This is a genomic window from Psychrosphaera sp. 1_MG-2023, assembly GCF_030548245.1.
Taxonomy (GTDB): Bacteria; Pseudomonadota; Gammaproteobacteria; order Enterobacterales; family Alteromonadaceae; genus Psychrosphaera; species Psychrosphaera algicola.
Genome location: NZ_JAUORW010000017.1, coordinates 57672 through 106894 on the forward strand (window position 1 = coordinate 57672; position 49223 = coordinate 106894).

A 49223-nucleotide genomic window follows, 5' to 3' on the forward strand; every position below is an offset into this window, starting at 1 on the left:
CCATGCAGTTACTGAACCTTCTCCTCTGGCTAAAGAAGAGAAGAAAGAAGCTGCTTAATTGAGGATAGCTTAGGTGTTTAATCAGGTGGTCTTAACGGGCCAAATTTGCAAATCACCCAAGTTTTCTGAAAGTCCTGCAGGCGTAGTTCATGGTCAATTTTCAATTGAACATCGTTCTATTCAACAGGAAGACGAGTTTAGCCGAAACGCTTATATTCGAATTCATGTTGTAACCTGTGGTGAACAACAAAGGCAGTTAATACAAAATTTTGTTGTAGGTGATGAAGTTAATGTGAGTGGTTTTTTAAACCGTCACGAAAGTAAAAATGGTCAACCCATTCTTGCACTTCACGCTCAACACATTGAAAAACTCAATTAGGAGACTCTAATGGCACGTTATTTTAGACGTCGTAAAGTTTGCCGTTTCAAAGCAGATGGCATCAAAGAGATAGATTATAAAGATCTAGCAACTCTACGTAACTATGTTACAGAAAGTGGAAAAATCGTACCTAGCCGTATCACAGGTACAAGTGCAAAGTATCAACGCCAACTAGCTCGTGCAATCAAACGCTCACGCTTTTTAGCATTGTTGCCTTATACAGATTTACATCAATAAGACTGGTAATTAAGAGGTTTAATACATATGAACGTAATCCTTTTAGATAAAGTTGCCAACTTAGGTTCACTTGGTGACAACGTAGTCGTTAAATCTGGCTACGCGCGTAACTACTTATTCCCACAGGGAAAAGCAGTTCCAGCGACTAAAGGCAATTTAGAGCAATTCGAAGCTCGTCGTGCAGAATTAGAAGCAAAAGTTGCTGAAGAATTAGCTGCCGCTGAAGCTCGTGCTGCTCAAGTTACTGAGCTTGCAGAAGTGACTATCGCTTCTAAAGCTGGTGACGAAGGTAAACTATTTGGTTCTATCGGAACTCGTGACATCGCTGACGTTATTTCAGAAGCTGGTGTTGCAGTCGTTAAAGCTGAAGTTAAAATGCCTGAAGGCGCAATCCGTGAAACTGGAGAGTTTGATATCGCTATCCAACTTCACCCAGAAGTAACTGCGTCTATCAAAATTAACGTTATTGCTGAAGCATAATTAGTTAGTTTTAAAAGTATGAATGCCAGTGACTTGTCACTGGCATTTTTGTATCTGCTGTTTAATGTTTTAGCCTGACACTTATCTAACGGTTCGAAAATTCAACGTAACTACCCAACCTGGTTTCTTCCTAGTATCTTGGATAACAAGGAACGACACTAAAAAATAGCATCAGCCAGTAATAACAGTCATTAAGAATAGTCAGTTGCAATCCGTTCATTAATTCAAAGTGTCAAAAAATCTGAATATTAAATTAAGCGAATTATACTTAGAAGTATTGCGTGGGCGTGATACTAGGCGGAAATTGCCCCGTCACTTTGCAGTTCAGGGGCATATAAATATTACACTTGTTGCATGATATGTTGATGAACACGAATGATAATATCGTCGTTATCTTTTTTCCAATTCACATCGTCAGCAAACTTAGTTACGGTTTGCATCACTTGATTAACAAACTTCCCGTAGTTGTTATTATTTTCATCTGACTCGTCAGCGAAAAAGACAAAACGTATTGTGTCTGCTAATTTATCACCGCTCCAATGTACACAGAAACGGCTTTTGTTATTGCTTGGATCCACACCAATAGATATTAACTCACCTTGTACTTCTGCTGTTTCTGACTTGTCATAACGAACAAACGGCGACAGGCCATTGGCAATTAGTGCCGCTTGGTCAATATTGTTTTCACTACATGCGTCTTTAAATATGCTCTCTACTTTTTCATACAATTTAGTGAAAGGCGTATCACAGTTGTAATCAATGTCAGTGCCTTTTAATAAACGTCGAGCCATTGGTACACTGGCAATCGCGTAAGTAATTGAGGTGTGTTCACCAATCTTTTGACCTTGGCTTTGATAGCGATCAGCAATTTCACGGAAACTATGAGTGATAGTTTCTTTATGACCTTTCTCTTTCGTGAATAAATCAAAAGTAAGATGTTGATGGTCGCGTAATTTTATTGCGTTAGGTGCTAAGCCTATTTTAGCTGAAATGTCTTTAACCGCTTTAAACACGGCATTATGGAATTTGCCAGAATTAAGGCGTAACTCGTCACCAGTTGCTAAAAATAATATTTTTACTTTTCGCGCTCTAATTGCGTTGTCGTAATAGCTTTTAAATGTGCTGTTATGTTCTGGGCAGTAAAAGAAAAAAGACTGCTGATTACTATGTAGCACTTGTTGCTCGCCACTGTAACGTACACGAACTAGTTTGTTATTCGCAACAAAATTAACGTGTGTCAGACCGTGTTGTTCAACTACTTCAAAAATTTGATGAGACAATTTTTGGTAAAACTTTTGATATGGCTGGTCTGCATTGGTGTCGATTGTGCCGACAACGGATTCAATTAACTCGTCTGTTAATTGGATTTCAGCCAAAATATACTGGTTATCGCGTGAGTCACTAGGAATGTAAACTCGGTCACCTGCGCGGTGTTTTCTTAAAATTGATGATGCTCTTCTCATAATTCCCTCTCTGCTTCTAGGACCAATTGGTTTGAGAAACTAATTTATTTTTATTGTTATAACATGGCGTTAATACGTAAACATCAATTCATTTGACAATTTGCCTGTTGTTTTTAGACTGAGTTGGAATTGATTAGTTGAACTAGTTTCTACTCTATTATTGTGACATATATGTGTTATTCAAGTTTTATTAACGGTGGAAATCCCAATATTAGTGCATCTTGGCTTAAGAGTCAGGTACTGTTTGGTTTAGCCGCCTTTTGCACTATTTAAGCGTAAATATCTCTTGCCGATTTTGGGCAATATTTGAATGGATAAATAGAGCTATTACTCAGTAATGATAGAGTTAATAGGTTAAAATAGCGCCGTCGAATTTACGCAGAGTTGTCATGAAAAAAATAGCATTTGAATGGTACGCAATAGTTGAAGGCTGCTTCTTAGTCGCCCTTGGATTATTCTTTTTACAATCGAGTCATATGATCGTTGGTGGCACTGCAGGTCTTGCCGCACTCGCAACTAAAAGTTGGGGGTTGTCGATGGGGTTATGGTTCTTCATTGTAAATGCGCCGTTTTTTGTTATCGCTTACCGTCAAATGGGAAAAACGTTTACGTTAAAAAGTGTGTTTGGCATTGTGTTGGTTTCTATTCTTGCAGATACGATGCAATTGCTCATCTCTTTAAATTCAATCCCTATGTGGCTAGCCTCGTTTATCGGTGGCGGTTTAATAGGTGTTGGATTATTGCTGATATTCAAAAATAATGCGTCACTTGGTGGGGTCAATATTCTTGCACTTTTTATTGAGAAAAAATACGGCATCCATAGTGGCAAAGTTATTTTATCAATTGATTTGTTAGTCGTGTTATTAGCTCTGACAAGTTATACCGTAGAACAATTGCTGTATTCGACACTTGGTTTTTTTGTTTTGACTTCGGTTTTAGGCCGTTATCATAAAAAAGCGCCACTGACTCAGAATCACAAAGTGAAGACATCCTCCGTTGCTAATACCGCGGGTACTGACGTTGATTCCCACGTAAGTCCTGCATAGAATTGTATCGCTCGTTCATACTAGGTTAAAAAAGCGATTTTTGTTGATCTGCATTAGGTTTAGGTGCGAATAGACAAAAGTCTAATTAACTATTTGTTAATTTCAGACTAGACTAACGCTGGGATAATTTAACAAAAGCGATATAACCATATGCAGCCAGACAAAATTATTGTTGCTGATGATCATCCATTATTTCGGCAGGCTCTATTAGAAACCTTAAGGTCAAAGTTAACGCATACACAATGGCTTGAAGCCGAAAATGTTAATGAGTTAAATACACTTCTGGCCGAAAATACTGATGCAGATTTGTTGTTATTGGATCTCAATATTCCTGGAGCTCATGGCTTTAATACGTTAATCCATGTGAGGCGACATTTTCCTCAAATACCAGTTGTTGTTGTTTCTGCATATGATGATGTGGATACTATCTCCTCTGCGATGGAGCATGGTTCGTCGGGTTTTGTTCCTAAATCAACTCCAGTAGAAACCATCTTTTTGGCTATTAATGAAGTGTTTTCAGGCAATATTTGGACCCCACCTAATTTTTCTGCTCAAACCGCACAATCAGGAAAATCCGATATTGCAGAACGAATCGCAAGCTTGACGCCACAGCAGTATAAAATTTTGATGATGTTTGCCGAAGGGCTGTTAAACAAACAAATTGCCTACGATTTACATGTGTCAGAGGCCACGATTAAAGCCCATGCAACTGCTATCTTTAAAAAGTTAAACGTACGAAATCGTACACAGGCTGTTATTACGCTTAATGAACTTGATCTATCAGGCACGGCATTTGAAACGGAATTATCCGCGTCAAAATAGTAAGCCTTTGGTCTCTTGAATTTTATTACAATTTGTTGGCAATGGATTAGTCGACAAATTGTTTACGAAGCCTTTCAGCTAATTTGGCATTGATTAGCGCACGAAGTGCTGCTGGCTTAACTAACTTTCTCATAAACCCTAAATCTGCATTAGCGGCTTTATGCTCTATACCAACCTCGGTTGTCGCAGTTATCAATATTGCCGGTAGATAACGTTCTGAGGTGCTTCTTAGTTCTTCAATTAACTTGATACCTGTTCGGTCGTTTTCAAGCTGATAATCCACCAAAGCAATGGCTATATCGTCTTTTTGTTGCTGATACTTTTCTTTAGCTTCCGTCGTTGAGGCGGCGCTAATTACGTTGCATTGCCAACTTTTAAGTAATTCCACCATCCCATTGAGAACCGCAGGGTCATTATCGATACACAACACAGTTACACCTTGCAAGCTTACACTCTGCGCAGTAGCGGAGCGTTTTGGCGTTGGTGTAGCAACAGGATAAGTGAATTGAGGCACCGCTTGCGGGATAGTAATACTAAAATTACAGCCATGACCACTTCTAGAGGTTAGTGTTAGAGGGTGGTTGAGGAGTTCGGCTAAACTTTTTGTAATACTCAGCCCCAACCCTAAGCCTTTAGCACCGGATTGCTTGTTGGTATTCAATTGGGTGAATTGTTCAAAAACTAGCTGTTGCTTATCCAGTGGAATACCATCGCCATTATCAAGCACTTGAACGACTACATTGTTGCCAGAGCGTCGAACACCAAGCAGTACTTTGCCAGGCGCAGCATAGCGAATCGCATTACCAAGTAAATTTTGCAAGATGCGGCGCAATAAGTGGCGGTCGGATTTAACCCAAACTTCGGTTTTTACAAATCGTACCTCGACCTGCTGTTTGTCAATGACCGCAGAGAAATCTCGTTTAAGTTCTTCAAATAACGCTGTTAATGAAAAGCTGTCGAATTGAGGGTGAATATTACCGCTTTCTATACGGGCTATTTCACCAAGGTTGGCCAACAGGTCGTTAGCCACCTTTAACGAGTCGTTGATATTGTTAACCTGCACCAGTTGTTTGTCGGTTAACTCTGGTTGACTCGCCAAAGCAGATGTAAACAAACGGGCAGCTTCAAGGGGCTGCATTAGGTCATGACTTACGGCATTTAGATATTGACTCTTTTTGATATGAGCGGTTTCTGATCTTTCCCGCGCGACTTCAAGCTCCCGATTGGTTTCTTCTAGCTTTTGCGTGCGCTCGATAACTCGGCTTTCGAGATCTAGATTAGCTTCTTTAAGGTATCGTTCGGCTTGACGGTACGTAGTGATGTCAGTGAACAACATCACAAAACCGCCGTCAGGCAGAGGGTTACCTTGGATACTAATGACCTTACCATTGTTATGTTGGCGTTCTGAATTATGGGGACTACCCTGCTTTAAGAAATTGACTCGGCGAGCGACTTGTTTGTCAACGTCGCCCGGGCCTGTAAGGCCTTTTTCAACGTTAAAGCGGATAAGGGGTTCGATAGGGCAGCCGACATAAAGTAGCTCTTTTGGGTATTCAAACAATTCGACATATCGTTTATTCCAAGCCACAAGGTTTAAGTCACCGTCGACAATGGAGATACCCTCACTGGCGTTTTCAATCGCACTTTGCAGTAAATTTTTACTAAATTCCAAGCGTTGTGCAGATGCGTCTTCAACTAACAAAGCGAGTTCATTGAGTGCAATATCCCGACCTTCGAGTGCTGAATGCAACACAAGGCGGGCAGAGGATGACCCCATTACACTGGCAAGCGTTTGTTCAGTGTGTTCAATGAGTTTTTGAATATAAACCTGTTTACTAAGATGTTTTTTATTATTGTATTGGTTAAATTTTTCAAATTTACTGCGTGCTGACGATTCACCTACAAACCGCGCCATTAAGGCGACTAGCTCGGCTTCGTTTAACTGACGGTATTTGGGGGAGCTAACCACGAGCTTAGTGGATTGTTCGAAAAACAAGGCGCTTTGCACGCGCTCTTGCACGCTAGGGCGGGTGAATTGCGACACCAGCCACATGACAAAAATATTAGAGGTTAGACTGAGTAAGGTAATTATAGTGTAACTCGGAACTGGTGCCTCTTGGAAAGGATGAGGATAAAGCCCAAGTTCTGGTAGAAAGTTTAGTGCGAGCCACATACTAAAGCCCACCACAATACCGCTATAAACCCCTTTTAGGGTGACACTTCGAGAGTAAAATGCGGTGATTAGTGCTGGGGTGAGTTGACCAATTGCGCCAAAGGCAATTTCACCTAGTGCCGAAAGAGTATCTGGTGAAGCAAAATAGAATGCGCCATAGCCCAGCATGATCACGACAAAGACGAGCACCTTACGAACGTTAAGAAGTCGCACTCTAAATGTATCAAAATCGGTATCCGACTTACCTGTAGATTTAAATAAAATTGGGAATACAATCTCATTGCTGATCATAGTACTCAGTGCGATTGCTGTAATAATGACCATCGAACTTGCTGCGGATATCGCACCAATAAAGGTCAGTAGTGTTAACCACGAGTTGTTGGTTAACTGTGGTAAAAATAATACGTAGGCGTCGCTGGGGACGGTGTCCCCAAGTAACATATATCCTGCGAGCCCAAGAGGGATCGCAAATAAGGCAAATACCATTAAATAAAGAGGGAACAAACGGCGGCTTAACCAGGTGTCTTTTTCAAATTTAAGCTCGACGACCATAACTTGGAATTGGCGCGGTAAGGCTAAAAACGCAGCCATGACAACAATAAGCAAACCAAACATAGATGTTAAGTTAGGTAGAGAAAATTGTTGCGTTAGGTTTATTTTTTGCTGGGCCTGCTGCCAGATATCTACAGGGGAATCGAACAGGAAAAAGCTGGCAAATATACCAACCGCGGCAAACGCAATGAGCTTCATTAACGATTCAAACGCGATGGCTAACATAACCCCAGGGTGGCGCTCTGTAACCTCTATTGAGCGAATACCAAAGATGACAGTGAACCACACCAATACCAAACTTACGCCTAGACCAAGTTGCCAATGTTCAAACCCTGGCGCAAATTGAAGCTGTTGGAATGTATAGACAATTGCTTTTAATTGCAGTGCAAGATAAGGCAATGTGCCGACGAGGGCGACGGTTGTAACGAGTCGGGCGAGGTGTTTTGATTTTCCGTAACGTGATGCAATAAGGTCGGCAATAGACGTAATGTTTAGCTTTAAGCTGACATTAATCATGCGTTGAATAAATGGCCATGCAAATACAAAGAGTAAAATCGGGCCAAGAAATATGGGAATATGTGACAACACATTGCTAGCGGCCTGGCCACTCGTGCCAAGAAAACTCCAGGACGTGCAATACACCCCTAAAGTCAGAGCATAAATAATAGGCTGATAAGTTTGTTTAATTCGGTGGCGGTAACGGTCACCTAAATAAGCAATGAGAAACAGCAGCATTATGTAACTAATGCTGATGCTTATCAGTTGCCAGTTTGCGAACATTTAGTCTTCTTTAGCAGGCAATTGAGTGCTCTGCGTTGTACTAGTAAATTCACCTGCGTATTGATTGCCTTTGATTGTGGCAATAACGCGGAAAACTTGTTTGCTTCCCTTGGCGGCATTAAGTTTGGCAAAAGGCGTATGTTCGTACCAATAGTATGGCGTTTGAAGTAGAGCCATTCGAAAAGGTGTAGCCGTACCTTGGTTGTCGACTAAAAAGAGCGTGGCGTCGTCTAACGGATAAGTTGAATTGATGACTGTTCTATCTTTGTCTTCACCATCCGTTGCAGTGTATAGACTAAGTTTGATATCACCGGAACGAAGAATGCACTGTTTTGCAATAACATCACAATAGTCATTTTCAGTGGTTAGCTTAAAAAATTGGTTTTCAGGTTTTTCGAGTTCCAGCCAAAGATCGGATCCAATCCAGCCGAGGACAGCCAGAAACGGGGCGATGATAAATGCGAGTCGAGTATGTTTATTCATATTTCTTTTTTATAGTTTCCAATGAGTTAATGCAACTAATTTTTACCTGTAACAGTAAAAAGAAAAGACTCCCGAGGGAGTCTTATTTTATCGAGTTTTATTAATTCTAGTGGTCGTGCGCAGCGGCAACTTTACCATGTGGTGTACGGAAGTTTTCAACCATATCTTGTATGTGTTGAGGAGCTTCAGAAGTCGCTTTAAGAATTATAAAGGCAACAGTAAAGTTAACTAACGCACCAACAGCGCCAAACGCATTTGGTGAAATTCCAAAGAACCAGTTAGGCTCTAAACCACCAAGGAACTCAGTACCACTGATGAACATGATGCCCTTGTGTTGGAATACATACAACATAGTCACACCGATACCTGAACACATTCCCCATACTGCAGCTGGGCCTGACATCTTCTTAGAGAATATACCCATCATTAGTGCTGGGAATATCGAAGATGCAGCGAGTCCAAATGCTAGGGCAACTGTTCCTGCGGCAAAGCCAGGCGGATTGAGCCCCAGATAGCCGGCGACAATGATTGAAATTGTCATTACCACCCTGCCTGCAAATAACTCGTTTTTCTCTGAAATATCAGGGGTAAGTACGCCTTTCATTAAGTCATGGGATACCGATGACGAAATGGCGAGCAACAAACCGGCGGCTGTGGATAACGCGGCGGCAATACCACCTGCGGCTACCAGTGCAATGACCCAATTTGGCAAGTTAGCAATAGCTGGATTTGCTAGAACCATAATGTCACGGTCTACTTTCACCATTTCATTAGTTTCAGCATTTGCAGTGTATTGTATTTTACCGTCGTTGTTTTTGTCTTGATATTGCAACAACCCGGTTTTTTCCCAATCTTTAAACCACTGAGGACGTTCTGCGTACTCTAGGTTTTGACCAGCAACAGGTTCAATCGTATTCATTAGGTTAAGTCGAGCCATCGCGCCTACTGCAGGAGCTACTGTGTATAACAAAGCGATGAATACTAATGCGTAACCAGCAGACATACGAGCCGCTTTAACCGATGGTACAGTGAAGAAGCGCATGATGACGTGTGGTAAACCAGCAGTACCAATCATCAGTGACAATGTATAAGCAAACATATTTAACGTGCCGCCCATGTTGTCAGTTGTGTATTCTTTAAAGCCTAAATCCGTTACAACCATGTCGAGTTTATCTAATAGATAAACACCGCTGCCGTCTGCTAATGTACTGCCTAAGCCAAGTTGTGGGATTGGGTTACCGGTAAGTTGCAATGAGATAAATACAGCAGGGATAGTATAAGCAAAGATAAGGACACAGTACTGAGCAATCTGAGTGTAAGTAATCCCTTTCATACCACCAAGAACCGCGTAAACCCAAACAACGGCCATACCAATATATAGACCAAGATCATAATCAACTTCTAGGAATCGAGAAAACGCGACGCCAACGCCTTTCATTTGACCGATAATGTAAGTAAGAGACGCTATGATTAAACAGATAACCGCAACAACACGTGCTGTTTTAGAATAGTATCTATCTGCGATAAACTCAGGAACCGTAAACTTACCGTGTTTTCGCATGTAAGGGGCGAGTAGCATTGCCAAGAGGACATAACCACCGGTCCAACCCATTAAAAATACTGAGCCACCGTAGCCTAAGAAAGCAATCAGACCTGCCATCGAGATAAATGACGCGGCACTCATCCAATCGGCACCAATCGCCATACCATTTTGCAGTGGTGTTATACCACCGCCAGCAACATAAAAGTCACTTGTAGATCCCGCACGTGCCCACCAAGCTATACCAAAATAGACAGCAAATGAACCGAAGACGGCAATGTAAGTATAAAGTTTTAACTCTTCCATTATTCTTCCTCGACATTATATTTTTTGTCTAAGTCGTTCATCTTTTTGGTATACAAAAAAATGAGACCTAAAAAGGTATAAATTGAGCCTTGTTGCGCAAACCAGAAGCCTAATTTGTAGCCGCCTAAGCGGAATTCATTGAGTTGTTCGACAAGTAAAATGCCAAACCCAAATGAAACAACAAACCAAATGGCTAGGCAGATAAATATTAGACGAAGGTTTTCCCGCCAATATGAGCTTTGATTCTCCACGATCCTCTCCTAGATTTTTAAAATTGTTTAAACACTGTTGAAGTGATGGCCTGTTATCTTATTTTTGGTATAAATTTGTTCTTTAGCCCATCGCCATAGTTAAGCTAACAACAATTTTCAACTAGCGGTATTAAACTTTAGTCTAGAATGTAGTCTAAGTGGTTGACCCATTTTCTTAACTGCTCTAAAACTCTAACAGTCTGTTTTAATGTGCAATCCTGATATAAAGCGGTTAATAGGTGGAGAAATATGTCTAACGATTTATCTGAAGTACACGATTTTATTCGGGTTATTCCGCCATTTGATACTTTGTCAGAGGAGCAAATTTCTCGATTAACCCGAAATATATATATTCAATATGTGGCGTCTAATTCCAGCCTGCCTCCCGAGGGGGATCAAAAAGCTGTTTTGTATTTTATTCGCAAAGGGGCACTGGCCTATTTTGGCAATGACAACGAATTATTAAGTAAGTACGGTGAAGGTGATCTTTGTTCGGTTTTTTTACTGCCGGATGAAAATGTTCAAATTTCTGTTGTGACCGAGGAAGACACCTTACTTTATTGCATTGATCGGGAAGCGTTACTTGAGGTCATTACTGAAAGTGAAGAAGCCGAAGCGTTTTTTGCTCAAACCGCAGCGCAGCGTCTTAAAAAACGAATGGAAAAATTTAGTGATGATGCCGTTGTATCATCCACTTTAATGAACACCCAAGTTGAACATGTGTACCATACGCCTGCTGCGACGATAGATATGAAACTCAATATTCAACAAACCGCTCAGCAAATGACAGAGCAAGGCTATTCTTGTTTAGTCGTGACCAGACAAGGTGAGATGGTTGGCATTGTGACGGACAAAGATATCCGTACGCGTTGCGTTGGAGAAGGGTTAGACCCTTTAATGCCGGTATCCGATATCATGAGTCGTGATGTATTGACGTTAGACACCAATGACAGTGCATACGACGCCTTGATAGTCATGACGAGTCGGAATATTCATCATTTACCAGTAACCTCCAATGGCCGATTAGCTGGTATGGTTACAGTAACAGATTTGATGAACCATGAAGGTAACAACGCCGTCAATATTTCTAGTTTAGTTGCCAAAGCGAATAAAATTAGTGAGCTAACTGAAATAAGTAAGATGTTACCAAAGTTGCAAATTAGAATGTCAAAACTTGGGACAACCTCTGATCATGTAGGCAAAAGCATTAGTGCGATTACCATGGCGTTTACGGTTCGACTGATCACAATGGCGGAAAACTTATTAGGGCCAGCCCCGGTACCGTATGCCTGGCTTGCTGCGGGCTCTCAGGCCAGACTTGAGCAGTTTGCGCACTCTGATCAAGACAATGCGATGATTATTTCTGACAAGCTACAGCCCCAGGATGCCTATTGGTATCAAGACCTTGCCACTTTTGTTTGCGATGGTTTAGCGGCGTGTGGGTTTATTTATTGCCCCGGTGACATAATGGCAACTAACTCCAAATGGCGACAAACGCAATCGGTTTGGCACAAATATTTTCATAAATGGGTGGTGAACCCAAGTCCCCAAGCACTGCTAAATTCCAGTGTCTTTTTTGATCTTACTACCGTACACGGTGATGCGTCTCTATTAAACGAAGTAAGAGACAAAATGTTAGAAAAAACTAAAAACAATTCTTTGTTTATCGCCCATTTGTCACGAAATGCGCTTGCTCATCGACCACCTCTGGGCTTTTTCCGAGGTTTTGTGTTGGTGGAAAATGGCGATAACGAAAAGGTCTTGGATTTAAAACACAATGGCATTGCGCCAATTGTCGATCTTGCCCGAATTTATGCCTTACAAGAAGGTGTTGCAGCTGTGAATACGTTAGCAAGACTGCAGGCTGTGGCCGGAACGCCATCGCTAACTAAGTCGATGGCCAGAAGCCTAATTGATGCTTTTGAATTTTTAGGCTATTTACGTCTAAGTCATCAGGCGCGATTATTATCAGCAGGAAAAAAACCAGACAATTACTTACCGCCCAAAACTATTTCTAGATTGGAACAAGAACATCTAAAAGATGTTTTTAAGGTGATTAAAACGTTGCAAAATAACCGCCAGGTTGCTTACTAATGTGGCCTTTTTTTGAGTCTTTTCTATCGGCTGAACAACAGCGAAAGCGGGCGTTTAGGCGTGTGCCTGAGGGGGCTTTAAAAGAATATTTGTCGGTACCTTTTCCAGACAAAAATGCAACTATTAGTGAACTGACTTTACTGTCGGTAGATTTTGAGACAACGGGTTTAAATGCAATGACGCACCAATTGCTTAGTATCGGTTCAATTGAAATTGATGGTGGCAAAATAAAATTGGCGAGTAGCTGTCACAATATAATAAAAACCAAAGGCAAATTAGAAGCGAATAATGTTGTTGTCCATCAGATCACGGATTCAGAAAAAGAGCAGGGCATTGAATTAAAAACCGCTGTTGATCAGCTACTACTGGCGTTAGCTGGGAAAGTCATGTTGGTCCATTATGCCAAGATAGAACGTCAATTTTTACGGCAAGTTTGTTTTGAACTTTACGGAGTGCGCCCTCCATTGATGATGATAGATACCTTATTGTTGGCAAAAAAACGACTCGATATTGGCGGTCAACATTACGACCCTTCAATATTTCGGCTGGAAAGCTTGCGCCAGAGCTTTCAACTTCCAAGCTACCATGCTCACAATGCCTTAAATGATGCAATTGCTACCTCAGAACTGTTTTTGGCTGAAATTAATAAATATAAACAAGGGGTTAAGACAAAAATACGACAGTTACTCTGTTCCGTATAAGACTAAAGTATTAGCCAAATTAGGCTTATTTTAGACTTAGGTCTAATGTTCGATTCGCCAAACACTCCTTACTCTAAGTGCAATCAATTTGAATTTGGTTAAACAGGTTTGCTGTTGACCATTTAAATGCATAAAAGAGCAGAAGGACGCACAATGAGTGACTCAAACCAATCTGAATTTATTTACCCTTCACAAGCTGTAATAGATCAAGCCAATGTCAGCGATTATGAAGCGCTTTATAATTATTCTGTAACCGACAGAGAAGGTTTCTGGGCAGAACAAGCAGATACACTCTCGTGGTATAAAAAATGGGATAGCGTTTTAGACGAATCCAATGCGCCATTTTACAAGTGGTTTGACGGTGGTTCGATTAACATCGTTGATAATGCCATTGACCGTCATTTAAAAAATGCCAATCGAAATAAAATGGCGATTATCTGGGAAGGCGAAAACGGTCAGGTTCGTAATTTCTCTTACAACGGATTAAATCGTGAAGTCTGCCAGTTTGCTAACGTTCTAAAAAGCATGGGCGTAGTAAAAGGCGATATCGTTACGATTTATATGCCACAAATACCAGAATTGGTGTTTGCTATGTTAGCGTGCGCTAAAATTGGTGCAATTCACTCTGTCGTTTATGGTGGCTTTAGTACCGAAGCGTTAGCTTCACGAATTGACGATGCGCATTCTAGAGTATTGATCACGGCCGATGGTGGCTGGCGCCGTGGTAAACAAATCGATCTTAAATCAATAGCTAATGATGCAATGAGTCGCTCGCCGAGTGTTGAAGTGTGTATCTGCGTTAAAAACAATGAACTTGACGTTGAGATGGAACCGTCACGTGATTTTTGGTTGCATGATTTAAAAGCCTTGCCAATTGCTAGTCCAAAATGTGAAACCGAACAAACCAGTTCAGAAGACCCACTTTTTATTTTATATACCTCTGGCACCACCGGCTCGCCAAAAGGTATGGTCCATACACATGGCGGTTATGCTGTGTACACCTCTACGACTCACCGGATGGCATTTGATATTAAGCCTGAAGATCGCTGGTGGTGCGCCGCGGATCCTGGTTGGATTACTGGTCACAGTTACATTGTTTACGGACCATTGATTAACGGCGCGACGATTATGTTATACGAAGGTGCGCCAAACTATCCTTACCCAAATCGCTGGTGGCAGATAGTCGAAAAATACGGCATCAATATTCTTTACACTTCTCCAACTGCAATTCGTGGCTTGATGCGCTTTGGTGAGCGTTGGCCACAAAAGCACGATCTCACAAGCTTACGCTTATTGGGAAGTGTCGGTGAACCAATCAATCCAGAAGCCTGGAAGTGGTACCACAAAGTTATTGGTCAAGAACGTTGCCCGATTATCGATACTTGGTGGCAAACCGAAACCGGTGGTTTCATGATTTGTCCATTACCGATTACACCGTTGAAACCTGGTTCAGCGACCAAGCCATTTTTTGGCAATGAAATCACAATTGTCGATGACGACGGTGAAGAAGTTGGCGCAGGCGAAGAAGGTAAGTTGATTATCAATAACCCTTGGCCGGGGATGGCACGTACTGTGTTTAAAGATGACCAACGTTATCAAGACTTATATTGGTCGAAAGTTGGCGACAAATGGCGTTATTTAGCGGGCGACAGTGCCAAAAAAGACAGCGATGGCTACATTTGGGTTATTGGGCGAATGGATGAAGTATTAAAAGTAAGTGGTTACCGACTTGGTACTGCTGAAATTGAAAGTGCTTTAATCAGCCACCCAGCAGTGAATGAAGCTGCAGCTATTGGTCTGCCACACGAACTTAAAGGCAACGCTATCCATACTTATGTGATTTTAAAGCAGGGAATGGTTGGAGATCAAAAGCTAGCTGCTGAGTTACGAGCACATGTTGGTCATGAAATGGGCAAAATCGCGACACCAGAGTCGGTCGAATTTGTTGAGTCATTACCAAAAACTCGTTCAGGGAAAATCATGCGCCGAGTGCTTAAAGCGAGAGCTTTAGGACAAGATGAAGGCGACTTGTCAACATTGGAAGAATAACCACCCTTTAATTTTAACTTATAAAAACAATCAACAGATAGGCGTCACACTAACGTGTGGCGCCGCCCAAAAATAAAAAATAGAAACACAAAATAAAAACACAAGAACACAAAAAACAGAAAACACACACAAATAATAAAGCACACAGTTGGCTTGTCGTATTTTGGCCTTTCGCTGTGTTAACGAGGAACAGGTCATGAAACTTAAGAGCACACGCAATACATTATTGGTTTTGGGGTTATCAGCTGCTTCATCGGCGAACGCCGGGTATACTTTTGAACTTTCTGAAGAAGACAAACTGACATTTGGCGGCTTTATAGCTGCAGATGCCCGTTATATAGATGGTAACGCCAGTTCCAGTTTAGTGAACGACGACTTTTGGATTGGTCATGCGATAAAAGACGATATTTCGAGTTTGCGTATGCATGTCAATTCATCTCGGATCAATACAAAATACGAACATGGTGACATTACAGGCTTTATTGAATTTGACTTGTTTGGCGGCGGTGGTAATGAAAAACTAACAAATTCTCGTCATCCACGACTTCGCCACGCGTTTATTCGCAAGGGAAATTGGACAGTAGGCCAAACGTGGTCAACATTTGTTAATACTGGTGCGCTGGCTGAAGCGGTTGATTTTGCTGGACCGTTAGTGGCCTCTGGTTTTATTCGACAAACTCAGATCCGTTATACCAATGGCAATTTTCAGTTTGCGTTAGAAAACCCAGAATCTTACGGTGGTTATGAAGGTGCAACGGGTTATGGCGCTAAAGATGTTTTACCGGATGTGATTGCTAAATACACAGTGTCTGGTGATTGGGGTTCTGTTGCCTTTGCGGGGGTTGTTAAACAGCTTACAACCACAATGGATGAGTCTAAATCAGCTATTGGTTATGGCATCTCAGGTAAGATTAAAGTGGGTGCTAAAGATGATTTCCGATTCCAATTACATGGTGGTAATACTGGCCGTTATGTAGGTGCCGCTGCAGCGACAGATTTAGTGGGTGAAGAAGTTGAGGAGTCCACTGCAATTATGGTGGCGTATCGTCATTTTTGGAATGATACGTACCGTTCAAATGTCTTTTATGGCAATCATACAACGGCCGAAAGTGATCGAGACCGTTCTCATTGGGGCGTTAACCTCTTTAAATCCATTAACAAAAATTTAACATATGGTTTTGAATTCGGGAATTTCGAAATGGCGGAAGCCGATGCAGATTCCAATTACATTCAGGTGAATGCCAAATATTCACTGTAGTCATTTAAATTGAGGTAGTGTGAATGACGCTACCTCAATATCAGTTTTTACACCTCTTGGGCTGGCGACAGCCCTTTTTTATGCTTCCTAACTGCCTAATTACAGTTGCGGTTAAACGTCGCTTTGAAGTTAAGGTGAGGCCCTAAAATACGACTATCTAATGCGCCACACTCGGAAGTTACGACCTTTCAACTTACCGTTTTCAAGCTTTTTCAGTGCAAAACCTGCAGAGACTTTTTTCACTGCAACATAGGCGCAGTAATCAGTAACATTGATCTTGCCGACATCGCTACCAGGAATGCCATCTTTCCCCGTTAAGGCACCTAAAATATCACCAGGACGAACTTTTTGTTTTTTACCGCCGTCTATTCTTAGAGTCGCCATTTGTGGCCCATACACTTCCGCGTTTAAGACGTCAGCGTCGGGTAGATCGGATTCGCTAATTGTAATTTTTTGGTAATCTTCAATGTCTACTAACTTACTTGAATCACGATTGACATAAAGGCTGCAAGCAAGTCCTTGCTCACCAGCACGACCAGTACGGCCGATTCGGTGTACGTGTGTGTCGGCGTCATGGGCGAGTTCGTAGTTGATCACGGCGTCAAGCTTGTCGATGTCTAATCCACGAGCCGCAACGTCGGTGGCAACTAAAATAGAGATGCTTTTATTAGCAAAACGAATAAGCGTTTGGTCACGTTCTTTTTGTTCCAAATCACCATTTAAAACAGCTACACTAAAACCTCGAGCGGCTAAGTAGTCGGTAACATCAAACGTCGCTTGTTTGGTATTACAAAATACAACGCATGACTCAGGCTTATGCTGCATTAACAATAAATGCAATGCCTCTTTGCGCTGCTCTTTGTCTTGAACAAGGAAAAATTGCTGTTCAATGGTGCTGTCGCTTTGCTCTGATTCGACTTTTACATTGACTGGGTTACGCAGTAATTTACCGGCGATCCAGTTAATTTGCTCAGGGAATGTTGCGCTAAATAGTAAGCTTTGACGCTCGACAGGTGCCGCTTCAATAATGGCATCAATAGAGTCTTGAAAACCCATTTCCAACATCTTGTCAGCTTCGTCTAAAACAAAGGTATTCATTTCATCTAGATTGATGCGACCTTTATCTAAGTGATCCAAAATTCGACCAGGCGTGCCAACAATAATGTGCGCGCCGTGCTCAAGAGAACCTATTTGCGGCCCCATTGGTGTACCACCACATAAAGTTAATACTTTTATGTTGTGAATACCGCGAGCCAGCTTACGAATTTCAATCGCAACTTGGTCGGCCAATTCACGGGTGGGACATAACACCATGGCTTGAATGCGAAAACGTTTTACGTCTAGATTTTGCAGTAAACCCAAACCAAATGCCGCGGTTTTACCTGAGCCAGTTTTGGCTTGCGCGATAATATCTTTACCTTCCAAAATAACCGGTAAGCTTTGAGCTTGTATCGGTGTCATTTGGTCATAACCTAATGTTGTTAGGTTGTCGGTAAGTTCAGGTTTTAGTGAAAGTGTAGAAAAACAGTGTGCAGACAAAACAGGTGACCTTGATGGGTAATTGTAAGGTCGTAAGTATAGCAGTCTATTGGATGAATAAGTATTTGTGTTGCTGAATTTGTTTTATCGCGTAACGAGTTGGCTATAGGTAACAGCCAACTCGTTATAAAGCATTAGAAAAATTGCGGTTAGAACATTAAACCAATTTTAAGAAATTCGATGTCGAACATCACGGCTTTGTCTTCTAACGTATCAAAACTGTTTAACGAAGACGTGTCGTATTTGTCGTTGTCGCCAAAGTAGCGGCCAAGCAAAATGCTGCTGCCCCAATATAAACCTGAGTTAAACATCTTACGGTAACCAAAACCAAAACCAAGTCCCAGCTTAGTTGTATCAGAGTTGATTGTGGTTAAGCGTGTGGCACCAGAAAAATAATACCCTTCGATGCCCTTATTTAAAAACTTACGGTAGTGGGCACTGATGTTTAATGCCGTAAATTGGTCTTCGCCGTTTTGAATGTTTTTGTAGTCGATTGGAAACGCAATTTCAGTGCTGTTATTACGATTAAAAATAGACACACCAGCATTAAAATATACCCGGGAGTCAGTGCTGGCAATAAAGGTCAGAGGGTTGATTTCAGCCCCGATGGTAAGTTGTTTACTCTTTAAACCTTCAGTGAAAGTGTTGGCAGAAATAACGGTAGAAAACAGGGTCAGTACTAAGCCTAAACTTAACAGCGCACTTACACGAATGATGCGTAACATTTTGATTCCTTTTAGAACACGGACTAAGCACGACAAGATCTCCCTCGGCGTGCATTTTTAAAGGCGCGCAGTAAACTACGTTACAGCCTAAAAATCAACATATATACATTATAAGCAAGATCCATATTAAAAGAGCATTATTACCAATATTACGTTCTAGTTAACTATTTTCTTATATAAATCATTTAATAAAGTACAGAAATCGGGTTTGTAACATTTCTTTATTGGCATAATTATTAACTGTATATATACTGTTTTTATATACAGTATTGTACGCGGTGCGAGTAACATTATGTTAGAAATTGATAAATATCAGAACCGAGGCCTTATTTGGTTCGGCAATAAAAATGATCAACTTGTTGGTCGGGTAAAAACCGGATTTGTGACTTTAGATAATGCGCTTTCAGGAGGATTACCGCCACAGGGGGTGATGGAAATTAAAACCCCAATGGGCATTGGTGAGCTTCGCCTTATGTTGCCTTATTTGAAGCAAAAACAGACGTTGGGTTTACTCGTATTTATTGGACCGCCGGCGATGCTCGACGCTGAGTTTTTAGCGGCTAATGATATTGACCTTAGCAAGGTTTTAGTGATCTCAGAATATGAATCAGAACGCATGTTATGGGTTGCTGAACAATGCTTAAAAAGCGGCAGTTGTGGTGCCGTGTTATTGTGGCAAAAAACATTGTCGATAAAGCAGTCTCGTAGATTGTTATTGGCCAGTGAACAAGGTGAAAGCAGTTTGTTGCTTTATCGAATTATGACGCACCAGCAGGAACAAACTGGGGTATTTTCTATTCCGTCTAATGTCAGCATGACCCTCGCCCCCGCACCAGAGGGCATAACCGTGAATATCGACAAGCAACGAGGCGGTCGCAGCTTCAAAGGCTTGTCGGTAGACATGCGGGACATATGGCCAGACTTAACAACGTCGCCTATCTCAACCACAAATGTTGTGGCATTTCCGAAAGTTGCAGTTCACTAGGTTCGCTTATGTTGTGGTTATATCTCGACTTTCATTCTTTGCAACTTGACGCTCTCGACAGCTCAAGAGAAACCTTGCGAACAGAGCTGACTCCAGCACCAGAGGTTGTGATTATTGTCGACGCTAAAAAGAATGAAGTTGTGCAGCTTAACGCGATGGCAAAAAGCCAAGGCATAACACAAGGCATGGGATTGGCAACCGCCTTGTCTTTGCACCAGCATATACAGGTAATGGAGTACAAACCGGATATTGAATTTAGGACATTGCAGCAACTGGCACAGTTGTTATATGAATTTACAGCGGATATTGCCTTAGCCTTTCCCCACGGCATGTATTTACGTATCGACAATATGTTGTGCTTATATAAGGGGCTGCTGTCTTATTGGCAGCAAATTGAATATGTGCTTAAACCAATAGGATACCAATACGATTATGCAACAGGTACGACGCCCGCAATGGCTAAGGTATTGGCGCAAGCTAAGCTAAACACTTTGCTGGATGATCCTAAAAAGCTAAAACAGGCTTTGTATGGTTTGGCGATTGAACAGCTTGAACTCGAGCCTAAAGCCCTTAATGCATTGCATCGGGTTGGTGTGAAACAAACTAAACAGTTGTTGGCGCTGTCTTTAAAAGAAATGGCAAAACGCTTTGATATTCATCTACTCAATTATATTGGCAAGTTGATGGGGGAGTTTAAACATGGTCTTATTTTTTATCGCCCACCTGCGGAATTTAATGTTGATATTGAGTTGTTATTTGAGATTGAAAACAGCCAAATATTACAACACCCAATTAAACGATTATTAATCCAACTCGAACAATTTTTAAGTATACGTGGTTTAGTCACTCAACAATTAACCCTACATCTACGCTATCGTTACTTGGAATTTATCGAACTGAGCATTAACCGGGCTCAGGGAGAATACAAAATGGAAAAGTGGTTGTCCCTCGTACGGTTAAAATTAGAGAGTGTAAAGCTCGCTGAGCCAGTGGTGGCCATCCGATTGTTAGCTCGGCAGTTACGGCCGTTAACTGCTGACAGTGGTGACTTATTTAGTCAAAAGTCGCCCCAAGTTTCGGTGGATGAACTGGTGGCGGTAATACAAGCTAAGCTCGGGGATAATAAAGTCAAAGGGGTATGTTTAATTGATCAACATCACCCACAGTTAGCCACTCAGTATAGCGAAGGACTTGCTATCGAGAATACTATAGAAAATACCAAAGGGCGGGCAGCTGATCAAAAAACATTTGAGGGGCGGTACAAGTTGCGGCCAAGCTTAATGACGGCTGTGGCGGTGCCATTAAAGGAACATGTCTCTATATTGCATGGGCCAGAGCGAATACAAACCAATTGGTGGCACGAACATTCAATTCAGCGAGATTACTATATTGCCCGTAGCGACAAGGGGCGACTGTGCTGGGTATATCGTACGCCACAAAAAAATTGGTATTTACAGGGGTACTTTGCGTAACGGCAAGTAAATAACAATCATGAGTTATGCTGAATTATCCTGTTTTAGTAATTTCACCTTTTTGCAAGGCGCATCCCATCCAGAGGAATTAGTGGTGCAAGCGACTTTGCTAGGTTACAACGCAATAGCCATTACCGATGAATGTTCTGTTGCTGGTGTTGTCCGAGCATATAGTCAGATACGGCAGGATAACTTGCCTATTAAGCTGATCGTTGGCGCGTATTTTCAATTTCAACAAGACTTAAAAATAACCTTACTGTGCCCTAACCGGCAAGGTTACGCTGAGCTATGTCGAGTGATAACAAACAGTCGACGGCGCTGCGAAAAAGGGCAATACGAGTTAACCGAGTGGGATCTTAAATCTCTAAAGCATTGTTTAGTTTTGTGGCACGCCGATGGTGATGCAGAGCTTGATTTACACTGGGGGCGGTTCTTACTTGGGCTCAACAAAAGTATTCAACATAGATTATGGTTAGCCATAACCAGAACATTAAACGATGAAGAGCAACATTATACTCAGCACTGCGAACAAGTAGCTGTTAGCTTGCACATCCCCATGGTTGCTTGTGGGCAAGTGTTAATGCACAACCCCGAGCGTTTGCCGTTGCAACATGTATTACATGCGACACGCCTTGGTACGACTGTTGATAAGCTTGGTCGTCAAGGAATAAGCAATGCAGAGCGTTGCTTGAGGCCCCTTAAAAAATTGGTCAAGCTGTATAAACACGAATACCTGTTTGAAACGTTACTCATTGCTAACCGTTGTCAGTTTGATATGGGGGAGCTCAAATATGAATACCCATCAGAGCTGATCCCAAAAGATCAAACTCCCACGACTTATTTACGGATATTAGTAGAAGAGGGTAAAAAACGCCGTTTCCCACATGGGTTAAAACCGGAACTCGAAACGCTAATCGAAAAGGAACTCGGGCTGATAAAAGAAATGGAATATGAGCATTTTTTTATCACGATTTACGACATCGTACAGTTTGCTAAATCACAGAATATTTTGTATCAAGGACGAGGTTCAGCGGCCAATTCAGTTGTGTGTTATTGCCTTGAAATTACAGCGGTAGACCCGTCCCAAATAAGTGTATTGTTTGAACGCTTTATTTCAAAAGAACGCAACGAGCCGCCAGACATTGATGTGGATTTTGAACATCAGCGGCGAGAAGAAATTTTCCAGTATATCTATCAAAAATATGGTCGTAATCACGCAGCAATTGCGGCAACAGTTGTGACCTACAGAATGAAAAGCGCCATTAGGGAAGTGGGCAAAGCTCTAGGCTTTAATGATGTGCAGTTAGAATTTTTTATTAAAAACATTAATCGCCGAGACCGCGCGACACACTGGATTGACCAAGTTGTTGAACTAGGGCTTAACCCCAAGTCATTAAAAGCTAGGCAATTTGTTGAGCTGGTGGAGCAAATTAAGGGATTTCCGCGGCATTTATCGCAACACGTCGGAGGCTTTGTGATATCTGCCGGCCCACTGTATGAGTTAGTACCCGTCGAAAATGCAGCGATGGAAGGGCGAACTGTCATTCAATGGGACAAAGATGACTTAGAAACATTGCAACTGCTCAAAGTCGATGTACTGGCATTAGGTATGTTAACCGCCATTAGAAAAAGCTTTGACTTGATAAAAACCTACTATCAAAAAACCATTTCGATTGCCGACATAACCGCAACCGGTGACGATCCTAATGTGTATAAGATGATCTCAAACGCCGATACGATTGGGGTATTTCAAATTGAGTCACGGGCTCAGATGAGCATGTTGCCTAGATTAAAGCCCCATTGTTATTACGACTTAGTTATCCAAATTGCTATTGTTCGGCCTGGCCCTATTCAAGGCGGCATGGTGCACCCTTATCTGAAGCGGCGGATGGGATTAGAAGAGGTCAGTTATCCATCAACGGCGGTCAAGGATGTATTAAGTCGGACAATGGGGGTGCCTATTTTTCAAGAGCAAGTCATTAAACTTGCTATGGTCGCCGCGGGTTTTTCCGGCGGGGAAGCCGACCAACTTAGACGGGCAATGGCCAAGTGGAAAAAAAACGGTGAGCTCACTAAGTTTCAAACTAAGCTGACCGAGGGCATGTTGGCCCGTGGTTATACGTTGGAATTTGCTGAGCGTATTTTTAAACAAATCTGTGGCTTTGGTGAATATGGTTTCCCTGAATCGCATTCGGCCAGTTTTGCGGTATTGGCTTATGTATCGGCGTGGTTAAAATATTATTACCCAGAGGTCTTTTATTGCGCTTTATTAAACAGTCTTCCCATGGGGTTTTATTCACCGTCACAGCTTGTTCAAGATGCACAGCGACATCGTATTTATGTTTTGCCTTTGTGCATCAACCACTCAAATTGGGATCATGAATTGCAAATGGAAGCCGGGCAGTTAGCGCTACGTATCGGATTTAGGCTCGTTAAGGGCCTTCGAAAAATTACCGTGGATAAAATCGTTCAATACCGCATAGGGTGTCGATTTAGTCATGTTTCGCAACTAAAGCAATTGTCTATTGCACGTAACGAACTCGAAGCGCTGGCCAGCAGCAATGCACTTAAAAGTATTTCTGGAGACCGGTTTTCGAGCCGTTGGCAAATGATGGATATGGAACACGATTTACCGCTTTTTTCTCAAGTGAGTGATACGCCCTCAACATATCAAATTGCCCCGAGCGAATATGAAGAGTTGATTGAAGACTATTCGGCGTTAGGGCTGAGCTTGGACCGACATCCGATTCAATTGTTAAGGCAGTCAGGTCGGCTAGGTCGGTTTACCTCAGCGACGGATTTAGTCAATGTTAAACATAAAACGCCCGTTACCGTTGTCGGACTTGTGACCGGAAAACAAAGTCCAGGCACGGCATCTGGGGTGACCTTTATTACGCTAGAAGACGATACGGGCAATACCAATGTGGTGGTTTGGGTAGCGACAGCAAGGGCACAAAAGCAAAGTTACCTCACCGCTAAGGTCTTAAAAGTAAAGGGGATCTTAGAAAAAGAACAGCAAGTAACCCATGTTATCGCAGGTAAGTTAATTGACCTGACTCCCGAGCTTGAAAACTTGGAGCTAAAATCGCGGGAATTTCGATAGTCATCGACAGTTGTTGAGAAAATAGGTAATTTGGCAGGTTTAGGCAAATTAATAAAGAAGGAGGGCGTAACCCATCACAACAATATGGGCAAACATCCAAACAGAGTCTATCTTTATACGAGAAAGTTAAAAAAATTAATTCAAACGTTTGTTTTAATTTTTTACTTAAGTAGTATGACCAGTTAATAACGATAAATAAAAGAGATAGAACATGAGTCAATACCAAGCTCCCGTCAACGACATGAACTTCCTGCTATTTGACGTATTTAAAGTCCAAGAATTTTGGGCCAACAATGACGCGTTAAGTGAAGCAATCGATTTAGACACAGCAAAAGCTATTCTAGAAGAAAGCGCAAAAGTGACTGAACAAGCCATTGCACCTTTTAGCCGAGAAGCCGATGAAACCGGCGTGAGTTGGGATGACGGCACGGTGACGACACCAACAGCTTATAAAAATGCCTTTAATGTTATCGCTGAGGGGGGCTGGATTGGCTTAGCTGGAGACCCAGAGTTCGGTGGAATGGGGATGCCAAAAACATTGGCTGGTATGCACGAAGAAATGATGTGTAGTGCTGACTTAGCATTTGCTCTTTATCCCGGGTTAACTGCTGGTGCTTGTTTAGCAATCCATGCTCATGCCACAGAAGATCTTAAAAACACTTATCTCCCAAATATGTATGCAGGCACTTGGGCCGGAAGCATGTGTTTAACCGAAGCCCACGCAGGAACTGACTTAGGTTTAATAAAAACCAAAGCAATTGATAACGGCGATGGCAGTTATGAAATCACCGGTAGCAAAATATTTATTTCAGGTGGCGAACAAGATTTAACAGACAACATCGTCCATTTAGTATTAGCTAAATTACCGGGGGCACCAGAAGGGTCTCGCGGTATATCTCTGTTTATTGTTCCTAAATTTAATATTAATGATGACGGTAGCTTAGGTTCAGAAAACAAAGTTACTTGTGGTTCGATTGAACACAAGATGGGTATTCATGGCAGCGCCACATGTGTGATGAACTTTGATGGTTCAAAGGGGTTTTTAGTTGGTGAAATAAACAAAGGTCTAGCGTGCATGTTCACTATGATGAACTACGAGCGTTTATTAGTTGGACTCCAGGGACTTGGCGCGGCAGAACGTTCTTATCAAAATGCACTCGCTTACGCACTAGACCGAGGACAGGGCAAAGGCCTACCTCGCATGAAAGAAGGCGCGACTGACCCAATTATTGTCCACCCTGATGTTCGCCGCATGTTGTTAAACATGAAGGCTATGAACGAAGGTGGTCGTGCATTTACTACTTATGTCTCAACTCAACTCGACGCTGCTAAATATCAGCCCGACCCAGCGCTAGCAAAAATATCAGCGGCAAAAGCGCAGCTATTAACGCCTATAGCTAAAGCATTTGTTACTGATATCAGTTTAGATATGTGTATCGCGGGGCAACAAGTGTTTGGCGGTCACGGTTATGTGCGCGAGTGGGGGCAAGAGCAACTGGTTCGCGATACTCGAATAACGCAAATATATGAAGGCACCAATGGCGTTCAAGCACTTGACTTAATGGGCCGAAAAGTTGCGATGGATGGTGGCGAAACGGCTAAGTTATTTGCCATTGAAATTAAACAATTTATTGCAGAACAAAGCGGTGTTTTTCCAACGGAAATGGCAGCATTGTCAGACGCGGTGGATGATCTCGTTGCCGTAACAACAACGGTATTAACTAAAGCTGCGATAAATCCAAACGAAATTGGCGCGGCATCTGTTGATTACTTGCACCTTTTTGGTTATGTCATGTACGGCTATATGTGGGCGAAAATGATGGTGGCCGTGTCTGATGTTGAAGATAAAAAGCTGGCGAGTTCAAAAATAAAAACAGGTCGCTACTATTTTCAACGATTATTGCCAAAAGTAGCAAGTCTCAAGTTACAAATCGAAGCCGGTGCTGAGATATTATTCAGCCATGATACGGACGATTTTTAATTAAAATCAATAAAGGCAAACAATGGGCAATGTAAATTGTGTGTTGTTTGCCAACTCTCCCTAACATGTTTCAAATACGCCAAGGTAAAGCCCTTGATAAATCTATTTTGCTAACTGGATAACCAGCAAAATAAACAGCCCAAAACTTATTCCTTGCCAAAACATCACTGGATCTCGCTGAATCAGAGGTGGTTTAGTGCGTGACACATAGCTGGAACTTGGATGTTTAAGATCATGTATAAACTCAGACAATACTTGATATCGTTGTAGTGGGTCGATTTGCAAAGCTTTATACAAAGCATCATCCACCCAAGCGGGTAATTCTGAGTCATCATCAATGAGAGTTTGGTAATTAAGCTTTTTCTGTGCAGAAAAGCTTTTTGCCTGCGCAATTTTGGTCCCATATGGAAATGAGCCTGAGAGCATTTGGTAAGTTATAACTGCTAAAGAATAGAGATCTGAGCATTGTGTACCGGCTTTTCCTAAGAAATACTCCGGTGCAGAATATCGCATAGTGCCTCGAATTTCGTTGTCGTATTCACTTACCCCAGCAATGTAGGTTGAACCAAAATCAATGATTTTCACGGTATTGTTACTATCAATCATAATATTTTTTGGGCGAATATCCTGATGGATCATTTCTTGTCGGTGGAAGGCTTGTAACCCTTTTGCAATTTGTTCAACTATTGAACGAACTTGAATTAACGAGGGTTTTGGGTTGTCTATCATCCATTGCTCAAGAGAAATGCCGTCGATGTATTCAGTCACTAAGTAAAGGTAATTACGTTTACGACTAGAGAGAACTGCTTTGGCAACGTATGGATTTGTTACACGTTTTGCTATCCACTCCTCTAGCATAAACTGCTCAAGGTAAGCGGTATCTGAGCGCAATTCAGTTGAAGGCGTTTTAATAACGACTAACTGTTCAGATTCAATATCTTTCGCCAAAAATACATGGCTACGGCTACTTATGTAGATTTCACGAATAATTTCAAAACCGTCAAATATCATTCGGGCGTTAAGTCTTGGCGGTAAAGGCAAACTCGTAAGTCGGTGAACTTCTTCTAATTCGTAATTCGGGACATGGTCCACTCTAACTATTTGAATTGATAAGTTGTCATTACTGCCAGCCTCTAAACAGGCTGCCAAAATGTCGCCCGCCGCGTGTTGTAATGTAATGGAATGGGCAATTATCTTACGCATTACTTCATGTTCGATAAATTCATATATGCCATCAGTTGCCAAAATGTATATGTCGCCTTTTTCCAGCGATTGAGTTTGGTAATCGATTTCTAAATTTTGATCTATCCCTAATCCTCGAGTTAAATAACTAACCTCGGTTGAAACGACCTTTCGGTGGTCTTCTGTCAATTGGTCTAGTTCGCCATTAGCAAGTCGATAAATTCGAGTATCGCCAGTATGGAGTATATGAGCAGTATTAGACTTTAAAATGAGCGCACTGAAGGTACAAACATACCCTTTGTCTTTATTAAATCGGTGAGGGCTATTTTGAGTTTGAGCACATAATAATGAATTAATTGACCTTATCACTTTCTGCGCTGATGATTTGACAGACCAAGAGTCAGACGTACAGTAGTAATCTTCCAAAAATCCCAGAACGGCTGACTCACTTGCCTCTTGGCTAACATCGCTAGAACTTATGCCGTCAGCCATCGCTAAGACAATGCCTTTGGCGCTCAATTGAGGTTCTTTAGGAACAACACTGCCAGCGAAGTCTTGGTTAACGGGTTTTAACCCCTTGTTTGTTGCATAACCAATAGTCACTGCGAGAGGTTGATTCATTGTCGGATTCCTAAAAAAAGACTCCGCTAGCTAGGCAGACGGAGTCGCAAAGATAAATTTTAGAAGCTAATTAGCTCGCTTTCAATTTACGTTCCGGTGATGTTTTTACATGGGTAAGGTAAAGAGGCAAGCCAACTAACAATAGACCACCTGCAAGGTTACCTAATACCGTTGGAATTTCATTCCAAAGTAGGTAATCGTATACGGTGAAGTCGCCACCCATGATCATAGAAAACGGGAACAAGAACATGTTCACGATTGAATGCTCAAAGCCCATAAAGAAGAACAGCATAACTGGCATCCACATTGCCGCCATTTTACTGCCAGCAGAGGTCGAAATCATCGCACCAACAACACCCATTGAAACCATCCAGTTACATAACATACCGCGGATAAAAATTGTAATCCAACCGCCTATGCCATGTTCTTGGTAACCTACGGTTCTTGATTCACCAATTGAAGCGACTTTTGCTGCAATAGCCCCACCATCTGCTGAATAGCCGTAAGTTAAAATAAAGGACATCAAAAATGCGGTTGTTAACGCCCCGCCGAAGTTACCGATAAAGACCAGTCCCCAGTTTCGCATTACGCCACCAAAAGTAACGCCGGGACGTTTATCAAATAAAGCCAGTGGTACTAATGTAAATACACCAGTTAGCAAGTCAAACTTCATTAAATAAAGCATGATGAAACCAACCGGAAACAGGCAGGCTCCTAAGATAGCGCTACCCGTTTTTGTTGCAACGGTAATTGCAAATATGGCCGCCAAACCTAAAATTGCTCCGGCCATAAAAGCCCTAATTATTGTGTCCTTCGTCGACATGTAAACTTTTTGTTCACCTGCGTCGACCATCTTTGTGACAAACTCACTTGGTTCGATATACGCCATTATTATTCTCGCCTATTCTAATTTGAAAATTGTTGTGTATTATTTTTATTAACTTACAGAGCATAATGAATGCCAGTAAGTTAACTTGTTGTAATTATTGTTTTTAAGGTTTTTTAGACTCGTTTTATTGCACTGTAAAAGAATGTGTTTGTTGTAAATATTGTCCTTCGAATGCAATTGCACCAAAATCGATCACCAGGTTTTATAAGGTAAAAATTTACCGTTAAGAGTTAGGATCACCCTGTCACCCTTTGGGTTTTCTTCTTTATCTACTTCCATTGAAAAATCGATAGCGCTCATGATGCCATCGCCGAATTTTTCCTGAATAACTTCTTTTAGTGTGTCGCCATAAACGCCCACAACTTCGTAAAGTCGGTAGATTAAAGGATCTTGAGGAATTGACTTGTCCCACTCTTTGGTCGGGAAACTCATAAGAGAAGCTTTTGCGTCTTCAGGTAATCCTAAGAACTCTACAAGTTTAGTTGCGGTTTCAGGTGGGCAACTATTCATGCCCAAACACGCTGAGGTAGTCCAAACATCTGATTTACCAATTGCATCGGCGATTGCCTGCCAAGTCAGGTCGCGTTCTTTTTTTATGGCAAATATTAACTCTGTTACATCGATTCTTTTCATATTGATACCTTTGTCAGTTTGATTCTATTTGGGCTGAATTGAACCTAGGTGGTGCATTCATTGATCTGCGTAAGTCTGTTTAAGTCAAATTGCCGCAGAGCTGTTAAATAAATTAGTGCTTGTATCTGTTATTGCTACTTTTGTGCCAAACGATAGGTTGTTGTTAAGTTGTTGTATATTAATAAGTTATGTTGTTTTTATGGCTCTTTTTTCAACCACGAAATTTCGTTGGTAACGATTTTTCGTGGTTATTTCAACGAAATGTCGTTGTTGGCTTAAAGATTGAAGGTCTAATTACTAAATAGAAGAACACAACGATATCACCTACGTTTCGGATGCGAGGGAATATGCTTTGCATCGAACGCGACTTGAGGTTTTTAATGCTAAATCACTTATTTCATAAAGCACCTACAGCAATGGTGTTGATAGAACCGCGGGAAAACCGTCTATTACGTGTCAATAAGCAAGCGGAGCTAATGTTTGGCATCGATAAGCAGCAACTTGAACTATTAACGGCGACGCAGTTTTTCTCTGAGTGTTTAGATTTGTTTATGGTATTTACACAGCAAATTTTGGAGCAAGGGCAGGCGTGGTCTGATGAATTGACCATACAGGTAAGCGGCATATCTATCGGGCTTGAGATTAACGCAAACAAGCTTGATGACTGTATCTTATTGAGTTGTGAGCGACGCGCTGAAAACGATAAAAGACGTTTTATGTCGAAGCTTAATGAAAAATACCAAGCTGGTATGTTTCATTGGAGCCAGGACGAAACCGTATTTGAAGAAATCGAGCGCCAAAATCAATTGCTTTTAAAGGCTGTAGGTGACGGAATTTATGGTGTCGACACCAAAGGCAACGCAACGTTTGTTAATGCAGCTGCCGAAGCATTATTGGGCTGGACCAAAGAAGAGTTGATTGGCGTTAATATTCACGAGGCAATACATTATTCACACGCAGACGGTTCTCCTTATCACACGCATCAATGTCCTATATTCGCAGCCTTCCATGACGGAGAGGTGCACAGTGTCGACAACGAGGTGTTTTGGTGTAAGTCCGGTCGGGCTATGCCAGTTGAATACATGAGTACTCCTGTAACTGAAAACGGTATTTTAGTTGGTGCGGTAGTGGTTTTTCGTGATATTACCCAGCGCAAAAAGACCGAGTCTGAACTGCGCAATGCATTGGAACAAGTGGACTCATTAAAAGCGCGCTTGGAAATGGAAAATGCGTATCTAAAAGAAGAGCTAAATGCAGACTTTAACCATCACCAAATCATTGGTAACAGTTCTCAAGTTAAACATATGGTGCATCAAATCGAACTTGTAGGACCGACGGATGCAAATGTACTCATAACCGGTGAGTCAGGTACAGGTAAAGAGTTAATTGCCCGAGCCATACACGAAGTTAGCCAAAGAAAAGCAAGGCCACTAATCCGGGTTAACTGTGCTGCTATTCCAGCGGAACTGTTTGAAAGTGAATTTTTTGGGCATGTAAAAGGCGCGTTTTCAGGCGCGGTATCCGATCGATTAGGACGGTTTCAACTAGCCGATGGTGCGACAATTTTTCTAGATGAAGTTGGTGAAATTCCGCTACAGCTTCAAAGTAAACTATTGCGGGTTTTGCAGGAACAACAATTTGAACGGGTTGGCGAGTCTACCACTCGCAAAGTGGATGTACGGGTTATCGCCGCAACAAACAAAGACCTAAAACAGCTTGTTGCTGAAAATAAATTTCGTGAAGATCTGTATTTTCGACTTAACGTATTTCCACTTAATTCTCCGCCATTAAGAGAGCGTCGTGGCGATTTGGGATTATTGGTTAAACACTTTGTACGTAAGGCCTGTCGTCGATTTAACAAACCAACATTAAAAGTTTCACTCGCTCAGATGCAGCACGTTGAACAATATAATTGGCCTGGCAATATTCGTGAGCTTGAAAATATAATAGAGCGGCAGGTGATACTCGCAGTGAGTGATAAGTTAAATTTTGAATTTTTAAGCCAAGAGCCAACATCAAGAAGCGTAGCTAAAACCGCACTGTCGCTGCCTAACATTGTCAATGCGCTACAGCATAAGGAAATGGAAAAATTGAATATTGAGAAAGCACTTAGTCAAAGCGCGGGCAAAATATATGGCGATAACGGCGCTGCAGAATTATTAGGTTTAAAACCGACGACATTGGCTTCGAAAATGAAGAAATATCAAATAGATCGCCATCTTTATTCATAACGACTTATTAGGCGACTCGTGAATATCAATAGTCACCTAAGCTAATTAATAACGTTTGAACGCTATTAACGTCCAATTTTAAAATCGAGTTGTACCCTTGAAGTTGCTTCGACAGGCTCGCCGTTTTCAAATTTAGGGGCGTATCGCCAATTCTCAACTGCGTCGATTGCTGCCCTTTGGAATTTTTTACTGCCGCCATATTCCGTCGAAATAGGGTCTTTTACAAAGCCATTTGCATCTATCACAAACTCGACAATAGCGTAGCCATCTTTACGAGAGCGCACTGCTGACTGAGGGTATTGAGGTTGCGTTCGGTAAAGTGGCTTTGGCAACTGGTTATCATCCCAAGGCGTCATTTGGCCAATGGCTTTACAATGATTAGTCGCCTGATCACTTTCACCAATTTTCTCATATGCTTTAACTAAAACAGCATGGGTGGTCAGTTCTAAAGGGTGAGTCGGGCCATCTAGATTGTAAAAAACATCTAAGTTTTTTGATAACATTGCTATGGCTTTGTCAGTTTTCCCCGTCGCAATATAGTAGTTTCCGGTGTAATAATTAGAATATACAAGTTGTCTTTCATTCGCAGGCAAGTGTTTACTCAAATAGTCATTTGCTTCGATAAGGACTCTGCTTTTTGGCGAACCTAAAGAGAGTAATTCGGCGCCAATATCCGCTTGAATATTTGCCACAAGTAAAGGTTTAGAATCTTTATGGCTATCCAATAAAGATAGTGCATTTTGGTAATACTTTATTTGTTTATTTTTGCTTTTCCGCTGATATGACTTAGCAACTAATATGTAAAGGTCAACGATTGCAAGGCTGTCTTCTTTATACTCTTCTAAATAAACATCTATATAAGGAAGCAAAAGGTCATTTGCGAGTTTGAATTCCTTATTATCTATATAGGCGGTTGCCAAATTGGACGCCAAATTTGCAGTATTTACACTATTTGAACCAAATAAGCGCTTTCCGGTGTTATAGGCGTTAAGGCCAGTACGAATGGTTAACTCAATATCTTCAGATTCAAGCGCATTTTTAAACGCATCATAGGCGATATTAAAACTGCGCTTTAACGCGTTATCTTCTGCAGCCAGAGCGCCGGTTGACATTAAAAAGGCGACAAATAAAAATCCAATTCTAGGCATGAACAATCCCTGTAATAAATAGTAGTGTTTCGCCATTATTGACGAAATGGACAGCGCTCGCAATAATTCACTAAATCAGTCATTCAGCTTATTAATAAGTTTTGGGTATTGAGTGTTTGCAAGACCGTTTACAACATCGTTTAATCTAAGGATGGTTATTCCGCCATACCCGTCATTCATTAACGCATCGGTAATATTGTTCCACCCCGTCTGTGATGATGTGCCTGCAGCCAACGCATTTTCTCCTTTCACCGTGACACCTTGCCTTTTTGCCTCTTTTCCGACCCAGCTAACAAGCGTCTTAGCCAATGAAAAGGAATGGGATACTGGGTTGTCAGACATTTCTAAACAGGTGAAGTGCAAAATGACTTGGCGTTCAGTCGTTGAATGTTTTGCAGCTAGACCAATGGCAGCTTTATAACCATGACCAACACCTTTATTATTTAGTTTGCTTCTAAACTCGGCTGATATAACCCCAGCCGATAATTCAGCAGCTCGAGCCAAATGTGAAGGGGCAGCCATTAACCAATGGATGCCAGGGACCTTATAACCTAAGTCGATATTTTTAAATGCTTTTGAGAAGCCACGCTGTGCTGCAGTTATTAATCGGTCGCCGTGTTTCATTAGGGACTGATGATACCAATCCAATATATCCAAGCCGTATGTTGAATTAAGGTGTTGACCGGTCGTAACAAACGTATCCATGTGCTTAGGTAACTCAATTTGTTCCAGTGCCGTATACGAGGTCTGCCAAGCTTTATTTATATTAGACAAACTTTGGTATTTACTAAGTATGGACTGTTGAAAGTCGCTAATAGCTAACAGACCAAATGACTGAAATGCCCCCCGAGTTGGATAACCGGTATTGGTATCATGGCTATTATATGAAGGGTATCTAAGTTCACCCGCTGGTCCCATGCTTATATTGAGTTCATCAAAGTTAACAGCCATGTGCGCATAATGTGATTCAAACGCTGACATAAACTCAATGTATTGCGGAATTACGAGGTTGTCAGCCCAAAGTGAAACATACTCATTTGAATAGTTTCCTTGTTCACTTTTATACATGAGGTCAGTCGGCTTTAAAGTCTGAGCTTTCAGGTGCTCCGATTGTCCCGTGTTTTCGTTAGTATAATGTTGCCAAATCCAATTAGGGATAGGTACGTCGCAACTGTCACCGACATTTCCGCCACACTGATGGAAGGACATAATTGGTATGATCTGCAATCCTGCTGAGGTAATGGCGGAAAAGATGTTGTCATAATAAGACCAGTCGAACATCTGGTCGCCTTCGTTTTCAACTGCTCCCCACCAAACATCGACGGTGACTGCTTCTATGCCCATCTTTTTCGCAGTTTGAAGGTCATTTTTAAAATCACGCCATTGAGCTTGTGTGTCTAACCATAAAGGACCCATCACGTTGACGGACGTTGAGAACGCGGGGAGACTCCATAAACCTAACAAGGTAACCAGTAAAAGTGCTTTAAATAATTTAACCATAATGACCATGCGTATGCCGATATAATGTAGATAAGAGTGTCTGAAAAGCTTATTGGATGGAACAGGCATACGTATGCGTAGTGACTTAATCCCAATACGGCAGATAAAATACAATTTATGTAAATAAATTGTTGCATTTATAGTCAGACTCTATAGAATGCGCACTCCCATTTTGTATCTCGGTACAATTAATTTTTGGGCAAGCTAATAATTTTATATGTTCTTTCATTAGCTTGGTAGGTTAGCAATTGGCTAACCATATACAGGGGCTCCGATATGGAGTCCAATTAATATATAAAGAAAAACGCTTATTTCTCTTATAAGGAGAGGTGATGCGTGTTTTTTTATGCTCTTTCTAAAATGCTCTTTTTTTGAGGTTTAAAATGAATAGTCAACGTATTCGTATACGATTGAAAGCGTTTGACCATCGATTAATCGATACGTCAACACAAGAAATCGTTGAAACGGCTAAGCGTACAGGCGCGCAGGTTCGTGGTCCAATTCCACTGCCAACTCGTAAAGAACGCTTCACTATATTGGTATCCCCGCATGTAAACAAAGATGCGCGTGACCAATATGAAATTCGTACGCACAAACGTCTAATCGACATAGTTGAGCCAACAGAAAAAACTGTTGACGCACTTATGCGCTTAGATCTTGCTGCTGGTGTAGATGTTCAGATAAGTCTGGGTTAATCGGGGGTTTCAAAATGACTATAGGTCTAGTCGGACGTAAAGTGGGCATGACACGTATCTTCACAGAAGATGGCGTATCTGTACCAGTTACGGTAATTGAAGCAACACCTAATCGTGTTACTCAAATCCGTGACGAAGAAACCGACGGTTACCGTGCTCTTCAGGTAACTGCAGGCGATAAAAAAGCGAGCCGCGTAAACAAGGCAGATGCTGGTCACTATGCGAAAGCAGGTGTCGAAGCTGGTCGTGGTTTATGGGAATTCCGCTTAGCTGCAGATGAAGGTAACGGTATCGAAGTTGGTAACGAAATTACTGTAGAAGTATTTAACGACACTAAGTTAGTTGACGTTACAGGCACATCTAAAGGTAAAGGTTTCCAAGGTGGTGTTAAGCGCTGGAATTTCAGCATGCAAGACGCGACTCATGGTAACTCTCTTTCTCACCGTGCTCCGGGTTCAATTGGTCAAAACCAAACTCCAGGACGTGTATTTAAAGGTAAGAAGATGGCCGGCCAAATGGGTAACGTACGCACTACAACTCAGAATCTTGAAGTTGTTCGTGTAGACGCAGAGCGTAACTTACTTCTAGTAAAAGGCGCTGTACCAGGTGCAATTGGCGGAAACGTCGTAGTTAAACCTGCTGTTAAAGCGTAAACCGGAGATTAGTGATGAAATTAGATTTTGCAGGCGCAAACGGCGCTGTTGAAGTTTCAGAAGCTACTTTCGGCCGTGAGTTTAATGAAGCATTAGTTCACCAGGTAGTTACTGCATACGCTGCAGGCGCTCGCCAGGGTTCTAGAGCTCAAAAAACTCGCTCAGAAGTTAGCGGTGGTGGTAAAAAACCATGGCGTCAAAAAGGAACAGGTCGTGCCCGTGCTGGTACTATTCGTTCTCCAATTTGGCGTTCAGGTGGCGTAACATTCGCAGCCAAACCACAAGATCACTCACAAAAAGTGAACAAGAAAATGTATCGTGGTGCTATTCAAAGCATCCTTTCTGAACTTGTTCGCCAAGAACGTTTCGTAGTAGTTGACAACTTTGAAGTTGAAACTCCTAAGACTAAAGCGCTAGCAGCTAAGTTGAACGAAATGAGCTTAAAAGATGTGTTAATCATAACTGAAGAAGTTTCAGAGAACTTGTTCTTGTCAGCACGCAACTTATATAAAGTTGACGTACGTGACGTGGCAACTATCGACCCAGTTAGTTTAATCGCTTTTGACAAAGTATTGGTAACTGCTGCTGCAGTTAAACAAATTGAGGAGATGCTAGCATGATAAGCGAAGAACGTTTGTTAAAAGTTTTGGTAGCTCCACATATCTCTGAAAAGAGTACTTTGGCACAAGAAGCTAACAATACTTTGGTTTTCAAAGTTGCAGTAGATGCGACTAAAGAAGAAATCAAAGCAGCGGTTGAGAAACTTTTCGAAGTTGAAGTTAAAAAAGTTAACTCTTTAAACGTTAAAGGTAAAGCCAAGCGCACAGGCGCTCGCATGGGCCGTCGTAAGAATTGGAAAAAAGCTTACGTGACTCTTGTTGAAGGTCAAACTTTAGACGTTGAAGAAGCAGCTGCAGAGTAATTGGAGAATTGAAAAATGGCTTTAGTAAAATGTAAACCAACTTCTCCAGGTCGTCGTCATGTAACGAAAGTTGTTAACACTGACCTACATAAAGGCGCACCGTACGCACCGCTTTTAGAGAAAAAATCTAAATCTGGTGGTCGTAATAACAACGGTCGCATTACTGTACGTCATATCGGTGGTGGTCATAAACAACACTACCGTTTAGTTGACTTCAAACGTAACAAAGATGGTATCCCTGCTACAGTTGAGCGTTTAGAATACGATCCAAATCGTAGTGCTAACATCGCTTTAGTTCTTTATGCCGATGGTGAACGTAAGTACATCATAGCGCCTAAAGGTCTTAAAGCTGGTGACCAGGTAATGTCTGGTATAAACGCACCAATCAAAGCTGGTAACTCTATGCCTATGCGTAATATGCCAGTAGGTAGCACAGTGCACAATGTTGAGCTTAAGCCTGGTAAAGGCGCTCAAATGGCACGTTCTGCTGGTGCATACGTACAAATCTTGGCTCGTGATGGTCAATATGTAACTCTACGTCTTCGTTCAGGCGAAATGCGTAAAGTACTATCTGATTGTCGTGCGACTCTAGGTGAAGTGGGTAACGCTGAACATATGCTTCGTCAGCTTGGTAAAGCTGGTGCAAGCCGTTGGCGCGGTATCCGTCCGACTGTCCGTGGTGTCGTAATGAACCCGGTAGATCACCCACACGGTGGTGGTGAAGGTCGTACTTCAGGTGGTCGTCACCCGGTTACTCCATGGGGTAAACCGACTAAAGGTGCTAAGACTCGTAAGAACAAACGCACGGACAAGTATATTGTTCGCCGTCGTAATAAATAATTAGTGAGGTAATACCATGCCACGCTCTCTCAAGAAAGGTCCTTTTATAGACCTGCACTTGCTGAAGAAGGTCGAAGCAGCTTTGGAAAGCGGGAACAAGAAGCCTATAAAGACTTGGTCTCGTCGCTCAATGATCATTCCAGATATGATTGGATTGACCATTGCTGTTCATAATGGTCGTCAACACGTTCCAGTGTATGTATCTGACGAAATGGTTGGCCATAAACTGGGTGAATTTGCACCGACTCGTACATACCGCGGTCACGCGGCTGACAAGAAAGCTAAGAAGAAGTAAGGAGTAAAAAATGGAAGCATTAGCTAAACATCGTTTTGCCCGCACTTCTCCACAGAAGGCTCGCTTGGTAGCTGACCAGATCCGTGGTCTACCAGTCGACAAGGCACTCGACGTATTAACTTTCAGCAACAAAAAAGCTGCTGTTTTGGTTAAGAAAGTATTGGAATCAGCGATTGCAAACGCCGAACATAATGAAGGCGCAGACATCGACGAACTTAAAGTTGCTAAAATTTTGGTGGACGTAGGTCCAACAATGAAGCGCATTAAGACTCGTGCGAAAGGTCGTGCAGATCGCGTTTTAAAACGTTCTTCACACATAACTGTAGTAGTTGCGGACTAGGAGATTAACTAATGGGTCAAAAAGTACATCCAACGGGGATTCGCCTAGGTATCACTAAACCATGGGTTGCTACCTGGTACGCGAATACGAAAGAATACGCAGGTCAACTAAACGGCGATATTAAAGTACGCCAATACTTGACTAAAGAATTAAAGAACGCTTCAGTTTCAAAAATCACAATTGAGCGTCCTGCAAAATCGATTAAAGTAACAATTCACACGGCTCGTCCGGGTGTTGTAATCGGTAAGAAAGGCGCAGATGTTGAGAAGCTACGTAATGTAGTTGCGAAATTGACTGGTGTCCCTGCTCAAATCAACATTGCGGAAATCCGCAAACCTGAGTTAGATGCGCAGCTTGTAGCTGATAGCATTTCTAGCCAGCTTGAGCGTCGTGTTATGTTCCGTCGTGCTATGAAGCGCGCAGTTCAAAACGCAATGCGTGTTGGAGCAAAGGGTATCAAAGTTGAAGTAAGCGGTCGTTTAGGCGGAGCAGAAATTGCACGTTCTGAGTGGTATCGTGAAGGTCGTGTTCCACTACACACTTTACGTGCTGACATCGACTATGCTACTTCTGAAGCATTAACTACTTACGGCATCATCGGTGTTAAGGTATGGATCTTTAAAGGTGAAGTACTTGGTGGTTTCGGTTCTATCTCTCAAGAAGAACCAAAACAACCTAAACCAGCGAAGAAACGTCGTAGCCAGAAAGCTAAGTAGGGAGTAGACGATGTTACAACCAAAACGTACAAAATTCCGTAAGCAGCATAAAGGCCGCAACCGCGGACTAGCACTGAACGGTAACAAGGTTAGCTTTGGTACTTTCGGTCTTAAAGCTACTGGTCGTGGTCGTATGACTGCTCGCCAAATTGAGGCAGCTCGTCGTGCGATGACTCGTGCCGTGAAACGTCAAGGTCAAATTTGGATCCGCGTTTTCCCTGACAAACCAATAACAGCTAAGCCGTTAGAAGTTCGTCAAGGTAAAGGTAAGGGTAACGTTGAATATTGGGTTGCAGAAATTCAACCTGGTAAAATGTTATACGAGATGGATGGTGTAGCCGAAGAGTTAGCGCGTGAAGCATTCCGCCTAGCTGCTCGTAAACTTCCATTCAAAACCACTTTTGTAACTAGAACGGTGATGTAATGAAAGCTAGCGAACTTAAAGATAAAAGCGTAGAAGAGCTTAAAGCTGAACTACTAGGTTTGTTACGTGAGCAATTCAATTTGCGCATGCAACATTCATCAGGTCAACTAGCTCAAACTCACTTACTGAAAGAAGTACGTCGCAACATAGCACGTGTGAAAACAGTAATTACACAAACTAAGGCAGGTGCGTAATGAGCGATATTATCCGTACATTACAAGGCCGCGTAGTTAGCAACAAGGCAGAGAAATCTATCGTTGTTTCTATCGAACGTAAGGTTAAACACCCTATCTATGGTAAATTCGTTAAGCGTACAACTAAGTTGCATGCACATGACGAAACAAACCAGTGTGATATTGGTGACACGGTTACAATCCGTGAATGCGCTCCGATTTCTAAGTTAAAAACTTGGACATTAGTAGACGTAATCGTAAAAGCTAAAGAACTTTAATTAATTAAAGCCTTTTGTTTAAAAACCGGAGCTTAGGCTCCGGTTTTTTTATCCCTTTAATATTTTAATCATTTTGCTTCTAAAACTAACTAGAGATATGGCGTGTATTAAGCCTTTAAGACTAATTTGTTTATTCATTGAACATTTTTTAATCTTAGGTTGTATTCAGTGTCCTGTTCAGTTACACTTGCGCGCCCTTTTAGGGGGTAGATTGTTCTTGTGTATCTTGAACGTCTTGAAAGTAGCTTGTCCGAAAGGGCATATGAAGTAAATTTAATAGTGGAGCACTAAACATGATCCAGATGCAAACTACGTTAGACGTGGCTGATAATTCAGGCGCTCGTCGCGTACAGTGTATTAAGGTTCTAGGTGGCTCTCACCGACGTTATGCCCGTATAGGCGACATCATTAAAGTTTCTGTGAAGGAAGCAATTCCTCGCGGTAAAGTTAAGAAAGGTGATGTCCTAAACGCGGTGGTAGTTCGCACTAAGTCAGCGGTTCGTCGTCCAGATGGTCAAGCCATCCGTTTCGATAGTAATGCAGCTGTTATATTGAACGCCAACTTGCAGCCAATTGGTACTCGTATCTTCGGCCCAGTAACTCGTGAATTGCGTAGTGAAAAGTTCATGAAGATTGTATCTTTGGCACCTGAAGTAATTTAAGGAGCTGAAAATGGCAAGCAAAATTCGTCGTGATGATGAAGTCATCGTAATTACTGGCAAAGATAAAGGTAAGACTGGTAAAGTTTTACAAGTTATCGCTGGTACTGAACGAGTAATCGTTGAAGGAATTAACCTAATCAAGAAGCACACTAAGCCTGTACCACAGTTACAGCAGCCTGGTGGGATCATTGAGAAGGAAGCTTCTGTAAACGTTTCAAATGTAGCGATTGTTAATCCAGAAACTGGAAAAGCAGATCGTGTAGGTTTTAAATTTGAAGACGGCAAAAAAGTTCGTTTCTTCAAATCTAATAATAAAACTATCTAATCTTGGAGTATAACGTGGCGAAACTGCATGATACTTTTAAAGACAGCGTAGTGCCTGAATTGATGAAACAGTTCGGCTACACATCTGTCATGCAAGTCCCTCGACTTGAGAAAATTACCTTGAACATGGGTCTGGGTGAAGCTCTAGCGGACAAAAAAGTACTTGAATCAGCAACATCTGACATGGAATCTATTGCCGGTCAGAAGGCTGTTGTTACTCGTGCTCGTAAGTCTGTTGCAGGCTTCAAAATCCGTGAAGGATACCCGATCGGTGCCAAGGTAACTCTACGCGGTGAGCGTATGTGGGACTTTTTAGAGCGCTTAATTACTATCGCTCTACCTCGTGTTCGTGACTTCCGTGGCTTAAATCCTAAGTCATTTGACGGTCGCGGTAACTATAGCATGGGCGTACGCGAACAAATTATCTTCCCTGAAATCGATTTTGACAAAGTAGACAAGGTACGTGGTTTAGATATCACTATTACTACTTCGGCAAAAACGAATGAGGAAGGTCACGCTTTGTTAGCTGCTTTCAACTTCCCATTTAAAGGATAAGGTGTAGAGTAATGGCTAAAAATTCAATGAAAGCGCGCGACGTAAAACGTGCTAAATTAGTTGAAAAATTTGCGTCTAAACGTTCTGAGCTTAAAGCAATCATCAAAGACGTTAACACGTCTGATGAAGATCGTTGGGCTGCAGTGCTTAAACTTCAAGAGCTTCCTCGTGATTCAAGCCCTTCGCGCCAACGTAACCGTTGTGCAGTGACTGGCCGTCCTCATGGCTTTTTACGTAAATTCGGCTTAAGCCGTATTAAATTACGTGAATCAGCTATGCGTGGTGAAGTTCCAGGCCTTAAAAAGGCTTCTTGGTAAGAATCTGGGAGTATTGAAAGATGAGCATGCAAGATCCTATCGCGGATATGTTCACCCGCGTACGTAACGGCCAAATGTCAAATAAGGTCGACGTAACAATGCCTTCTTCTAAAGTTAAGACAGCTATTGCTGAGCTTCTTAAGAATGAAGGTTTCATTACTGATTACGAAGTTTCAGGTGACGTTAAGAAAGAATTAAGCGTTACTTTGAAATATTTCGAAGGTAAATCTGTAATTGAAACAATTAAACGAGTTAGCCGTCCTGGTCTTCGTATTTATAAGAAGACTGACAACCTACCTAAAGTTATGGGTGGATTGGGCGTAGCTATCATATCTACATCAAAAGGTTTGATGACTGACCGTGCTGCACGCAAAGCGGGCATTGGCGGAGAAATCATCGGCTACGTAGCTTAATAGGAGAGTCTAATATGTCTCGTGTAGCAAAAGCACCTATTAACGTACCGGCCGGTGTTGAAATTTCTGTTTCAGGTCAGGACGTCAAAGTTAAAGGTAAAGTAGGCGAGTTAGCAATTAGTGTTAACGCCGCCGTTGAAGTTGTTGTTAACGACAACGTAGTAAGCACTCTACCACGTGAAGGTTTTCCTGATGCGTGGGCACAAGCTGGTACAGCTCGTGCGAATATCAACAACATGGTTGTTGGTGTTGCTGATGGTTTTGAGAAAAAACTTATTTTAAATGGTGTTGGTTACCGTGCAGCTGTTAAAGGCAACGTACTTAACTTATCACTTGGTTTTTCTCACCCAGTAAATTTCGAAGTGCCTACAGGCGTTACTGTCGAAGCTCCTAGCCAAACTGAAATTGTGGTTAAGGGCGCTAGCAAACATCTAGTTGGTCAAGTTGCAGCGAACATTCGCAAATATCGTGAACCAGAGCCGTATAAAGGCAAAGGTATTCGTTATAGCGATGAGAACGTTCGTCGCAAAGAGGCTAAGAAAAAGTAAGGTAAGACGATGGATAAGAAATCAGCTCGTTTACGTCGTGCCAAGCGCGCTCGCAGAACGTATATTGAAAACGGTGTTACTCGTTTAGTAATGCACCGTACGCCTCGTCACGCTTACGCTCAGGTAATTTCTCCTGAAGGTAAGGTGTTAGCGGCGGCATCCACTGTAGAAAAAGACATCCGCTCTGCGGTTGCTTCTACAGGTAACGTTGAAGCTGCGGCTGCGGTTGGTAAAGCAGTAGCAGAACGTGCGGTTAAGAATGGTGTAGCGAAAGTTTCATTCGACCGTAGCGGTTTTAAATATCACGGCCGTGTTAAAGCGTTGGCAGACGCTGCTCGCGAAGCCGGACTTCAGTTCTAGGAGTAGCGCATGTCGAATGTAGAAGCAAAACAGACTCAAACTGAATTCGAAGAGAAACTTATTGCGGTTAACCGTGTATCAAAAGTAGTTAAGGGTGGTCGTATATTCTCGTTCACTGCTTTAACTGTTGTTGGTGATAAAAACGGCCGTGTAGGTTTTGGTTATGGTAAAGCGCGTGAAGTTCCAGCTGCTATTCAAAAAGCAATGGAAAAAGCGCGTCGTAACATGGTTAGCGTAGATTTGAACAATGGAACATTGCAACACCCTATTAAGGGTCGTCACTCTGGTTCTAAAGTTTATATGCAACCAGCTTCAGAAGGTACGGGTATCATCGCAGGTGGTGCAATGCGTGCAGTGCTAGAAGTAGCAGGTGTACAAAACGTACTTTCTAAATGTTACGGTTCAACCAACCCAATCAACGTTGTTAGAGCTACCGTTGACGCACTTGCAGGAATGAAATCTCCTGAACAAGTTGCGGCAAAACGTGGCTTGAACGTTGGTGAGATCTTGGGGTAATACACCATGGCTAAGAAAACGATTAAAGTAACACAAACACGTAGCTCTATCGGTCGTCTACCGAAGCATAAAGCTACATTACGTGGCTTGGGATTACGCCGTATCAATCACACAGTAGAGTTGGAAGACACTGCATGTGTGCGTGGTATGGTAAACCAAGTTCAATACATGGTTAAAGTGGAGGGGTAATCTAATGCATTTGAATACTCTATCTCCAGCATCAGGCGCTAAGTCAGATAAGAAACGCGTAGGTCGCGGTATCGGTTCTGGCACAGGCAAAACTGGTGGTCGTGGACACAAAGGTCAGAAAGCTCGTTCGGGCGGAAGTGTAAGACCAGGTTTTGAAGGCGGTCAAATGCCTTTACAACGTAGGTTACCGAAATTCGGTTTCACTTCACGCAAGTCGTTAGTAACTGATGAAGTAACATTGTCAGAAATCGCAAAAGTCGATGGTGATATCGTTTCTTTAGAAACGTTAAAAGCCGCCGGTCTTGTGAAAAAAGGCATGCTTTACGTTAAAGTTGTTAAATCTGGTGAAATCGCTCGTTCAGTAACTGTAGCTGGTCTACGTGTTACTAAAGGCGCTGAAGAAGCTATTTTAGCAGCTGGCGGAAAAGTAGAATAAGGATAGTATATTATGGCTAAACCAGGATTAGACCTACAAAGCGGTCAAGGCGGCTTTGCCGAATTGAAACAACGCTTATGGTTTGTATTGGGCGCAATCATTGTTTTCAGATTGGGTTCATTTGTTCCAATTCCTGGGATAGATGCCGCAGTACTAGCTGATTTATTCGAGCAGCAAAAGGGTACCATCGTAGAAATGTTTAACATGTTCTCCGGTGGCGCGCTTGAGCGAGCTTCGGTATTAGCGCTAGGTATTATGCCGTACATAACTGCATCAATTATTATGCAGTTGTTAACGGTAATGCACCCGACTTTAGCTGAGCTAAAGAAAGAAGGTGAGACTGGTCGTAAGAAAATCAGTCAATACACGCGCTACTTCACGCTTGTACTGGCGACATTCCAGTCGTTTGGTATTGCTACAAGTTTGCCAAATATGATGTCTGGCTTGGTAATTAATCCAGGTCCAGGGTTCTATTTTACAGCTGTAGTAAGTTTGGTTACCGGTACCATGTTTTTGATGTGGTTAGGTGAGCAAATAACTGAACGTGGTATCGGTAATGGTATTTCTATACTTATATTTACAGGTATCGTAGCGGGTTTACCGTCAGCAATTGGACAAACAGCAGAGCAAGCTCGTCAAGGCGAGATTCACTTAATCTTGTTGTTATTGATTGCACTAATTGTATTTGCAGTAACATACTTTGTTGTGTTCGTAGAACGTGGTCAGCGACGTATCGTTGTTAACTACGCTAAACGCCAACAGGGACGCCAAGTGTTTCAAGCACAAAGCTCACATTTACCACTTAAGGTAAATATGGCTGGCGTAATACCACCAATATTTGCTGGTAGTATTATCATGTTTCCTAGTACAATTGCGGCATGGTTTGGTACAGGTGAAGGGGCTGTTGCAGATTTTCTACAACAAGTGTCTTTAACTTTATCACCGGGGCAACCCCTATATGTTATGTTGTACGCGGCTGCTATAATATTCTTCTGTTTCTTCTACACAGCGTTGGTTTTTAACCCACGTGAAACAGCTGATAACTTAAAGCGCTCAGGTGCATTTATTCCTGGTATTCGTCCGGGAGAACAAACGTCGAGATACGTAGATAAAGTAATGACACGTTTGACTCTTGCAGGTGCGCTATACATTACGTTTGTATGTTTAGTCCCTGAATTTATGATGATTGCATGGAATGTTCAGTTTTATTTTGGTGGCACATCGTTATTGATTATCGTTGTTGTTGTCATGGACTTTATGGCTCAGGTTCAAACACTGTTGATGTCTCATCAGTATGAATCTGTTCTTAAAAAGGCGAACCTTGCAGGTAAAGCGATTGATAAAGCTAACCTGAAAGGCTATAGCCGTTGATTGCGGAGTAAAAGCAATGAAAGTACGTGCTTCCGTTAAGAAGATTTGTCGTAACTGTAAAGTAATCAAGCGTTCAGGTGTTGTTCGCGTGATCTGTACAGACCCTAAGCATAAACAGCGCCAGGGTTAATACGACATAAAAAAGGCGGGCGGGATTAATAATAGTCTCGCCCACATTTACAAATGGTCATACGTCGAGTATCCTAACGGGCTTTTCGACCGACCCATAAATTAAGGAGATGTGTTAGTGGCCCGTATCGCTGGCATTAACATTTCCGATCGTAAACATTCTGTTATCGCTTTAACAGCGATTTACGGTATCGGCAAGACTCGCGCACAAGCAATTTGCGCAGCTACTGGTATCGCAGAAGTTACGAAAATCGGAACTTTATCTGAAGCAGATTTAGATAAATTACGTGAAGAAGTTGGCAAGTTTACCGTAGAAGGTGACCTTCGCCGTGAAGTTACACTTAACATTAAGCGTTTAATGGATTTGGGTTGTTACCGTGGTTTACGCCACCGTCGCAGTCTTCCTTTACGTGGTCAGCGCACTAAAACAAATGCGCGCACCCGTAAAGGTCCACGTAAACCTATTTCGAAATAAGGCGAGGTAGCAAGATATGGCAAAAGCTCCAACTCGTTCACGTAAAAAGGTAAAAAAGCAGGTTGCTGATGGTATGGCTCATATCCATGCATCTTTCAACAACACAATCGTTACGTTAACTGACCGTCAAGGCAATGCGTTGTCTTGGGCTACGGCAGGTGGTTCAGGTTTCCGTGGTTCACGTAAATCTACTCCATTCGCTGCTCAGGTAGCTGCAGAACGTGCAGGTGAAGCTGCAAAAGAGTACGGTTTGAAGAATATTGAAGTATTCGTCAAGGGCCCAGGCCCAGGTCGTGAATCTGCAATCCGCGCATTAAATGCTGTGGGTTATAAGATCACAAACATCACTGACGTTACACCTATTCCTCATAACGGTTGTCGTCCGCCTAAAAAACGTCGTGTATAACGACGCTTAGTGGAGAAAGATCATGGCAAGATATTTGGGTCCAAAGCTAAAGCTTAGTCGTCGCGAAGGAACAGATTTGTTCCTTAAAAGCGGTGTACGTGCGATCGAAACTAAATGTAAAATCGATACTGCTCCAGGTCAGCACGGTGCGCGCAAGCCACGTTTGTCTGACTACGGTTTGCAGCTTCGTGAGAAACAAAAAGTTCGTCGTATTTATGGAATTCTAGAAAAACAATTCCGTAACTACTACAAAGAAGCGGCTCGTCTTAAAGGTAATACTGGTGAAAACCTTTTAACACTTTTAGAAAGTCGTTTAGATAACGTTGTTTATCGTATGGGTTACGCAAGTACTCGTGCGGAAGCTCGTCAGCTAGTTAGCCACAAGTCAATTGTAGTTAACGGTCAAGTAGTGAATGTTCCTTCCTACAAAGTAAATGCTGCTGATGTCGTTGCAATTCGTGAAAAATCGAAGAAGCAAGGTCGTATAGCTGCAGCATTAGAGTTAGCTGAACAGCGTGAAAAACCGACTTGGATTGACGTAGATAATAAAGAAATGTCTGGTGTGTATAAATCTCACCCAGAGCGTTCTGATTTGTCTGCCGAGATTAACGAACAGTTAATTGTTGAACTTTACTCTAAGTAAAGTTGAAAACTAAGAGGATATAAAATGCAGGGGTCTGTAACTGAATTCCTTAAGCCAAGGCTTGTAGACATTGAACAAGTAAGTCCAACTCGAGCTAAAGTAACGTTGGAGCCGCTAGAACGTGGTTTCGGTCATACTTTAGGTAATGCGTTGCGTAGAATCTTGTTGTCATCCATGCCTGGTTGTGCCGTAACCGAAGTAGAAATCGACGGCGTGCAGCACGAATACAGTGCAAAAGAGGGTGTACAGGAAGATGTGATAGAAATATTGTTAAACCTTAAAGGTTTGGCAGTACGCGTTGAGGGTAAGGACGGTGTTACTTTGACTTTAAATAAGTCAGGTGTCGGCCCTGTTACAGCTGCTGATTTTCAGCACGATGGTGATATAGAAATCATCAACCCTGAGCACATCATTTGTAATTTGACGAGTGAAAGCTCTGAAATTTCAATGCGTGTAACAGTTGAGCGTGGCCGTGGCTATGTACCAGCTTCTGCGCGAGTGTCCTCCGACGAAGAAGATCGTCCAATCGGTCGTTTGTTATTAGATGCATCTTTTAGCCCTGTGGAGCGTATAGCTTACAATGTTGAGAGTGCACGTGTTGAACAGCGTACAGATTTAGATAAGTTAATTATCGATATGGAAACGAACGGCACTTTGGATCCTGAAGAGGCAATCCGTCGTTCATCTACTATTCTTGCAGAGCAATTAGAAGCGTTCGTAGATTTACGTGACGTTACTGAAGTTCAACAAGAAGAAGAGAAGCCGGAATTTGATCCAATTCTACTTCGTCCAGTGGACGACTTAGAACTAACAGTTCGCTCTGCAAACTGTTTGAAAGCGGAACAAGTTCAATATATCGGTGATTTAGTACAACGCACTGAGGTTGAGTTACTTAAAACACCTAACCTTGGTAAGAAGTCGCTAACAGAAATCAAAGACGTTTTGGCGTCTCGTGGTTTATCTCTAGGCATGCGCCTAGAAAACTGGCCACCGGCTAGTCTGTTAGATAACGACTAAATCTGTCAACGAATAGTTAGAAGGAAAAGCTCATGCGCCATCGTAAGAGTGGTCGTCAATTAAACCGCAACAGCAGTCATCGTCAAGCGATGTTCCGTAATATGGCGGGTTCTTTGGTGAAGCATGAAATCATCAAAACAACTTTGCCTAAAGCTAAAGAGTTACGTCGTGTTATTGAACCATTGATCACAATGGCTAAATCAGACAGCGTTTCTAACCGCCGCTTGGCATTCGCTAGAACGCGTGATGCTGAAGTAGTTGGTAAGTTATTTAGTGATTTAGGTCAACGTTACAGTGAACGCCCAGGTGGCTATACTCGTATCATTAAGTGCGGCTACCGTACTGGTGATAAAGCACCTATGGCTTACATTGAACTGGTCGGTAGACCAGAACTTGATGAAAGTGCTGATGTAGTTGAAGCTACTGAAGAATAAAAACGAATGCCGGGTTTACCCGGCATTTTTTTGTCTGAAGATCCTTATTCTCTTTTATATAAACATCTGCTTTTAGAGTTCTTACTCAACCTTTCTATATTAACGCTCATTTTCTACACTTATCTATCTATATATATCGTACTAACTACTGAAATAATTTTAACTTTCTACTGTTAGATCCTAGAACACTAGCATTATTTAGTGGCAGCTAGAAAATATTAGGATCCAGAAAACCCCATATAACAAGCATCTCAGCGCCGAGTTGGTTGTTCTTTGTTCGGTTGCGATCTTTTTTGTAAAAAGTAGTTGCACCTTTAAAAATGATCTCTATAATGCGTCCTCGTTGTCAGGGAGACATCAACCGCTCAAAACAATATGTTTAGTAGCAGGAATGGCGTCTAAATCGACTAGGAAGTTTGAAAAAACTTTCAAAAAGATTTAAATAAAACGTTGACAACAAAAACAGGAA

At 42.0% G+C, this 49223-nt stretch carries 55 protein-coding genes (1 of these 55 only partly in view); 43 read left to right on the forward strand and 12 right to left on the reverse strand.

Going from position 1 to position 49223, the window contains the following annotated elements; all coding sequences use genetic code 11:
• The 4 genes in view from rpsF to rplI are tightly spaced (at most 27 nt apart) and all read left to right on the forward strand, a layout consistent with a single transcriptional unit that may run on beyond the window.
• Positions 1–58, forward strand: partial view of a 30S ribosomal protein S6 gene (rpsF, locus tag Q4575_RS15620; RefSeq protein WP_215964676.1) — the end only. 278 nt of this gene lie to the left of the window's left edge; 58 of the gene's 336 nt are visible here — the last part of the coding sequence; the start codon falls outside the window, past its left edge; the stop codon is at positions 56–58.
• 15 nt (positions 59–73) lie between these two features.
• Positions 74–379 carry a primosomal replication protein N gene (gene priB / locus Q4575_RS15625; RefSeq protein WP_215964677.1) on the forward strand — a complete coding sequence of 102 codons (306 nt, stop codon included), beginning with the start codon at positions 74–76 and terminating at the stop codon, positions 377–379.
• A 9-nt stretch (positions 380–388) separates the two neighbouring features.
• Positions 389–616, forward strand: coding sequence for a 30S ribosomal protein S18 (gene rpsR, locus Q4575_RS15630; RefSeq protein ID WP_215964678.1), 228 nt, complete (start codon positions 389–391; stop codon positions 614–616).
• Between the two features lie 27 nt (positions 617–643).
• The gene (gene rplI / locus Q4575_RS15635; RefSeq protein WP_215964679.1) at positions 644–1096 is read left to right on the forward strand and encodes a 50S ribosomal protein L9; all 453 of its coding nucleotides are present in this window, start codon (positions 644–646) and stop codon (positions 1094–1096) included.
• A 341-nt stretch (positions 1097–1437) separates the two neighbouring features.
• Here rplI and Q4575_RS15640 read toward each other — a convergent pair whose 3' ends face one another.
• Entirely contained in the window at positions 1438–2559 is a 1122-nt protein-coding gene (locus tag Q4575_RS15640) for a DUF3083 family protein (protein WP_303523466.1), read from the reverse strand.
• Positions 2560–2948: 389 nt separating this feature from the next.
• Here Q4575_RS15640 and Q4575_RS15645 point away from each other — a divergent pair, with 389 nt between their 5' ends.
• Both Q4575_RS15645 and Q4575_RS15650 read left to right on the forward strand, forming a co-directional pair.
• The gene (locus Q4575_RS15645; protein WP_215964682.1) at positions 2949–3605 is read left to right on the forward strand and encodes a YitT family protein; all 657 of its coding nucleotides are present in this window, start codon (positions 2949–2951) and stop codon (positions 3603–3605) included.
• Between the two features lie 150 nt (positions 3606–3755).
• Positions 3756–4427 (forward strand): response regulator transcription factor, encoded by a 672-nt coding sequence (locus Q4575_RS15650; protein WP_303523467.1) that lies wholly within the window; start codon positions 3756–3758, stop codon positions 4425–4427.
• A gap of 46 nt (positions 4428–4473) precedes the next feature.
• Here Q4575_RS15650 and Q4575_RS15655 read toward each other — a convergent pair whose 3' ends face one another.
• From Q4575_RS15655 to Q4575_RS15670, 4 genes are all read right to left on the reverse strand, one after another.
• Positions 4474–7932, reverse strand: coding sequence for a PAS-domain containing protein (locus Q4575_RS15655; protein ID WP_303523468.1), 3459 nt, complete (start codon positions 7930–7932; stop codon positions 4474–4476).
• Positions 7933–8415, reverse strand: coding sequence for a hypothetical protein (locus Q4575_RS15660; RefSeq protein WP_215964685.1), 483 nt, complete (start codon positions 8413–8415; stop codon positions 7933–7935).
• Positions 8416–8521: 106 nt separating this feature from the next.
• The gene (locus Q4575_RS15665; RefSeq protein ID WP_215964686.1) at positions 8522–10261 is read right to left on the reverse strand and encodes a sodium:solute symporter family protein; all 1740 of its coding nucleotides are present in this window, start codon (positions 10259–10261) and stop codon (positions 8522–8524) included.
• Positions 10261–10512 (reverse strand): DUF4212 domain-containing protein, encoded by a 252-nt coding sequence (locus tag Q4575_RS15670; RefSeq protein ID WP_303523469.1) that lies wholly within the window; start codon positions 10510–10512, stop codon positions 10261–10263. The genes Q4575_RS15665 and Q4575_RS15670 overlap by 1 nt, the downstream gene beginning before the upstream one ends.
• Positions 10513–10761: 249 nt before the next feature.
• Here Q4575_RS15670 and Q4575_RS15675 point away from each other — a divergent pair, with 249 nt between their 5' ends.
• The 4 genes from Q4575_RS15675 to Q4575_RS15690 all read left to right on the forward strand — a co-directional run bounded on the left by Q4575_RS15675 (position 10762) and on the right by Q4575_RS15690 (position 16614).
• Entirely contained in the window at positions 10762–12606 is a 1845-nt protein-coding gene (locus Q4575_RS15675) for a putative nucleotidyltransferase substrate binding domain-containing protein (RefSeq protein WP_303523470.1), read from the forward strand.
• A complete protein-coding gene (locus Q4575_RS15680) occupies positions 12606–13307 on the forward strand; it encodes an exonuclease domain-containing protein (RefSeq protein WP_303523471.1) in 702 nt (233 codons plus the stop codon). The genes Q4575_RS15675 and Q4575_RS15680 overlap by 1 nt, the downstream gene beginning before the upstream one ends.
• Before the next feature lie 153 nt (positions 13308–13460).
• Positions 13461–15356: an acetate--CoA ligase gene (gene acs, locus Q4575_RS15685; protein ID WP_215964690.1), complete on the forward strand. Its 1896-nt coding sequence runs from the start codon at positions 13461–13463 to the stop codon at positions 15354–15356.
• A gap of 196 nt (positions 15357–15552) precedes the next feature.
• Positions 15553–16614 (forward strand): DcaP family trimeric outer membrane transporter, encoded by a 1062-nt coding sequence (locus Q4575_RS15690; RefSeq protein ID WP_215964691.1) that lies wholly within the window; start codon positions 15553–15555, stop codon positions 16612–16614.
• 153 nt (positions 16615–16767) lie between these two features.
• Here Q4575_RS15690 and dbpA read toward each other — a convergent pair whose 3' ends face one another.
• Positions 16768–18153 (reverse strand): ATP-dependent RNA helicase DbpA, encoded by a 1386-nt coding sequence (gene dbpA / locus Q4575_RS15695; protein WP_215964692.1) that lies wholly within the window; start codon positions 18151–18153, stop codon positions 16768–16770.
• Between the two features lie 149 nt (positions 18154–18302).
• Positions 18303–18878, reverse strand: coding sequence for a hypothetical protein (locus Q4575_RS15700; RefSeq protein ID WP_215964693.1), 576 nt, complete (start codon positions 18876–18878; stop codon positions 18303–18305).
• Positions 18879–19170: 292 nt separating this feature from the next.
• Here Q4575_RS15700 and imuA point away from each other — a divergent pair, with 292 nt between their 5' ends.
• The 4 genes from imuA (at position 19171) to Q4575_RS15720 (ending at position 26419) form a co-directional block, all read left to right on the forward strand.
• On the forward strand, positions 19171–19863 hold the full coding sequence (imuA, locus tag Q4575_RS15705) for a translesion DNA synthesis-associated protein ImuA (protein ID WP_215964694.1): 693 nt from the start codon (positions 19171–19173) through the stop codon (positions 19861–19863).
• Between the two features lie 8 nt (positions 19864–19871).
• Complete coding sequence (locus tag Q4575_RS15710; RefSeq protein ID WP_215964695.1) at positions 19872–21335, forward strand: DNA polymerase Y family protein; 1464 nt, start codon at positions 19872–19874, stop codon at positions 21333–21335.
• Positions 21336–21354: 19 nt separating this feature from the next.
• Entirely contained in the window at positions 21355–24438 is a 3084-nt protein-coding gene (locus Q4575_RS15715; RefSeq protein ID WP_215964696.1) for an error-prone DNA polymerase, read from the forward strand.
• 211 nt (positions 24439–24649) lie between these two features.
• The gene (locus Q4575_RS15720; RefSeq protein WP_303523472.1) at positions 24650–26419 is read left to right on the forward strand and encodes an acyl-CoA dehydrogenase C-terminal domain-containing protein; all 1770 of its coding nucleotides are present in this window, start codon (positions 24650–24652) and stop codon (positions 26417–26419) included.
• A gap of 102 nt (positions 26420–26521) precedes the next feature.
• On the opposite strand, the gene Q4575_RS15725 is transcribed toward Q4575_RS15720, so the two are convergent.
• The 3 genes from Q4575_RS15725 to cynS all read right to left on the reverse strand — a co-directional run bounded on the left by Q4575_RS15725 (position 26522) and on the right by cynS (position 29744).
• On the reverse strand, positions 26522–28222 hold the full coding sequence (locus Q4575_RS15725) for a bifunctional protein-serine/threonine kinase/phosphatase (protein ID WP_215964698.1): 1701 nt from the start codon (positions 28220–28222) through the stop codon (positions 26522–26524).
• Between the two features lie 70 nt (positions 28223–28292).
• Entirely contained in the window at positions 28293–29111 is an 819-nt protein-coding gene (locus tag Q4575_RS15730) for a formate/nitrite transporter family protein (protein ID WP_215964699.1), read from the reverse strand.
• Positions 29112–29303: 192 nt separating this feature from the next.
• Positions 29304–29744, reverse strand: a complete 441-nt coding sequence (gene cynS / locus Q4575_RS15735; RefSeq protein ID WP_215964700.1) for a cyanase — start codon at positions 29742–29744, stop codon at positions 29304–29306.
• Between the two features lie 380 nt (positions 29745–30124).
• Here cynS and Q4575_RS15745 point away from each other — a divergent pair, with 380 nt between their 5' ends.
• Complete coding sequence (locus Q4575_RS15745; protein ID WP_368393332.1) at positions 30125–31975, forward strand: sigma 54-interacting transcriptional regulator; 1851 nt, start codon at positions 30125–30127, stop codon at positions 31973–31975.
• A gap of 65 nt (positions 31976–32040) precedes the next feature.
• Here the strand turns inward: Q4575_RS15745 and Q4575_RS15750 are convergent, their stop codons facing one another.
• Together Q4575_RS15750 and Q4575_RS15755 are read right to left on the reverse strand one after the other, a co-directional pair.
• A complete protein-coding gene (locus tag Q4575_RS15750; protein ID WP_303523473.1) occupies positions 32041–33123 on the reverse strand; it encodes a TonB family protein in 1083 nt (360 codons plus the stop codon).
• A gap of 75 nt (positions 33124–33198) precedes the next feature.
• Positions 33199–34623 carry a family 14 glycosylhydrolase gene (locus Q4575_RS15755; protein ID WP_303523474.1) on the reverse strand — a complete coding sequence of 475 codons (1425 nt, stop codon included), beginning with the start codon at positions 34621–34623 and terminating at the stop codon, positions 33199–33201.
• A 383-nt stretch (positions 34624–35006) separates the two neighbouring features.
• Here Q4575_RS15755 and rpsJ point away from each other — a divergent pair, with 383 nt between their 5' ends.
• The 28 genes from rpsJ to rplQ all read left to right on the forward strand — a co-directional run bounded on the left by rpsJ (position 35007) and on the right by rplQ (position 48754).
• Positions 35007–35318, forward strand: a complete 312-nt coding sequence (rpsJ, locus tag Q4575_RS15760) for a 30S ribosomal protein S10 (protein ID WP_215964704.1) — start codon at positions 35007–35009, stop codon at positions 35316–35318.
• A gap of 14 nt (positions 35319–35332) precedes the next feature.
• The gene (gene rplC, locus Q4575_RS15765) at positions 35333–35971 is read left to right on the forward strand and encodes a 50S ribosomal protein L3 (RefSeq protein WP_215964705.1); all 639 of its coding nucleotides are present in this window, start codon (positions 35333–35335) and stop codon (positions 35969–35971) included.
• 14 nt (positions 35972–35985) lie between these two features.
• Positions 35986–36591, forward strand: a complete 606-nt coding sequence (gene rplD, locus Q4575_RS15770) for a 50S ribosomal protein L4 (RefSeq protein ID WP_215964706.1) — start codon at positions 35986–35988, stop codon at positions 36589–36591.
• Positions 36588–36893 carry a 50S ribosomal protein L23 gene (gene rplW / locus Q4575_RS15775; protein ID WP_215964707.1) on the forward strand — a complete coding sequence of 102 codons (306 nt, stop codon included), beginning with the start codon at positions 36588–36590 and terminating at the stop codon, positions 36891–36893. Before rplD ends, rplW begins: the two co-directional genes overlap by 4 nt.
• Before the next feature lie 15 nt (positions 36894–36908).
• Positions 36909–37733, forward strand: a complete 825-nt coding sequence (rplB, locus tag Q4575_RS15780) for a 50S ribosomal protein L2 (protein WP_215964708.1) — start codon at positions 36909–36911, stop codon at positions 37731–37733.
• A gap of 16 nt (positions 37734–37749) precedes the next feature.
• Positions 37750–38028 carry a 30S ribosomal protein S19 gene (gene rpsS, locus Q4575_RS15785; RefSeq protein WP_215964709.1) on the forward strand — a complete coding sequence of 93 codons (279 nt, stop codon included), beginning with the start codon at positions 37750–37752 and terminating at the stop codon, positions 38026–38028.
• Between the two features lie 10 nt (positions 38029–38038).
• On the forward strand, positions 38039–38368 hold the full coding sequence (gene rplV, locus Q4575_RS15790) for a 50S ribosomal protein L22 (RefSeq protein WP_215964710.1): 330 nt from the start codon (positions 38039–38041) through the stop codon (positions 38366–38368).
• Between the two features lie 11 nt (positions 38369–38379).
• Positions 38380–39084, forward strand: a complete 705-nt coding sequence (gene rpsC, locus Q4575_RS15795; protein WP_215964711.1) for a 30S ribosomal protein S3 — start codon at positions 38380–38382, stop codon at positions 39082–39084.
• Between the two features lie 10 nt (positions 39085–39094).
• Complete coding sequence (gene rplP / locus Q4575_RS15800) at positions 39095–39508, forward strand: 50S ribosomal protein L16 (protein WP_215964712.1); 414 nt, start codon at positions 39095–39097, stop codon at positions 39506–39508.
• Positions 39508–39702, forward strand: a complete 195-nt coding sequence (rpmC, locus tag Q4575_RS15805; RefSeq protein WP_215964713.1) for a 50S ribosomal protein L29 — start codon at positions 39508–39510, stop codon at positions 39700–39702. Before rplP ends, rpmC begins: the two co-directional genes overlap by 1 nt.
• A complete protein-coding gene (rpsQ, locus tag Q4575_RS15810) occupies positions 39702–39959 on the forward strand; it encodes a 30S ribosomal protein S17 (RefSeq protein WP_215964714.1) in 258 nt (85 codons plus the stop codon). Before rpmC ends, rpsQ begins: the two co-directional genes overlap by 1 nt.
• Before the next feature lie 293 nt (positions 39960–40252).
• A complete protein-coding gene (rplN, locus tag Q4575_RS15815; protein WP_215964715.1) occupies positions 40253–40621 on the forward strand; it encodes a 50S ribosomal protein L14 in 369 nt (122 codons plus the stop codon).
• A gap of 10 nt (positions 40622–40631) precedes the next feature.
• Positions 40632–40946 (forward strand): 50S ribosomal protein L24, encoded by a 315-nt coding sequence (rplX, locus tag Q4575_RS15820; RefSeq protein ID WP_215964716.1) that lies wholly within the window; start codon positions 40632–40634, stop codon positions 40944–40946.
• A gap of 14 nt (positions 40947–40960) precedes the next feature.
• Positions 40961–41500 (forward strand): 50S ribosomal protein L5, encoded by a 540-nt coding sequence (rplE, locus tag Q4575_RS15825; RefSeq protein WP_215964717.1) that lies wholly within the window; start codon positions 40961–40963, stop codon positions 41498–41500.
• A gap of 11 nt (positions 41501–41511) precedes the next feature.
• The gene (rpsN, locus tag Q4575_RS15830; protein WP_215964718.1) at positions 41512–41817 is read left to right on the forward strand and encodes a 30S ribosomal protein S14; all 306 of its coding nucleotides are present in this window, start codon (positions 41512–41514) and stop codon (positions 41815–41817) included.
• A 20-nt stretch (positions 41818–41837) separates the two neighbouring features.
• Positions 41838–42230 carry a 30S ribosomal protein S8 gene (gene rpsH / locus Q4575_RS15835; protein WP_215964719.1) on the forward strand — a complete coding sequence of 131 codons (393 nt, stop codon included), beginning with the start codon at positions 41838–41840 and terminating at the stop codon, positions 42228–42230.
• A 14-nt stretch (positions 42231–42244) separates the two neighbouring features.
• A complete protein-coding gene (gene rplF / locus Q4575_RS15840; RefSeq protein ID WP_215964720.1) occupies positions 42245–42778 on the forward strand; it encodes a 50S ribosomal protein L6 in 534 nt (177 codons plus the stop codon).
• Positions 42779–42787: 9 nt separating this feature from the next.
• A complete protein-coding gene (gene rplR / locus Q4575_RS15845) occupies positions 42788–43138 on the forward strand; it encodes a 50S ribosomal protein L18 (protein ID WP_215964721.1) in 351 nt (116 codons plus the stop codon).
• 9 nt (positions 43139–43147) lie between these two features.
• A complete protein-coding gene (rpsE, locus tag Q4575_RS15850) occupies positions 43148–43654 on the forward strand; it encodes a 30S ribosomal protein S5 (RefSeq protein ID WP_215964722.1) in 507 nt (168 codons plus the stop codon).
• Positions 43655–43660: 6 nt separating this feature from the next.
• Complete coding sequence (gene rpmD / locus Q4575_RS15855; protein WP_215964723.1) at positions 43661–43843, forward strand: 50S ribosomal protein L30; 183 nt, start codon at positions 43661–43663, stop codon at positions 43841–43843.
• Positions 43844–43847: 4 nt separating this feature from the next.
• Positions 43848–44279, forward strand: a complete 432-nt coding sequence (rplO, locus tag Q4575_RS15860; protein ID WP_215964724.1) for a 50S ribosomal protein L15 — start codon at positions 43848–43850, stop codon at positions 44277–44279.
• A 12-nt stretch (positions 44280–44291) separates the two neighbouring features.
• The gene (gene secY / locus Q4575_RS15865; protein WP_215964725.1) at positions 44292–45650 is read left to right on the forward strand and encodes a preprotein translocase subunit SecY; all 1359 of its coding nucleotides are present in this window, start codon (positions 44292–44294) and stop codon (positions 45648–45650) included.
• 16 nt (positions 45651–45666) lie between these two features.
• Positions 45667–45780, forward strand: a complete 114-nt coding sequence (gene rpmJ, locus Q4575_RS15870) for a 50S ribosomal protein L36 (RefSeq protein ID WP_105051509.1) — start codon at positions 45667–45669, stop codon at positions 45778–45780.
• A 117-nt stretch (positions 45781–45897) separates the two neighbouring features.
• Positions 45898–46254 (forward strand): 30S ribosomal protein S13, encoded by a 357-nt coding sequence (rpsM, locus tag Q4575_RS15875; protein ID WP_215964726.1) that lies wholly within the window; start codon positions 45898–45900, stop codon positions 46252–46254.
• Positions 46255–46270: 16 nt separating this feature from the next.
• Positions 46271–46660, forward strand: coding sequence for a 30S ribosomal protein S11 (rpsK, locus tag Q4575_RS15880; RefSeq protein ID WP_155696621.1), 390 nt, complete (start codon positions 46271–46273; stop codon positions 46658–46660).
• Between the two features lie 22 nt (positions 46661–46682).
• Entirely contained in the window at positions 46683–47303 is a 621-nt protein-coding gene (gene rpsD / locus Q4575_RS15885) for a 30S ribosomal protein S4 (RefSeq protein WP_215964727.1), read from the forward strand.
• A gap of 24 nt (positions 47304–47327) precedes the next feature.
• Positions 47328–48320, forward strand: a complete 993-nt coding sequence (rpoA, locus tag Q4575_RS15890) for a DNA-directed RNA polymerase subunit alpha (protein WP_215964728.1) — start codon at positions 47328–47330, stop codon at positions 48318–48320.
• Between the two features lie 32 nt (positions 48321–48352).
• Entirely contained in the window at positions 48353–48754 is a 402-nt protein-coding gene (rplQ, locus tag Q4575_RS15895; protein ID WP_215964729.1) for a 50S ribosomal protein L17, read from the forward strand.
• The last annotated feature ends 469 nt before the right edge of the window (positions 48755–49223 follow it).

Bases quoted from the DNA above. Each gene is read 5' to 3' on its own strand.
- rpsR (WP_215964678.1), top strand. From the start codon at position 389: ATGGCACGTTATTTTAGACGTCGTAAAGTTTGCCGTTTCAAAGCAGAT.
- rplI (WP_215964679.1), top strand. From the start codon at position 644: ATGAACGTAATCCTTTTAGATAAAGTTGCCAACTTAGGTTCACTTGGT.
- Q4575_RS15640 (WP_303523466.1), bottom strand. From the start codon at position 2,559: ATGAGAAGAGCATCATCAATTTTAAGAAAACACCGCGCAGGTGACCGA.
- Q4575_RS15645 (WP_215964682.1), top strand. From the start codon at position 2,949: ATGAAAAAAATAGCATTTGAATGGTACGCAATAGTTGAAGGCTGCTTC.
- Q4575_RS15650 (WP_303523467.1), top strand. From the start codon at position 3,756: ATGCAGCCAGACAAAATTATTGTTGCTGATGATCATCCATTATTTCGG.
- Q4575_RS15655 (WP_303523468.1), bottom strand. From the start codon at position 7,932: ATGTTCGCAAACTGGCAACTGATAAGCATCAGCATTAGTTACATAATG.
- Q4575_RS15660 (WP_215964685.1), bottom strand. From the start codon at position 8,415: ATGAATAAACATACTCGACTCGCATTTATCATCGCCCCGTTTCTGGCT.
- Q4575_RS15665 (WP_215964686.1), bottom strand. From the start codon at position 10,261: ATGGAAGAGTTAAAACTTTATACTTACATTGCCGTCTTCGGTTCATTT.
- Q4575_RS15675 (WP_303523470.1), top strand. From the start codon at position 10,762: ATGTCTAACGATTTATCTGAAGTACACGATTTTATTCGGGTTATTCCG.
- Q4575_RS15680 (WP_303523471.1), top strand. From the start codon at position 12,606: ATGTGGCCTTTTTTTGAGTCTTTTCTATCGGCTGAACAACAGCGAAAG.
- acs (WP_215964690.1), top strand. From the start codon at position 13,461: ATGAGTGACTCAAACCAATCTGAATTTATTTACCCTTCACAAGCTGTA.
- Q4575_RS15690 (WP_215964691.1), top strand. From the start codon at position 15,553: ATGAAACTTAAGAGCACACGCAATACATTATTGGTTTTGGGGTTATCA.
- Q4575_RS15700 (WP_215964693.1), bottom strand. From the start codon at position 18,878: ATGTTACGCATCATTCGTGTAAGTGCGCTGTTAAGTTTAGGCTTAGTA.
- imuA (WP_215964694.1), top strand. From the start codon at position 19,171: ATGTTAGAAATTGATAAATATCAGAACCGAGGCCTTATTTGGTTCGGC.
- Q4575_RS15710 (WP_215964695.1), top strand. From the start codon at position 19,872: ATGTTGTGGTTATATCTCGACTTTCATTCTTTGCAACTTGACGCTCTC.
- Q4575_RS15715 (WP_215964696.1), top strand. From the start codon at position 21,355: ATGAGTTATGCTGAATTATCCTGTTTTAGTAATTTCACCTTTTTGCAA.
- Q4575_RS15720 (WP_303523472.1), top strand. From the start codon at position 24,650: ATGAGTCAATACCAAGCTCCCGTCAACGACATGAACTTCCTGCTATTT.
- Q4575_RS15725 (WP_215964698.1), bottom strand. From the start codon at position 28,222: ATGAATCAACCTCTCGCAGTGACTATTGGTTATGCAACAAACAAGGGG.
- Q4575_RS15730 (WP_215964699.1), bottom strand. From the start codon at position 29,111: ATGGCGTATATCGAACCAAGTGAGTTTGTCACAAAGATGGTCGACGCA.
- cynS (WP_215964700.1), bottom strand. From the start codon at position 29,744: ATGAAAAGAATCGATGTAACAGAGTTAATATTTGCCATAAAAAAAGAA.
- Q4575_RS15745 (WP_368393332.1), top strand. From the start codon at position 30,125: ATGCTAAATCACTTATTTCATAAAGCACCTACAGCAATGGTGTTGATA.
- Q4575_RS15750 (WP_303523473.1), bottom strand. From the start codon at position 33,123: ATGCCTAGAATTGGATTTTTATTTGTCGCCTTTTTAATGTCAACCGGC.
- Q4575_RS15755 (WP_303523474.1), bottom strand. From the start codon at position 34,623: ATGGTTAAATTATTTAAAGCACTTTTACTGGTTACCTTGTTAGGTTTA.
- rpsJ (WP_215964704.1), top strand. From the start codon at position 35,007: ATGAATAGTCAACGTATTCGTATACGATTGAAAGCGTTTGACCATCGA.
- rplC (WP_215964705.1), top strand. From the start codon at position 35,333: ATGACTATAGGTCTAGTCGGACGTAAAGTGGGCATGACACGTATCTTC.
- rplD (WP_215964706.1), top strand. From the start codon at position 35,986: ATGAAATTAGATTTTGCAGGCGCAAACGGCGCTGTTGAAGTTTCAGAA.
- rplW (WP_215964707.1), top strand. From the start codon at position 36,588: ATGATAAGCGAAGAACGTTTGTTAAAAGTTTTGGTAGCTCCACATATC.
- rplB (WP_215964708.1), top strand. From the start codon at position 36,909: ATGGCTTTAGTAAAATGTAAACCAACTTCTCCAGGTCGTCGTCATGTA.
- rpsS (WP_215964709.1), top strand. From the start codon at position 37,750: ATGCCACGCTCTCTCAAGAAAGGTCCTTTTATAGACCTGCACTTGCTG.
- rplV (WP_215964710.1), top strand. From the start codon at position 38,039: ATGGAAGCATTAGCTAAACATCGTTTTGCCCGCACTTCTCCACAGAAG.
- rpsC (WP_215964711.1), top strand. From the start codon at position 38,380: ATGGGTCAAAAAGTACATCCAACGGGGATTCGCCTAGGTATCACTAAA.
- rplP (WP_215964712.1), top strand. From the start codon at position 39,095: ATGTTACAACCAAAACGTACAAAATTCCGTAAGCAGCATAAAGGCCGC.
- rpmC (WP_215964713.1), top strand. From the start codon at position 39,508: ATGAAAGCTAGCGAACTTAAAGATAAAAGCGTAGAAGAGCTTAAAGCT.
- rpsQ (WP_215964714.1), top strand. From the start codon at position 39,702: ATGAGCGATATTATCCGTACATTACAAGGCCGCGTAGTTAGCAACAAG.
- rplN (WP_215964715.1), top strand. From the start codon at position 40,253: ATGATCCAGATGCAAACTACGTTAGACGTGGCTGATAATTCAGGCGCT.
- rplX (WP_215964716.1), top strand. From the start codon at position 40,632: ATGGCAAGCAAAATTCGTCGTGATGATGAAGTCATCGTAATTACTGGC.
- rpsN (WP_215964718.1), top strand. From the start codon at position 41,512: ATGGCTAAAAATTCAATGAAAGCGCGCGACGTAAAACGTGCTAAATTA.
- rpsH (WP_215964719.1), top strand. From the start codon at position 41,838: ATGAGCATGCAAGATCCTATCGCGGATATGTTCACCCGCGTACGTAAC.
- rplF (WP_215964720.1), top strand. From the start codon at position 42,245: ATGTCTCGTGTAGCAAAAGCACCTATTAACGTACCGGCCGGTGTTGAA.
- rplR (WP_215964721.1), top strand. From the start codon at position 42,788: ATGGATAAGAAATCAGCTCGTTTACGTCGTGCCAAGCGCGCTCGCAGA.
- rpsE (WP_215964722.1), top strand. From the start codon at position 43,148: ATGTCGAATGTAGAAGCAAAACAGACTCAAACTGAATTCGAAGAGAAA.
- rpmD (WP_215964723.1), top strand. From the start codon at position 43,661: ATGGCTAAGAAAACGATTAAAGTAACACAAACACGTAGCTCTATCGGT.
- rplO (WP_215964724.1), top strand. From the start codon at position 43,848: ATGCATTTGAATACTCTATCTCCAGCATCAGGCGCTAAGTCAGATAAG.
- secY (WP_215964725.1), top strand. From the start codon at position 44,292: ATGGCTAAACCAGGATTAGACCTACAAAGCGGTCAAGGCGGCTTTGCC.
- rpmJ (WP_105051509.1), top strand. From the start codon at position 45,667: ATGAAAGTACGTGCTTCCGTTAAGAAGATTTGTCGTAACTGTAAAGTA.
- rpsK (WP_155696621.1), top strand. From the start codon at position 46,271: ATGGCAAAAGCTCCAACTCGTTCACGTAAAAAGGTAAAAAAGCAGGTT.
- rpsD (WP_215964727.1), top strand. From the start codon at position 46,683: ATGGCAAGATATTTGGGTCCAAAGCTAAAGCTTAGTCGTCGCGAAGGA.
- rpoA (WP_215964728.1), top strand. From the start codon at position 47,328: ATGCAGGGGTCTGTAACTGAATTCCTTAAGCCAAGGCTTGTAGACATT.
- rplQ (WP_215964729.1), top strand. From the start codon at position 48,353: ATGCGCCATCGTAAGAGTGGTCGTCAATTAAACCGCAACAGCAGTCAT.